Genomic DNA, 54,250 nt, shown 5'->3' on the forward strand with positions numbered 1-54,250 from the left:
CGAAACGCTGTACCTGCGCCTGGAAGGCGGCGAAGGGTCAGTGCAGTCGGCACGCCAGCGGCTGGGGGGCGAAACGCTCGATAACCGCTTCTGGACCGACCTGCGCGAACAGCGCCTGACGTTCTTTGCCGACGACGCCCCTCTGTGGCGCCTGTCCGTACCCACCGTTACCGGCGAGCTGGACCTACCCGGCCAGCAACTGATCGACTGGGGGGGTGCTCAGCGTTGGCTCAAGACCTGTGCACCGGCGCAGGCCATTCGCGACCAGGTCGCCAAGGTGGGCGGCCACGCCACCTGCTACGCCCCCGGTGCAGCCAGCAGCCCGCCGCTGCCGGTTGCACTGATGCGCTATCACCGCGCCCTCAAGCAGCAGCTCGATCCCCAGGGGGTGTTCAACCCTGGTCGCCTGTACCCGGACCTGTGAGGCCAGCCCATGCAAACCAACCTTAGCGAAACATCGCGCCGTCTGGCCCGCGCCGACGAAGCCGAGCGCATCTTGCGCACCTGCGTACATTGCGGTTTCTGCACTGCCACCTGCCCAACTTACCAGTTGCTGGGCGACGAACTGGACGGCCCGCGCGGGCGCATCTACCTGATCAAGCAGATGCTCGAAGGCGAGCCGGTCACCGCCAGCACGCAATTGCACCTGGACCGCTGCCTGACCTGCCGCAACTGCGAAACCACCTGTCCATCCGGGGTGAAGTACCACGATCTGCTGGACATCGGCCGCGCAGTGGTCGAGCAGCAGGTGCCACGCCCGCTCGGCCAGCGCCTGTTGCGCCAGGGCCTACTTGCGGTGGTACCGCGCCCGGCACTGTTCAAGGCCCTGACCCGTAGCGGCCAGGTGCTGCGCCCGCTGCTACCGGCCTCAGTCAAACGCAAGTTGCCGGCGCAGGTCACCACACCCGGCCAGCGTCCGGCAGTGCGCCATGCGCGCCGGATACTGATGCTGGAAGGCTGCGTGCAGCCGGCCCTGTCACCCAACACCAATGCCGCTGCTGCGCGCCTGCTCGACCGCCTGGGTATCAGTGTGCAACCGGTCCGGCAGGCCGGATGCTGTGGCGCGGTGGACTACCACCTGAATGCTCAGGAGCAAGGCCTGCAGCGGGCACGGCGCAATATCGATGCCTGGTGGCCCGCCATCGAAGCGGGTGCCGAGGCTATCGTGCAGACCGCCAGCGGCTGCGGCGCGTTTGTCCGCGACTATGGCCACCTACTGGAGAAAGACCCCCATTACGCTGCCAAGGCGGCACGGGTCAGCGCCCTTTCCCGCGATCTGGTGGAGATCCTGCGCGATGAGCCGATCGAACAATTGGCCCTGTGCGCTGAACAGCGGCTGGCCTTCCACTGTCCATGCACCCTGCAGCACGCCCTGAAACTGGGCGGCGCGGTAGAAGCGTTGCTGACGCGGCTTGGCTTTACCCTGACCTCGGTGCCCGATGGCCACCTGTGCTGCGGCTCGGCGGGGACCTATTCGCTGACCCAGCCTGAACTGTCACTGCAACTTCGCGACAATCGTCTGAATGCGCTGGAAAGCGGTAAACCGCACCTCATTGCCACAGCCAACATAGGCTGCCAGGCCCACCTCGACGGAGCTGGTCGCACGCCCGTGCGCCACTGGATCGAAATCGTCGAAGCAGCCTTGAACCCGGAGCCCGACCATGCTTAGCAAGTTCGTTATCGGTCAGACCGAAATCGCCCGTGTATTGACCGCCGCCCGCCAGGAAGCCCAGGCCCGACAGTGGAGCGTGACCATCGCCGTGGTCGACGACGGTGGCCACCCGCTGGCCCTGGAACGCCTGGACGGCTGCGCACCGGCCAGTGCCTACATCGCGCTGGAAAAGGCCCGCAGCGCCGCACTAGGGCGCAAAGAGACGCGGGATTATGAAGAGATGGTCAATGGTGGCCGTACTGCATTTGTGACCGCCCCCCTGCTGACCAGCCTTGAAGGTGGCGTGCCGCTGCGGGTGAAAGGCCAGGTGGTGGGCGCCATTGGTGTATCCGGCGTCAAATCCGAACAGGATGCCCAGGTGGCCAAGGCGGGGGCTGCTGCCTTGTAGACCCTGGGGTTCGACCACCGCCCAGCATCTTAAGAAGTTTCCTACGCCTCTCTCAGAAGCGCCCTACTTGCCGCCCCTGCCCACAGAAAACATGATCGGCACTGGAGGACGCAAGGTCGCGACCCAGAGGAGGCTCCGCATGCACCCGTACGCCCGCCCCATCGCCGAACTGCGCAGCAGCCTGCGCGAAATGCTGGCCCATGACATGACCAACCCCGACAACGACCCGCACTTGTCGGGGGTCATGTTCTTCTGCGCCACCGATGAACATTCCCGTCAATTGATCGAACGCATCGAGTTGCTGGCCAGCGAGGTGTTCTTCGACGCGAACGGGCGGGCCATTTCAGAGCATATGAAAGCTTCGACGGTTGAAGGCGTGCGCATCAAGCGCAACCGCAACGCGCCGGAAGACGAAACCGTGATACGCATTGCCCTGGCAGAAAAAGGCTATATCACCGTCAGCACCGCTCGGCTCTGAGCGGTTGGCTCGGCCTCTTCGTAGCCTGTGACAAGCACCTGAGTCGCAGCCAATCCGCTATCCTGAGCAATCCTCCGCTCCGGACCCGCCCATGGAACTGCACATTCGCCTGGATGGCCGCAAAGGCCTGGCCGATCAGCTCTACCAGCAACTGCGCGATGGTATCGACAGCGGCCACCTGGCCGCCGGCACCCAACTGCCGCCCACCCGTCTGCTGGCTGAACAACTGGGCGTATCGCGCAAGACCGTGGCCGAGGCCTATTCGCGGCTGACCTACGATAACCTGCTCAGCGGCGTGGTCGGCCGTGGCACATTCGTCACCCCACGCCATCCGCTGCGCAGTAATGAATCAGCCACCCTCCCCTTGGCCGGCGCCGCCTCCCTCGAGCGCTGGCAGCAGCGCGCCACCGTGCTCAGCCAACGCCAGTTGCAGGCGCCATCGCGCTATGACTTCGTCGGTGGTGCTTCGAGCAAGGCACAGTTCCCGTTCGACCAGTGGCGTAGTTGCCTGAACTACGCCCTGCGCCGTAGCCAGCGCCACCATGAGCGGCAATTCCCGGCCCAGGGCTTGCCGGAACTGCGCGAAGCCATTGCTCACCACATCGCCTACTCGCGCGGGGTGCACTGCAGCGCAGCCGACCTGCTGGTGTGCAACGGCGCCCAGCAGGCGCTGGACCTGATCGCCCGGGTGCTGGTCGAACCGGGCTGCCAGGTGGCCATGGAAGATCCTGGCTACCCGCCGGCACGGCAATTGTTCCTTGCCCTGGGTGCACGCCTGCAATCGGTGCCGGTGGATGATGAGGGCCTGTGCGTGGAACAGATCGCCGACGGCACCCGGCTGATCTACGTCACACCCTCGCACCAGTTCCCGCTGGGCATGCCGATGAGCGAGCCACGCCGGCATGCCCTGCTTGCGCGGGCCGCCGAGCTGGGTGCACTGATCATCGAAGACGACTACGACTGTGAGTTCCGCTACCACGGGCCAGCCTCGGACCCGCTGCAGCGTCTGGACCGGCATGGACTGGTCGCCTATGTCGGGACCTTTTCCAAGACCTTGCTGCCCGAGCTGCGCCTGGGCTATGCCGTGTTACCGCCTGCCGTACTGCAGGCGGCTTGCGTGGCCAAGCACCTTAGCGACTGGCACAGCCCTACCCTGCTGCAGTGGGCGCTGGCGCGCTTCCTTGGCGATACTCTATAGTTAACAGCGAAAACATTGTACTCTAGAGCTGCATGTGTACAGCCAGAAGATAGATATCTTAAAGTGGCTTAGCATCTAATAGCTCGCCAAAACCTGACCACGGCATGACTCAAATGCCACCAACTTGATTAGCTCAAATAATTTATTAACCGAGAGAAATTAAACACTGGGTGCGGACATCACGAACTGCGGGACTTCTGACTGCATAAGGCAGCCCTACTAGAGTAACGTTTGAGTATTAAAGGCGCGGGGCTTTGGGCGAAAACTTCAAATTGCAGAGGAGACTCTGAATAAGGTAACCTGATATGCAATCGACGACCATATAGTTTTGTTGCTACCGAAGTTTTGATTTAATAAATATCAGGTGCGGGATGCACCATAACTATTCGCTAGATCAACATCACACTCTCAAAGCGCTCTTGGCAAATTTCCAACTGTGGTTATTTTTTTGGAAATTTAACAATTCGTAGCCCCTCAAGCCGATCAATTTCCTTTTCAAGTTTTGCGACATGCCGCAACAACATGATTTCACGAGCAAGAATTTGGTCTGACAGTGCCTTGAAACTTTCTGCCCTTTCGCGCTCTGCCTTAACTTTCCTTTTAAGCTCAGCCTTGCTAACTGGGACGCCCGCAGAGTGGGCATCGTTGACCTTCTTCGCTGCTCGTTCTATCGCATCTCGAATATTTGCATGCTGCGGGCGGCTTACCTTCAGAGATCCTCGACTTCGCCCAGCCTCTAAAGCTACTGTATCGTAGTTAATCTCTGCGTCAGGGGAAACAATCAATGGGATACCCTCTTCCATACGGCTCAACGCATCCCAGTAAATCTTTAGACCGTCGTCCATCACCCGGCCACCCTCATGGTTTTGGAAAACTCTTTAAGCTCGAATAAAGTTTGGTTTTCCGCGTTAAATTCTGGACTATTAGGCTCACATGTAGAAACCAGAGCCTCTTGAACCTCGATGAGCTTTAGGACTTTTGAGGGCTTGATGGCAGCAGACTTACAGCCATTACACCCAAGAAAGTTTACAGAAATTCGCTTGTGACAAACCTCAGTAGAAATACATCCCCCAACAACTGTCGGCTGGTAAAATAGCTCACCTTTTTTCATTCGCGCGAGGGTCTGCTCCAAAACTTCTGCGTATTTAATTGGTTCACGGAGCGCTTTGGCCTTCCCACGCAGCCAAATACCATGCGGCCCATGGAGAACTTCATCTGAAAATATAAACTCATTCGTATATTGCCAAGCTCTAACTTGCAACTCAGCGCTCTGATAAACGTTCACGAAAGCAGCCTTATCATTGCCTGCTTCTTTAAGCAAATCAGGCGAAAAACTAGAACCGCGAGCATAATAAATAGACATCTCAATAGTAATATGCTGTAGCATCATTTTTAGAGCAGGAAGACTTACCAAGCCACTACGTATGGCGTACACAGCAGTTGAACGCCTAATCTGGTGAATCGACAAAGGCCATTTTTTTCCAATGGAATATTCCTGCTCACCCCGCCACATGCGAGTGGGTGTAATACTTTCCAGCACACAGATGTCAGCTTCACTAATCAACGGGGTATTCAGCATTGGCTCATAATACTCAGGATCAAAATTTCCCCAAACGGGTCTTTTAGAACCCAATGAATCAGGCGCAGCTAAACCAGGGCTGAATGGCAAATACGAAATCGCAATAAAAATCGGCTGACTATTGAAGTCAATACCATGAACATTATAGATTAACTCAGCTATTTTACACGCTACTGAAAATGGGGTTTCCACATCAACAGAAGTAACCCACTTAGCTGGAGTAGGGCGAACCTTCAACTTGGTTGTTACACCTAGCAAAAAACGCCGCTTAACAGCGCCGCTTTCACCATCAATAACCCTATTGAGAGACTTCCCACCAAGACTGTAAGCTTCAGAGTTGCGCATACCCGAAAAAACATAAATCAACATAATACAACAGTACTGCACCATTCCAATATGTTTTGACAGTGACTTTAAAGAACCCACATTATAGCTCTTGAAATATTCAGCCAGCCCGATATCACAAGCGCATTCCATAAAAATTCCAGCTCTTTTTTTATTCCTTGCAAACTTTTTATCTCTTGATGCCTTTAAAACAAAATGACGAATACCGTCGAAGCTTGATGAAAATTTATCCAGCACAGCCTTATAATTATTGAGCAATTGGAAATAAATAGACGGCGGAATCACTGCTGTTTGCGCATACGACTTTGCCTTTTGACTTTGGCTTGATTTTGAAATCACCCGCCTAGGTGCTGGCTTAAAACCTAGATAGCGAAATGGAACATATGAAAGCTTAATAAGCAACGCCTCTAAATCAATAGTCTTAGGCTTCGACTCATTTATCCACTTGTTAAAAATTTCCTCAACATGATGAGGATCTGAAAGTGCCTGATGAACTGTCACTTTACTTTTGCAGCAGTACTCACGAATACGCGCCAGCAAGATGTTATACCTATTCAACGATGCAATCCCAAGAGGAACCCCAACCGACTTTAAAGCATGCTTTAGCAAAACAAGAATCACACATTTCGACTGCACAACATTTAGGGCTTCCCTAGAGGAACTTCCCCCACCAGAAGAAGCAAAATGAAGAGTATCATTCGTCTTCAATGTTTCAGATAAAAAATGTAGCCTCCAAGTATCCTGATAGAAATATGTTACATTCTGTCCATCAACAGTTCCGGAGACTACAAACAGCGGATCAGGGTAAGAGAAAGCCTCAGAGTCGGAACTCCAAGGAGACTCAATACTTCCAGGCAAATATTCTTGGATAAAAGTAGATCTAGCAGCTCTCATCTTAGTACTCCTATGCGAACCAACATATCTAGCTTTCTCTGCCAGTAAGGAGAGAGTTCCTCTGCGTCATAGACTTCTTTCTCAACCTTATTGCAAATGGCTTTCGCGCCTTCATTTAACGACCTCAGTTTATCAATCAAGAGATTCAGCCTCACAATCGATGCCCCCCAAAACTCATCAAACTCGGCAGCCGAACTCTGAATCAATTTGAACTGCTCAATTACGTAGCGCATACTAAATATTTTCCGAATATCAACCTCATTAATATGAACAAAGAAGTTTCTGCAAAAAATACATCCTAAGAAATTCTTGCAATCAGAAACTATAGAACCATTATCAAACATCGGATCGGAATCCCTGGCACCACTTGCGCATCCTCCCGATGATATATCTTTACTAGATACCATTATTTCGCGCGCTCGATCTCCGACAGCGGTAAAAAACAAGGTTGCCTCTTCAATATTCGCCTCCATATAACCAGTCGAATATGACTCCAGCGATGTCCTAATATTGTGATTCCCGGCCATCGACGACACTAATACACCATCCACATTCCTTTTATGATGCAAGTGGTACGCCCTTAATTTTTTCATTCCCAAAAAAGCAATTTTAGGGAAAACAAATTTCTTGAGCGGCCACAGCATATCCCCTGGGTATTGTTCGGGCATTTGACAAGGCGCCTTGCCATATATGAAATGCCCGAAAAGAAACTTGAAATCAGACTCACCCACTAAAATCTTTCTAACTGCAAGATAACATTCAAATTCTTTTGCAAACCGTGCCTCAAAACCAATATTTACTTCTTTGTGAGCACGATTCTTTATTACACGCTGATTTTGCGCCCCTCGCTCCATATAAGAGAACTCGTCCCAAACTATATTTTGAAGAGGCTGCAAATTTGCAGCTGTAGCCAAAGTAAACATTGAAATAAAGCAATCATGGGCTAGCCTGCACAAGGCATGAAGTGGCCTACCAGATAATGACTCCGGAAAGATTAACTTCCGCCCCGGATTATAGTAATTTCTATGTGGATATGGCATCGAACGTTTTTTATCAAGCACGGACATCTCGTCCCGCACACATTCATGAAAATCTTTGCCTTCCTCTTTCATGCGAGCAAGGCTTCGATCTCGTACATATTTCCATGGGAAAGTACCCCACTCGCGAAATGATCCCTGAAGAACTGATTCAGACATCAACAGCTGATGACCAAGAAGAATCCAGACTGTATCATCACCGATTACAAATGAATGAGGCAGACGTCTACCCCCAGTGATGAAATCATAAAGGTTTATAAACATCTGAGATATCGGATAAATGAAATCGTCCAATTCTTCAGTCGCCGGAGGCTCAGTGTGACTTATTGAATCCTTACAGTATGGAATAGGCGATATACCGATATAAAAATTGTACTCCACATCAGGAAAAGCAATCACACTAAGCCCCATTGCAATATTCAAGGCATAATTGGCTGTATTATTGTGCCTTCCCTCCCCCACACTCGATTTTAGGTATTTCGAGTAGCCAATTAAGGCACGATGAAACTCTTCACAATTATTGAACAGCTGAGGATGACCATTTTTTTCAGACCATTCAATCAGACAGCGCCCATTAAAGAACTCTTTTTTCAAACTAGATGCTGCTACCCCTTGGTAATACCTTTCAGCCATCGCCAATGCCCACTCTTTTACAAAACATGCCTGCCCGGCGTCAAAACTAGAAATTAGAACCTCACTCTTAGATCTAAGACCGTTGTGCGCCCGCACTTTGAACGCTAGAGCTGCGAAATTAAGATAACCACCAGCACATGGAACTATTAAAGCAATTTCACTAGGTTGAAGCTCTGCAATCAGCCCAAAGCAATCTCTGGCAGAAATTTCAGACAGGACTATCGGTTTCATTATTAGGGGTGTCATTCGCCTTCACCTCGCCAAACGCGCGTTTTATTCGCACTTCGAGAAACTCCTCCCACTTGCTTTGACTTAGCGCTTGAACTTTTTCACGCTTGATATCTTCGATATATTGTTCCGTAGTCTCAATACTCCTGTGACCCAGTCGCTCATTCACGGTAAGCACAACTTGAGTCATTGTAAGTTTGTTCTTCTCATACAGATCTAGAAGCCCCTTCACCAAGTTGTTCGCAAATGTAGCTCTGAGATTATGGAAATTCACATCAATCTGAAGCCCTTTACGCTTAAGGGACGGTTCAAGTTGATTGCGTATGAAGGCGTAAATAGCACCGCCCTCCTGTGGGTTTTTATACTTACCGCGATTAGGATCATTTTTTTGCGAATAATACGGCCGCCCTGACTTCGTGAGGAAAATATAGTTATCTTTCCGTCCTGCCAAATAGGACTTTTCATCACGCGCCTTGTATCGCTCAGATCTCAAATACACCTTCGCCATGCCAACCAAAAACAAGGGAACAAATAAGTTATTTTGAACATCATATTTACTATCGATTAAAGCCCCCAACCCGATAGGTAATGACAGATAGTCTGCTCCTGGGCTACCTGACAATACTGATCTTGGCATAGTAAACACACTTTGCATTCGAGGGCCGGCCATTAATGCCATTAGAAAAGCTAAAGTCATTTCTGTATTGCCGATTTCAAGAAGAGAATCAATGATTGCAACCTGCTCATCTTCATCGTAAGCCCTTAACTTTCGATTAGCCCCGCCTTTTTTTAAACGGCTTCTAGACTTCAAGCGCAAATCGGTTACAATTATCTCTTTCAACCTGCCAAATCCATGCTGATCAACATATCGAAAAGTTTTCTTTACTTCTTTCCACATCGGATTTTCCGGTTTCAAACCTTGCTTCAACTCTAGAAAACGGTAGAAGTCCTCAATCCTTGATACATGTTGATTTGAAGTCTCAAACGCATTTGGATTCAGAGCTACCCTCTCACTCAAATAAGAACTGTATGCATAAGTGGGGCGCGCTGACTTCCTCAAAGGGAAAGAAAAAATGTCAATTTCAAGATCCACCATAACATTGATAAAATCGACCAAACTCAATGCAACCTTTTTCAAAGTTGAGCGAGATACTGGGGGGTAATCAAAAGCTAGATCCGTAAGGTAAAGATTGCCTAGCATCCACGGCGAGCCGTCCGCTTTATGAACTAAGGCAGGATAGTGATAAACCGCTGCAGCTTCTGCGTCCTCAATCGGAACATAGCGAAACTCATCACTCAATAGACCCGGCGAAGGGTAGAAACGTGCCTCATCTATTTCTTCATTATCATCCTCTAAACTAGTTGAGCATGGACAGCCGCCCAGTGCGATTGGTTGAATGGCCGGAAGTTCAGATATCATATTAATCTTAATTTCACCAACGGCTTGGCCATATCGCATAAATATCACCTATCTTATTTTAAGAGGCAAATAAATTCAGCGATGCATACTGGGCTTCGAAATTTTCTTGCTCAATAGTTAAACGAATTCTAATTAAGCCCCATACTAGTTCAATCGATCCAGCTCGAAAAGCCACACGGCGAAATCTTATTGATTTTTCCGCAAGAAAGTGTCAATATATATATATCGTTTATTTAACTTTCTGACTAAATTTCATATAAATCAACAAGTTATCTATTGACCGCACTGTCCCTTTTCGGACTCCCCGTCCGACGGACGGTATAGGGTTCGTACGCTCCTAAGATGATTTTTGGTTTTTATGGGTAAAGCGCGTCCTAGCAGATGACGCTTTTCGAGATGGTGAGGTCAACCCTGAGGTGATGTTTTCTGACTGCGCACGCATTGCAGTTAGGCGTAGTTTTCAGTCCCTTGGCATAGATAGCCGATCTCCCCCCCCCTAGGTTCCGTATGAATTCCCGAGAAGCTGAATCGAGGCCTTCGGAAGCTGAATTTCTGTAGGGTTCTCTGCCATCTACGGAAAAGAATTCTGTGATAGCAATGCAATACCTACTCTCGGACGAGGCCTGAGATGTGATCTCCGATCTCATGGAAACCCATGGCCAGTGGCGACCGCGTCTGAGCGACCCGCTAATGCTCGATGGCGTGGTCTGGGTGCTCTACTCTGGTGCTGCTTGGCGAGATATGCCGGATCGATTTGGCCCGTGGCCGACGGTGTATCAATGATTTCGGGGCTGGCGAAACCAGAGGATATTGAATCAGCTGCTAAAAGACTTGCACCTGAGATTGAATGAGCAAGATTTGATCGACCTGCAAACCTGGATGATCGACTCAACGGCAGTACGTAAGCCGGGAAAAGGGGCCTGACGAGCCTGTCGACGCTCTAAGCCGCAGTCGCGGCGGCCCCATAACAAAAATCCACATGCTCCGCGACGCCAACGGAATACCGTTGCGCTTCCTTCTGCTGCTTCGTAGCTACGATGTCTTCGTGCTGAGGTCTGAGCGCCAAGCGCTCGAGGAAGTCCCCGTAGTTCTGGATGCCGGTATCAGGGCTGCCTGGTAGCCAGACTTGCGACTCGAAGGTGCCTCCCAGCCCTGCTATACGATGGCCAGCAATCTCCACTACCCGGCCATGCAGGCTGCGTTCAGCGAGGCCGCAGCCATAAAGGTTACGCGCTCCGCTTGTTGCGAAGTCTACGTTAGGATCAGATACCAGCTTTACTAACCGAGGCCGTGTACAAGGTCTACTGCCACCTCACCAGGACACGCTAATCATGAAAGAGCTACGGACAGCTGCTGAAGTCCTTGAGCGCCTCAGCCATGACTAGAATGCCTGCGTGTCGCCGTCGAAGAGCTAGCCAAATGGGTTGGTAATCGAGGAGCGAGCGCAGTGGTCGGCAATGTGAACGGAGCCCTGGCGACCCTCGACGACAACATTGATGCCGTGCGGCAAGGTATAGCGGAGCTAGTAGCCGAGAGCGTTAAGCCTTAGGCGGGCTGCTGCCCGAATAATCGATGCAATGCTGAGACGGAAGGATGCAGGTGCAGCAGGCCATTCGAGAATTCGGCTAAACGCCGGCTATGACGCCACCACGTTATATCGCTTGAGCCCCTTTCTGATCGGATCACAAGCCCAAAAGCAGGAGGGCCGATTCGGAGGCTGGAGAATTAGTTGAAATTATGACTCAGCAATAATTATCCCCCAGCGATAATTTCTCTGAACAGCACTTTCCGGTTCGCTGCCGGGGAAGTCGTCACTAAGAACTGCGTCCATGGCTAGGACAGATGCAATCTCTCAGCTGACGGGCACCTTGAACTTGGTGCAGAAAGGAGGATGGTGTTTCGGCAGGCGCCACCTTAGCACTTCGGAATGCCAGACGAGCGCGCCAATCAGGCGCGCGGGCAGCATCACCAGCCTGCGTAATGAGTTACGAGCAGCCCCCACTCCTTTATCGCAGTTCCATTTGCTCGCAAAACTCCAAGTGCTTCAGCTGCAGAAATCTTGGTTGGACAGCCACCTATCAGGTAGAAGTCGTCCTTTCCTGGGGAATACAAGTGAAGCAGCGTCAGTACCATCACACGCTGTAAATCGGTCATTTCTCTGTACGCACGGCGCATCGCTTTTAAGCCCTCAGGGTCGGGCTCTGACCGATCATGATCGAAGCCGCATGGACGCATGCAGTAATGACTACCTTCTTGGATCCCCCACGGCCTACTTTGAGTGAAGCAGGCACCCAGCTCGTATTTCTTAACGATGTGCCAAGCGACCTCTCCGAACCTTTCCCCTCGTTCCTTGGTTGACCAGTCTATCGGTGGATGTACTTGGCAAACTTTCGCCAAGGCGGCATTTTCTGTGCCGTCCATGCAACGTACTTTTTCAACCAGGTCGATCAGCGTGTATCCGGGAAAGCGACCAGCTGCAAACGTCGGGTTGATGGCGGCGTACGCAGCAAGAGCAACCGGTTGCTGAGAGTGATGCACATGGCCGTGGCTCGCGACGTCCACGTCCGTGAACGCCCAGATTCCCGAAGACAATTCATGGACACCCAGACGGTGTAGCAATGCCGCCGCTTTTTCCGATGGGTCGTCGAAGATTTCCATCTTGGGAATGCTCCTGATAAGGGTAAGAGATACTGATCCGCCTTCCCCATAGTAGGCCACCAACCAAGATGCTACGCTCGCTTCCTACTCGATCTTATAAGTTGGGGTCAAGTCGCCACTAAGAACTGCGTCCACGGCTAGGGCAGACTTAATCGTCCCCGCTGAAGGGCATCTTGAACTCGGTGCAAAAAGGAAGATGGCGCATCGGCAGGCACCACCTTAGTGCCGCGACGCCGTAAATCAGCTCCACGCACATGATAGCTATGTCTCGGGCAGTGAGCGGTACCACTCAGCGTAGGGCGTGTTGATTGCCTTGTGACGGTTGTAGTCCGGACTGCCGTCATCCCACCACACCAGGCCCCTCTCCCCTAGTGCTCTTTTGGCCCGCTCCACTGCTGCTCGAGCAGCATGCAGCTTGTCTTCGTCATCCAGGGCTTTGGCTTCCTTCACTGCTCGCCGTGCTTCCATCAGGTCGTACAGAAGGTGCTGACGCTCCTCATCAGAAAGCGAGGGATTGCTGCAGCGCCAGAGCTGACCTTTGACTACGAAGTAGCGACCATCGGGTGTTGTAGGATGCATAGCGCAAATCTCGTCAGCTGATACACCATGGACACCAAAGACGCTTCAACCGCTGCACAGGAGGGTTAAACGGATCGCAAGATCGCGTGAATCGTCAATCGAGGAAGCGTTACATACCAGCCTACTCGATGAGCAAGATTGGTGCGTCAGTCTACGTCAGCCCAGCGGAGTACATTTGTACTCCAGCTTTTTATTCGTCACTTCGCCCGGCCAACGCCTGCTCCAAGCCGGTGTGCTTCCTGTACCACCTTTGGCGCAGGGTATTATCTTCGACTGGATAACCGAGAGCCTTGAGCTGCTTATGACTCAATATGACCGCCAAGACACATCATCAGGCGCACTGACTGCTCGGGAGGTTTGCCAGGTGCTGCGAGAGGTCGTGCTCGGACGCCGGATAATGACTAAGGTAGGCAGCCAGTCCTGGGCGCAGTTGTACACCTGCCATTTCCAAATCGATGTAGAGGGATGGTGGATCACGATCTACAACGACTGCGATGAGATGGACTACTGCGAGCGATGCGTGAGCCCGGAGGGTAACTGCTGGGAGTTCGACCCAGGTGATCGGACAGATCCGATCGCTCTGCTATCGACGTGGGAGCATCAGACCCTGGCGCGGATGTTGAAAGCCCTGTAGAGCGATGAGAGCGTGCCCTGCCAGGCCCGGCTGTCGTGAATCAAGCCGTCGTCGACGACGTCTCGACCCTTCGGGCTTCTATCCGTCACGCCGGCGCGCTCCGCTTGCTGCATCTCATTCAGCAACCTCTCGAAGATGGCTTGAGTCCGCAAAGACGGCTGCCCTTCCCACCCGCAGCTCTCGGCTAAGCTGAATATCTTAAGCGATGGTAGATGGAAAATTGCTCGCCACGCCTACATTACCGACCTGGGCTATCGATGCTTCGGCGACGCAGCCGGCTACTGCTTGAAAAGGACAGAGTTTACTTCAAGGGTGCAATGGATATGCGCAAGAATGGTCAATCATGGTTTCTGATGCTGCTGGTTCTCTTCGTGGTGGGCTGGGCTGTCGGCAAGAAGGATTCGTCCAAAACTCAGCCTCCAGTCACCCAGGCGCCGGTGAGCACATTGGCATCAACCTCATCACCAGCACCACAACCTACACAAGCCTCGGCGCCTGTGCATTTCGTGAACGCGGATAAGCTGAACCTGCGTACTCAACCGGGAGGGAAAGTTATCTCCAGCCTCAAGCGCGGGGAAAAGGTGCAGGTCTATGAGCAGAAACAAGAGTGGGCACGCATTAGCCTCGACGGCCAACCGCAGCGATGGATCTCATACAGAAATCTCTGCAGCGGCTCCAACTGCTTCGCTACCCCGCAGCCGAAAAGAGACCGCCCGGCTCCCCAGCCAGCGCGCATCAATACGCCCGAGTATGGCTCATCGTGCCCCTGCTCTTCTGGTCGAATTTGCATAGGCCCCAGAGGCGGTCGCTACTGCATCACCTCTGGAGGGAATAAGCGGTACGGCGTGTAGCAGGAGCTCTAGTGACTGGGCTTTGCTGGCCCACCGAGCGCGTGCGATTGGTAGTCGGTGACTGCTTGAAACTGATGCTCCGCCATGAGACGTAGGCGCTCAAGCTCAGTCCCCGTCACACCGTTGGCTTGAGCCTGGTGGTACCGTTTCAAAGCATCCACCGCGTCGGTGTACATCGGATGGTCTGGAAGCAATACCTTGCTGAGATCCTTCTGCATCATCTCTACTCCCTGCGGGTAGGCAGCTCAGTGCTGATTTCAACAGGATAATGCTCAGTCTTATATGCTTCGATCAATAAGACCACCGCCTCGAAAACCTCGGCCTCTTCGGTACCAGGTTCTGGCTCATTGTCGAACAGTGGCGAGACCTCTCTGAGGGCTGCTCGTACTCGTCGTCATTACGGAGCTGTCGAATCGTCACAGTTGCGCCTCCATCAATGAACTGACTCACCCAGGATGCCTGCGCTGTGCAGCTGGTAGTCGATCACTGTCTGGTAGAGATGATCCGCCTTGAGTCGAAGGCGTTCGATTTCCTCTGCTGGAAGTCCATCAGCCTGGGCGGCGTTATGAGCTCGAATTGCCTCAAGAGCCTGCCTGAGCAACGGCTCGCCCGCTTCGGCCATACCCAACACAGTTCTCTTCACTTCTTGAGCCTCAATGATTTGGCATCCTCCATCTGAGGGCTTAGTGTACTCTCGCTCCCGCCTGGTCGACCACGGAGATACGGATGGCAAGCACAGCAGTGATCTTTGACGCCTTCGGCACAACCCTGCGGATCGGGACACCTATACACCCGTATCGCCGGCTGCTCCGAGAAGGCGCGAAGAATGGTCGGCGCCCTAGCCCAGGCGACCTCCATAAACTGATGACTATTGATACCGGGGTTCGAGAAGCTGCTGACATCCTCGGCATCCAGGTTACACCGTCACGCATGTCTGAAATCGAGTCTGACCTTCAACGCGAGATCGAATCAATCGAAGTGTTCCATGATGCCCGCGATGCGATCGCCATCCTCCATGAGCACGGCATAGCTACCGCCGTCTGCAGCAACCTCGCTGCACCCTATGGGGCTGCAGTGAAGAAGCTACTGCCAGATCTTAACGCCTATTCGTTCAGCTACGAGCTCGGGGTCACCAAGCCCGACCCAGCGATCTACCGCGCCGTGTGCCATGATCTTGGGGTTGTGCCTGGCCACCTGTTCGGAGACGTGGCCCAGGTAGCAATGATCGGAGACTCACCACGCTGCGACCGAGATGGCCCTCGTACTGTTGGCATCAAAGGCTTTCATCTTGATCGATCAGGTACCGGAACCATCCGAAAGCTCGTGCAGTTCGTTGAGCTGGTCGTCGCACAGTCCACTGAGCGAAGTCAGTCGCCAGGCTCATTCACGTGGAATGCCCCCAGGGAGTTGGATCGATGAGCCAGCATCCATCTCCAAGTGCGGGCGGCAACTAACGGGGAGCACCTCCCTCACTGTTCATCCCGCCGTCCATCTTGGCCAGTGTCGAGGAGCTGGCAAAGAAGGCAGCGGAGTTGAATGGCCTTATTGCGCCCCAAACCGCCAGCTGTCTAGCGAAGCTCATTGAGGCGGCAGACGCGCCGCTGACCCAGATATGGGGTGTCACGGAACAGAGTGGATCTGACCAAAAGAAGGATTGTCTTGATCCAGCTATCGATCCTCGCCTCGCATCGTCGCGGTATTGGGCCATCACGATCAGTTGCTCAACAGCGAGCCAGCGGGGCACCGCGCTGCGTTGATGTACATCAAGCACAGCGAACAGCTTGACCTTCATTCCCGTTTGTGGCGTCTGCCCAGAGCAATCAGCCGCTGGAACCAGCTGCAGGTAGGTGAAACCGAGCTGTTGGAATTCAAGCTCATGACTTGTATCGCAGAGGTCGACCACATCCTTGATGCGTTCAACCGCAAAAACCTTCGCGATCGAGTTCTCCGCTTCTTCAGAAGCAGCAAGCTCATTAACGATGCTGGAATAAGCTCAGGGCTTCCACCAGCAGAGGCTGTCGCAGATTTAGCACGACTGAAAGAGCTTGGGATGGTGATGACGTCTTCAAGCGGGGCTGATTGGATTGAGCCTGGCCTGCCCTCATGGGTCGCTGAAGGCATTTTATGACTCTAGACATCTCGAGCGGTCAATTTCGGATGCTATCCGTAGAGACAGGTCATGTTGTTGGCTCATCACCACACCACGTATCCTCTAAAACGCTCCTGAACACGCCCGCCAGAGATGGATGCTGACGTGCCGCTTCCAATTCTTGCACGAGCGCCTTCAAGTCTGCTGCCTCTTCAGATGTCATTACCAAATCGCAGTAGTGAAATCCCTTCGTGGCTTCTCGCAAATGCGCTTTGTAGTCGTCCTGCATTCTGAGTCACCTATTAGCGTCGTCGGCTTGCCAAGCTGAAAAGCAAAAACCGCCGGATGGCGGTTTTTGCACGTGTTCAGAGTAATCTTCTCAGGCCAGCCAGGACTCTACTTCATCAGCGCCGTACTCGGCTTTCCACTCCTTCAGCAGCTTGTGATTGCCGCCTTTGGTTTCGATGATCTCGCCGTTGTGCGGGTTCTTGTACTGCTTCACCTGGCGAGCACGACGCGGGAACTTTTCAGCTACTGCTGGCGCGGCGGCACGACGGTTAGCTTGAGGATCCAGAATGTTGATGATGTCGCGCAGGCTGAAACCGTATTTGTTCAGCAGATCACGCAGTTTGGTCTCAAACTCTATCTCCGCCTGCAGCTCGGAGGAGCCCTTCATAGCCTCCAGTTCGGCCAGCTGTGCGGCCAATGTTTGCTCAAGCTTACGGAATTCTGCGAGACGGGACATAGATGTTTCCTCAAAACCAGATGAAATTAGTAGGATACTGTACACCATTTTTAGCTTGCCCTACTTACATTTTGAGTACGCATTGGCAGTCTTGTTCAACTCTATACGGAGATTTACCAATACTTGCTTCTAAATCAGCAAGGCGAGTAGTGTGATCATCCCTTTGGCCGTCTTCGTCGCCATCATGATTGCGGAGGCACTGGATGAGCATTAATACTAAAGGGAAACTGGTAGTCCGGCTCACTTAACATCCGACTGCGAGGTTTCATGAGGTGACTCGAACCAGTGTTAATGCCAATCTAAGGCCCTGCGCTGTACCTCCTGACGTTGATTGGGGAATGCTTCCACTGAATTTTTCACACTCGTTTTGGCAATTTTTTTTAGTCATACCACCGTGTTATAAGCCCCCTGCCTCCCCCTAGGCTTTCTCTTTCCAGCAATTACTAAACAGGCCGTCTGTTACGCTCACGCCTGACCGTCATGCTAGGCATCGTCAGGCGAGGTTTATCAGGCACACGCTCAAGCTCTATCCCCACCGGTCAGCAATCACTTCGATACTCCGCTTCCTACGATATCGGAGACGTTCCGAACATTGCTGCCCTAGTCACAGCGTTTGAGCTAGACGGTAACATCACGCAAGGAAGCCTCTTTAATCATCAGCTTCGTTGGGGAAACCATTACCATTGTGTAGATCGCTTCCTCCAGGCCGCTGGATTGAGCAGCCTTGAGGTATCATTGAAAAGAGTATGACATGCGTTTTTTAGCGACTTATGCCCCGTGGCACTTTTTGAACTTCCGCCCTGAGCCACACGGGCAAGGTTCGTTACGACCTACTGTTCCCACATGAGAACGGAACGCCACACGTCTGCTTTCGCGGGTGATGCCACCAATCAGCGCAGTTTGGCCATTCAACTCCCGCTTCTGCCAATCCTCCAGTCCTTCCACGTAGGGGTCTAGCCGCCTAATTTCGGAGATCGCACCGTGGTGATCACCACACCAAGCCAGTATCACCGCATACTGACTTCTGACCTGAACCAGCCTGCGAATAAGACCTACCTGAGTGACGATGGGTAGGACATGCTGCTCCAAGACCTCCTTTGCGCCCTCATAGTCTTTGGCCCCGACAAACTCATCCGCCAAATCTTGCCCGACCCGCACTATCGACTCGTACCCCTCAACCATTCCATAAAATTTCATGGCGTGGATACGTTGCAGACGCGCTTCCAGCCCCTGACCTTCGCGAGCTTTTGCGTAAACTTCCAGGGCGTCAGCAAGGTGTTTGATGTGCTCATGGACATCAGGTGGTCGCTTGATGATTTTCCACAGCACATCCGAATTTTTGCCCATCACGGTTTGAGGCGTTAGCCCCAGGATTTCAAAATATTCACGGACAACTTTCTGGCACATCGCCTCCGCAGCCTTGTGGCGTTTCAGTTTCCACAGTGCGACTGCATGGTTGTAATCGAAGACGCGACGGTAATCAGGATCGGAGATTTTTGGCGCAGCATACGCTACTGCCTGTTCAACCTCTTCCTTACGGCCCTGGTCGGAAGCCAAAAGCACTTTTCGCATCGCCCACGCGACTTGCTCGCGTGTCTCGAATCCGTGAGTATCTAGAAGCCGCTGCATCATCGAGAGAGGATCAGCCGCTTCGTCAAAGCGCCCCTCTCGCATGTAGGAAAATACCAGGGCATCAAGCGCCCAGAATGCTTGGTGTGGGTCGAGTTCATCTGCGTCAAGTGCCCGCTTCAAGCTAGAGGTGATATCGACAGATATACCCATTTCGTAGAACATTTCCTCGCCTGCGAGGCCAATCAGGGTCATGACATCGTTGAGTCTGATGAATACACGCGTGAGCAGAGAAAACCGCGAAACATCACGGTGCTGCTCCAGGCTCCGAATAAGTAGTTCTTTCAGCGTAACCAACGCCTCAGTGATCACCGGCTCGCCCATGAGCTCTAGGTGACGCAGCCCTAAAGTACGGACAGCATCATGGACTTTGAGTGTTTTGGCGCCGAAAACCTCAACTGTACCTGTGGCCTGAATTTTTTTGATGGCCGCAACTGCGCCGCCTTGGGATAACTTGAGCGTCGCCGATAGCAGCTGGACGATTTCCTCATGGGTGAGCCCGATATCAGCAAGGCTGACGACCGCAAGCGCGTTCTGGGTAACCTGCTCGAAACCATCGTAAACGCGAGCCAGTATGACCTCTTGGGCCGTTTCCACTAGGTTTGATTGCTGCCTGAGGTCAATGCAGAGTGCTTCGATATCTCCGCCGTACCCCGAGAGGGCAACCGTAACGGCGCTGTCAACGTACAGTGGCAAGCCACCCGAGTATGTCCGGAGCTGCTCAAATGCCTGAGCACTGCCGAATGCGCCGGCGTCGCTGGCGACCCTCGCCACGGTATCCAGATCCCAACCGAGAAGCGTCTCACGCCGCAACTTCATGATCGCCTCAAGCTCCCGGACGTTCTCATGAGGCTGGCACAGAAGCGTGAAACGGATATGCCGGGTGGCATTCAGCAAATCGCGCAGGTGAACTACTGGAACACGATGTGCGTTGTCGATCACAACCACCAAGGATGCCTTAGCCTGCTCCAGAAAACGGTCGAATGCCCGAATCGCCTCGTAACCACTGGCACCAGGCAACAGAATTTGCCGAATGCCCTCAGGGTCTTTATGGGAAAACTTGGAGGCAAGCTCGCGCACGATTGAGCTCGCGAGTGCGGGCCCTGGAAGATCACCAACGTCGTAGTAGGCACATGGTTCGGGGCTATGCAGAGCCGCATGGGCAGCCCAAGTCGTTTTCCCGGCGCCCGACAAACCGCAAATGATTCGCACCCGCTCGGCTGATGCAAGGGCAGGTTCGCTCTGCTGAGGCCTGTAGGATGTAGGCAGCGTAGGAAAATCCTGGAGCTGAACGATTAACTGCTCGAACAAGCTTGGCAATTCCGGAGTGCGGAATACGTGCCTGGCGTTTCCGTCACCGCCAGCGGACGCCAGCATCACCAATGACGCCATTTTCCAAGTCAGCGTTGAAGGCGAAAGAAGCGAGAATTGCAGTTTTTCAGCCTGATCTGCGCACCACACGGCCGCCTCCTCCAGCGTTGCCCACGCAGGAGGAAGGTAATCAGGGCGCGGGGCTGTCGAGTCGGGGTAAAGGTAGATCAGATCCGCAGGCGTCTTATTCTCGTCCACCGCAGTTTGAAGCGTTTTTCCTAGTGGCTGGTTCGCAACGATCACGAACTCTGGATTACCAGCACGGCCCTCAAGCTCATGCGCCTGTCGAACCTGCTCAAAGCGCTCCAATGCGCCTGCAACGTCGCCAGGCATCAGCGGCTGAGAACGGGTTTTGACCTGGATATAGACTCTCCCGGCATCAGTGCAAAGCTCGATATCTTCATCCAGCTCGACAAGCACCTCTTTGACACCCGAAGCCTGCGCCATAAACAAGCAGCCCACACCATACAGGTGCTGATACAGGAAACCTCTGTGCAGAGACTCGATGCGCTTGAGCTGGGCAGGATCGAGCACGTCCACGGTTTTGAGCTGGTCATCAGATTGCATAGGGTTTCCACTTCACTTTATGCAGAAGACTTTTGTGCTCAGGCAGAACCGAGTACAGGTGACGGTGCAACATTCAATGGTGATCGTTGTAAAAGATCGAGCAGAAGCGCTAGCCACCTCGGCTCGCCACACCAGTTAATCCACGACTCCAGCTTCCGGCGACGAGAGTCGCCCTCTTCCAACTGCGGACACCGCAGGTCAGCATGCATTAGCTGACCTGTTCGCAGCTAGCAAACAAGCGCTGCGCGTAGGCAAAACCTCTAACCCGAACCCAATCGTGGTTCACCAAGAAGATCCAGGAAAGCAATATGACCAGTTCGACTCCTGTGGCTGCGAGCAAGACCGGATGCTTCGCTAACGCATCTAAGCTCAATTCTTGCAGAGGCAAACCTATCGTGTGATACAGAGTCACCAAGCAGAGCGCGACGCAGGTTAGGGCCACTAGGATGCCTGTCGACTTGCAAGCCGTGAGATTCCGGGCGAATCCATACTCCACGTTTTCGTCAAAGATCATGGCGTACTTTTTCGTATCTCTCGTCTGTTCACGCAGGAAGTTCGCCGCAGACCGATACACATTATCTGCAGCCTTCGGGTCTTTTTTTTCTTCCTCTTCCGTGACGACGGTGAAATCCTTTATGAGATCCGCCAGGCGATGCATGTAGCGTTTTTTCGTGGGCCGCTCCAACGTGTCGTCAGAGTGCCTCAGCACGATGGTGGTTGGGGCACCCCCCCACGCCTTGAAAAGTTTTTCCTGGAGCTTATTGCCTTTGCTCGACATTTGGCTCGCGGCAAATGCGACGACGCCGAACGATACCAGGAAGGTTGCGATCACCCCGTTCAAGGATCGCGCAGCTTCGAAGAAAGCCATGACATAAATGACTACCGGCAGCACCAACAGCAAAGCTGGTTTTACCCTGGCCTTGTACTTATACGCATCAAAAACCTTGCTGAAATCCATACCACCCCTCACGCAGTGCACGGTATTTGGGTATCAATCGAACAAGCACACGTCGATCATCTTGGCGTGCCCCGCAATGTCGCCGCTCGCCAACAACTAACCAAAGTTGAAAACCGGTACCCCAAGGCTCACCTCACATAAACGCCGAGATCAGCATCGGAAATGATCAGCATCAGTGCCGGTAAACCTTCTGTCTGCATCCGGCTCACCAGCGTGGCAAACAGGACAACGTCATCGGCGCTCTGCTTGACGGAACAACCGTTCGGATGGGAATGCCAGTCCCCGACATAATCAACGGTGCCAGCAGTCAGATCGTGCACCTTCCGCAGTGCCTCTAACTGACCTTCCTTGCCCCGGATGAAGTGGGTCGGGCTCGACTCGCTGTCGGGTGGAGGTGGCAGGGTATCGACTAGGACGATGGTCTTCGTCTTCAAGTCAGTGATACCGAGAACGGATCCACCAGTTTCGTTAGGTAGAGCCGCATGCCGCTGTGCCTTGATCTTGTCGATAAGCCCACTGTCATACGTTACCGACCACTCTCCAACCGTTGCGCGGTTGACGGTGTGCACCATGGCCTCATGGGATCCCACACTGCCCGATTCATCATCCAACGCCGATATCAGAATCTTGGCTTCGGCACCGATTACTACCTTGCGCAGCTTCCGGGAAATCAGTCCTGCGTGGACATGGATGTTTTCATTCGACATGCGGAACGATATATCCCGGCATCCGCCACCTACCCACCGATCGCCAAGGTGGTTAACGAGATGGGTTTCGCCCCAAGGGTTGTTCAAGATTGCGCGGTAATACTGGCCCTCAAGGGCGTCCAAACGCTGCAACCGTGCCGAGTCCTCTAGCAGAATGACATTCGACATCCCTGATGGAGTAAGGAAGACACTTGCCATGCGGGTTGAATGATCACGTCGCGACAAGTCGCGAGGCACAGCCAGCGTCGTGGTGGCATCGATCAAAAGGTCAGCGTGCTCTATGGCCTCATTGATGCGAGGATCGTCTGCGAGAATGCCGTCGCAGATCGCAGCGGGTATCGGCTCGCCCGGATAGATCTGCCCTACCATCCTCCGAAGCACATCCGCTTTGCGTAAACCGACAAACCTGTCGTTTGCGACATGCCTGGCCACGTTGTGGGGAAGGAGCAAATCCGGGTCAACATACGTCCAAGTGCCCCAGGCCAAGCGAGCCCAGATGTCGGCAAGCATCCCTCCTAACGCACCTACACCAGCCAGCACACCCTTGAAAGTTGCAGTATCGGGATCGACAGCAGAGAGGTCTCGGGCAAACGCCGCGTTCAGCGAAGATCGCACCTCCACAGGCCTGAGGCCAAGCCCCTTCCAGGTCTCCCCTGTGTAACCTCCCAACTGCACGGCGGGATAACAAACACCGTCCGCGTTCGGCGGTGCCAGCATCTCGAATGAAGCTGCCAGATCAAAGAGATTAATCTCCAGCATGTAGCCTTTGACATCCATCCGATCAGCTTCGCCATTGCGAAGCCTGGGTACCCAAGCCAGGATCAAGATGCCTTGGTTTTCGTTCTGAGCCGCCCGACTTAGCCCCACAGAAGCTGCTTCACGCACAGCACTTGAAAGTTGCGCAGAAAGCTCGCTGCCCCACTCCACTAACTGATCATGCAACTCACCAAGGTTGAGCGGGAACATGGCCATCGACTTTGGCTCAACGGGCGGCACCATGACATTGAGTAAACGGTAATTGCTTTGCTGGGTCGTTCCACTGAAATCCATGACCGCCCGCAACGTGATCTTGTCGCTTTTGTCTGTCATCACGACGTGCAGTTTACAATCGTCACTCGCTAGCTGCGCCGGTGTTAGCGCTGGCAGGATGAGCTGGAATGGGCTCGCGTAGAACATTTGCTCCAGCGGTTGATCTTCACGGTGCAGACGTAGCTCCGATGACTCACGCAGCCACCAGAACATTCGCTCAATAAACCGTTCAGCCGTCCAGATGCGCTCTACGCCACTCCACTCCACATCGTAGAGGCACAGGATCTTCGGCGTACCGGGCGCCGAGCCATGAAGATGTGACAGCGCAGGAAAATCCTTGCGAAGCGCATGCACAGTCACCGGAACACGAAGCCGTGGATTCACGGCGATGGCTAGCGTCTCTACGCGGTGGATTCCTCCAGGGTTGGCCCTGGCAATCGTGCCGTCGCCCGCCTCGATGACGACGTACTCGGTTACTCCCCCTTCCTCAGCCTCCTGCCGAAGCTCCAGGAACTCGACGCCAGAGGCCCCCTTGCATGCCTTCACCAACGCTCGGGTGCAGGCATGAACAGGCTCGGGCTGATCGCCCATTGGGTCACCGACCGCATAGAAACTGGTCATTTTCTAGGAGCGCCTGCGCGAGGGGCTGCAGCCGCTGCAGCCGAGGTCGCGGCTGCGGCGACCGCTACCGCAGCTTTGATCAGCGTACCGTCAGAGGCCGATTCCAATTCCAGCACGCCTTTGGAGCCGCTCTCTTCCGTACAGGCGAACCACCCATCCACTGGGCGCAGAATCGACCTATATTCACGCTTGGCGCGGATGCAAGGTGGATCGTTAAAGTCGTCAACGATCTTCTTGCTGCTGGAGACAATCGTCGCTCCCTGCTTTGCCTGGCCCAGAGCATTGCGCGCAGCCTCGGACACCCTGGCGTTTTCGCCTTTACCCGACCAACTGTCCCAGGACAGGGTGTGCCACGAGCAGTGATGTGGCGCGAGGAGCAAGTCGTAAGCGAGCGTTTCTGGGTCATCCTCAAAGCGTTTCCACATCCGCTCCCAGATGAGAACCTCGGCATCACCACCTACGAAGAACCGGGTACGCTTGGTGCTGAATTGAGAGGGCGAGATGTGCATGTTCATGACAATGCTCGACTCGTTCTTGGTCAGCTCTTCCTCAAGCGCAGCATCATCTTCATGAGGAGCAGGAGCCAGGAGTTGGGCCCTGAATACAGACGAAGATGACCCATCGATGTCGCTGAACCATTCGCCTGACTTCACCAGGATCGAGCGCAAGTCATCAGTCTTGCCGTCGACGTCCTCACCCATAATCTTGATGCGGTTACCGCTGAGAGCCCAGCCGTAATCACGCCAGTGCTGAACACGCCGACGAGCCTCTTTATTGAACGCAAGCGCGTCCTCGCAAAGTGTGTGATTCTTCGACCGCCGCCGGAAGACCAGAGGGGACGACCAGAGCTCTCGGATGATGATCCGCTTTTCCCAGCGATCTTTTTTGTCATCCGGGTACTGGTCGGGGTGGCCCAGCCAGAAATGCTTGCTCAGTCCACCGCAATGATCCTTGTCGGGGTGGCTCAGCATGAAGGCGTCAACATAAGGACGATCCTTGTTGTCACGCAATAGCCGCTCTCGCAGCGCCCGAGCCACATCGGGGGTGTCATCATTTGGATCATCAGCTTTCGACCGAATATGGCAATCGATCAAGATCGTTGTGACGTTGAAGTCTGCCAAGCGTACCAGGGTCATATCCCCGTTGCCGACTTGAAAGAAAGTAAATTTAGCGGGCACTCGAACCTCCATGCACTATTTGAAAAACAACACCCAGACAATAGCCGAGCGTCATCTTCCACTAACTGAAAAACGTTTATGCTGATGCACCACCGCGCTCAAAATTAATGCGCAGCACGGATGATTCATCGCTTTGGCGATTTATGTTTACGCAATATGTGCTGAGAGCGGATTTCGGGAGAATCGAGGGGGCTTTAGAGTAGTCAGCATCGGCTTCCTGAAAGACCAAGACAGCGTGCTGGACGAACCATCAAATGCACATCACCCCACCCTTTCTTCGCTGGCCGCTGTGGCGTAGGTAAGCCATCGGCTTCCCGAACTCACAAAAGCACCACCCCAAGAAATCCGTTTCGAGGCCGCAAAGGAAACACTACATCTAGTACGTGTCACCCAAGCTGAATACAACATATTCAAAAATCAAAGCGCCTGCAAGCCACTGCCGCACGAATAGATAGCGCGCAAGCCTTCAGTTGGATCCCATCTCTTGACTGTACGGATGCACAGCCCGCGTGTTTCAAGGGGTTAACAAATTTTGGATGAAATCATTTGTTACAATCAAGGGAATCGTCTGAGTCTTCTTCCGCGACGTATAGTGTCGAAGACAAATTAGCGCCTGGAAGTCGACATTTTTATCCTGTCAAAATAACGACGGGAAAGTTGCATTATCGTTACCGTAGCGCCCCAGTTAAAGCGAAACGACCTCGCACGAAATCTGACTCTAGAGTTAGTCTTCAACGTGAGCCGACGGTTACCACCACGCTCAGAACCATCATATGGAAAAACATCCAGATGAGTTCATTCGCGCTTGAGAACAATTCATTTAGTGGATAAGAAATTTCACGACTACCGCGTGGAAATGGATGCTGGCCATATCCGCACCAACAGGCGCCTGGAATGCCGCACGGTGCGTCCAAATCACCTCTGCCCCCTTCGTCTAATTTTTACGCTTAGGCCACCTACCCAATCACCAACACGGCAAGGCTGCAAATTCTGCACCGTCGGCTGGGGCACGAAAAATCGCGACTTTGAGGTCACCAACGAGATTTTGGAGGAGTTCATCAGTAAGCCACTGACGTGAGCAGCTTGCTGTACTACATTCGCGCCATCATGAAGCCATAGCTTGCCGACCGAGCGGCGGCTCCCAGTCGGTGAGCAATCGGGATGCGGCCTCAGAAGTCCAGAGGTAAATAGCTTCAGCCTTTGCTTCCGGGCTAAAGTCTGATGTTGCGCAGCAAAGCCACCCGCCAATCAAGCGACATACCATCTGCCTAGTGAACCAAGACCATGACCACACCTTCCCACCTGTACAAATACCAAAGCGTCACGCAGTACTCGCTGCAGTCCTTGGCCGACAAAAAAGTCTGGCTTTCCACCCCGGCCTCCTTCAATGATCCGTTTGACTGCGCCATCAACCTCGACCGCAGCAAGCTGGCAGAGTCCGTAGCCCACGCGGTCGAGAAAGCCACACAAAATGCTGTGGTGGAGGACTCACTGAAGGTGCCGAGCGAGGAGGATGAGCTTGCCTATGAGCGGCTTCGCGACGGACTCGGCGCGCTCATGCAGAACATTGGCGTGCTCTGCCTCAGCGAGGCACCCGATGAAATCCTGATGTGGTCTCACTACGCCGCGAACCACAAGGGCTTCTGCATTGAGTACAAAATCGATGAAACCTCCCCGCTGAAAACCATGGCCAGACCGGTGAAGTACACCGATGTATACCCGTCACTGTCCGTGAAAAACCTGCCTGCCGGCGCCACGCAGACCTTTTTGGATGACTGCCTGTTCACCAAAGCCAAGCAATGGAGCTACGAGAAGGAGTGGCGAGCAATCATGGATGTTGGCGGGAAGCTTTATCAAGCTCCAGCACCCGTCTCCGCCATCATCTTCGGCGCGCGCATGCCTGATGTGGATAAGCGAGATGTCTACGAAATTCTTCGCCTTACACCCGGAATCGAATTCCGGGAGGCGTTCCTCCTTGACAACTTCTTTGCACTCGGTTTCCGTCCGTACGTAACTGAAGACAACCGATAAGGTTGCTTAGGGCCAGGGAAATGGAATCCCTGGCCTTGCTCAGGTGCTACCGCCTTATTTGCAGTAAACCGTCCAGAGCTCGTCAACCCGGGTGGTGAAGCTCTGGCTCATCATCTCCCGCCGCATGCCCCAGGAGGGATCGACTGGCACAGTCGCCAACCGCATGGTGCCCCTACCCCACCTGCCATTCAACGCATCCAGCACCCATCAGCTTTTCACTCGCCACCGGCTGAGCTGCCGCAAACAGATCACCGGTGATGTCGTTCGGTTGGCTGAGGTCGAGCAGCAGAACCTCTGCCTTGCTGTAGCGGAAGCCCTCCCGGTACACCCGCTCCACTCCCTCCTGCGCGGCATTTGTCAGCAAACGCGTATCGTCAGTTGGGAATGGCGCATTCACCTATGGCTGATTTGCCGGGGTGACTTGACCAGCATGCAGTCGCCCCTCCCATATCCCTTGGTTGGACACCGTGAGCTTTACCTGCACCGGAGCAGGGTGCGAGATGCTCAATGAGCCACGCTGCTGACCTGAAGCTCATACCTCGCTTGTGTCAATTCTGTCTCCGCCTTCTGCAGCTCAGCTTTGACGCCCGTCCACATCAAAACCAAGGTGGCGATCTTTTCGCGAGAGGCCATCAATTCCTCGCCCATCACCGCCAACTCGCTCTCAAGCAACAGGCACTGCTGCTCGAGCAGTTCCTCGCGCGAGAAAAAAGCAAAGCGATCATCAAGGGTCTGGTCTGGCTTGTTCATAACTCTCATCACCGCGAGTAGTACAAATGTTCTCCTCACGAGCTTAGACTGAACATGACCAACCTACGAGAGATGCATTCGACAGTGATCTGCTTGCAGAAAGGGAAGATTCTTTTTGTCCGCAAGGAAGCTCCTGAATGGTCACTGCCAGGCGGCAAGATTGATCCTGGCGAAGGGCATGTTGACGCGGCAAAACGAGAGCTGAAGGAGGAGACAAGCCTGCCCTTCACTGGCGCTCGGTTTCTGGGCCATTACATCTTCGATGACGAAGAACACTACCTTTATCAAATGTCTATCGAACCCACGATGCTGCCGAGCGCGGGTCACGAAATCGTGGAATGCCGCTGGTTCAGTGATCATGAACTGGCAGCGGTGATCGTGAAGCAAACCAACATCAAGCTGCTGAAGCGAGAAGGCCTGATCAATCACAGGTAGCGCAGAATCCCGAGGCTGGCGCTGTTGGGCCGAAGCCATTTCTCGCGAATGTTCAAGGTATCCACACAGGTCTCTCCTCAGCAGTGGTTGCGTGAGCAGCGGCTGAGGAAGAGTAAAGAACTGCTAGAGACATCGACGATGATGCTCGCCGAGATCGCGCTGGAGTGCGGTTTCTACGATCAACCACATTTCTGTCGAACGTTTATGAGATCCGAAGGGATGACGCCCTAGGCATGGAAACAAGAGACTATTTAGCAAGGTCGGGAATGCTATCCCCATCGATCCTAATAACGGCTCATCTTAATGCTTGTGGCCAGGTACTGAGGTCGCTCAGGGCTTTGGAAGCCTCAAATGGCTTGTCCCAGACTGCGCAAATCTGCGGATGCGAGCTGACTTTCAGTACACGGTGTTAAAGACTTTACGGGACGATGAGCAAATGGCTGACCCTAACGCTGGTAAATGGGATTGGCTTTTGAGAGGAGACGGTTGTGGCCGCTGACGCTTGAGCCAACGGCCACGGATACTGGCTGCAGCTAGGCCACTTGTTTCACATTAGGGCGCTGATCTGTCACCAGACGCCTTGCTCGACCAACCCCCCAGGCTAATGCTCGGGTCATTGACTCGCCGGGGCGGGATTCGAAAGCTTCCTCATGCAGCGCCATTCCACTTCCTGCGTACACGCCGATGAACATTTGCGTCTGACCTGTGCGCGATAGTCTGACCTGAACATCGATAGTCGTACCGTCATCGAGTTCCTCGTCATGGGTGCGATGATGAAGCACTGGATCCGCCCAATCCCAAAAAACATCACCACGAATACGCATGCCGTCCTCCTACGACTTTAGTCTTATACGGAAACCTAACCATAGCAAAACACGACAGCGCTTCAATGACTGTGGCGTGGACAAATATGGGTATCAGACAACTGGCCTGATTTCCGATACAAATAAATTTTCTTGTACAACTCTCCTTCTCTTATCTGAGAAGTCGTTCGATATCATGGCGCCTGCTGGCCCACAGCTGTCCAATTAATTGACCATCTGAACTTCATGGCGAAGTCTTGCTTTTCTGGCTATACCTGAGCCCGGCGTATGACTCAGCGCTGCCCCAAGCCCTTAGACAGGCTCATGGAACGCATGACTTCAAGCCCAGAATCAGACACCACATTCACGAGCACAGTGCCTGTCGAGTAGCCCGGCGAAAGCCGGGCTCCACAGATTCACTTCTCGAGTGTTGCTGCTTGATTGCCGCCCTCTTCGGCAATCGCTGATAGCTTCTCGTCAGCGGCTTTTTCTTCTGCGAGGGTGTCTGCCAATAGCGAGGCAGCCTCTTCCATGCCAAGGTGCTTGGCCATCGCAATCAGGGTGCCGTAGCTGGCGATTTCGTAGTGCTCGACCTTCTGGCATGCCCCTATCAGCGCCGCATCGAGTACTGCCCCCTTCTCGATTTCATCCAGCAGCTCTTTGCTTTCCTCAATCAGCCCCTCCATGGCTACACACTTCATCCGCTTGAGTTTCAATCCAGCCGACTCCACCAGCTGGTCAATGCGCTCTATCTGCCCCTGGGTTTCCGCCAGATGTGAGGTGAACGCATCAGCCAAAAGCGGGTTGGTAGATGCCCGAGCCAGGCGCGGTAATGCTTTGGTGATCTGCTTCTCAGCGCTGTACACGTCCGAAAGCTCATGGATGAACAGATCTTCTACTGTTTTGCGAGCAACCATCGTCATTCTCCTTTGGTGTGAAAATCGATTTCACTGCAAGGTGTGGCTTACCAGACTCCCGTGTAAGGACTCAGTGGGAAGCTTCAGGGGCAGATCGTTGGGCAGCACCGAGCCTACGCCAAACATGCCTATCGCCATCTTTACCCGCATCGCTCGGCAAGCCAGGCGTGAGTCGGCCTCAAACTCTGCGACCGCCGCGCTCATCAGATGCTCGAAGCCGATGTCAGCCTGAGCCTTATCCCTTCTTCTCGAAGTGCTCATGGGGCCTCCTTCAATCAGTCATCTTTACCGTTGACCAAGCCCGAGCCGAGATCCGCCCCGGTGACCGGATTGCTGGCTGGATCCGACATCGTCCGCAGCTTCATGGCTTCCAATATCGCGAGATCAGGAGCGGCCAGTTCCACCGAAGCGGTGCCATCTCCGCCATCAACGGCAGCCGAGGGATTCTCGACGTACTCCCACTCCTCGCCTTCATTCCAAGGGCCACGCACATTCGGCTCACCCGACATGTTGAAATACTTGTTGGTGAACTCCGGCATGCCAGGAAGCTTGCCCTGAGGGAAGTTAGGCTGGATGGCGTGCAGCGCTTTTTCGAAAGAAAGCTGGTGTGCGATTTCTCGTGTCATCAAGAAACCCAGCGCTTCTTTCACGCCAGGGTCGTCCGTCACGTTCATCAGGCGCTCGTACACGATCTTCGCCCGCGCTTCGGCAGCGATATTGGAGCGGAAATCAGCCGTCGGTTCGCCAATGGTGTCCACATAGGCCGCGCTCCATGGCACCCCTGCCGAGTTGGTAAGCGGAGCGCCGGCGCCGTAGAGGATGCTGGTAATGTGGGAATCGTTACCGGCGCCATTGATGGCTCGGTACAGCTCTCCCTCCTCTTCGACCCCCTCAGCAAGTCGGCCCTTGGCACCTTTGTTAAGCATCACAATGATCGAGCCGACAATCTCCAAGTGGCTCAGCTCTTCAGTGGCGATGTCCATCAGCAGGTCTTTGCGGCCTGGGTCATCCTCGGCGAGGGCCTGGGTGAAGTATCGACTGGCAGCGGCCAGCTCACCCTGAGCGCCGCCGAACTGTTCTAAAAGCAAGTTTGCAAGGCCTGGATTGGGCTGAGCAACGCGCACCGTATATTGCAAGCGCTTATTGTGAATAAACATGTTTTACTCCTCGCGGCTGATCAAGCGCTCAAATAAATGCGCGCCTTTCTATTCGTGGGAGCAAGCTGCACTCGATACGTGCTAACGCACCACGAGTTTTCAGGACGAATGGCAAGGTTGAAAAGGTTCAAGCCAAGTTTTATAGGTAAACAAAAATAACCTCACCCCAACATTTAGCGCTTAAGTTAACCACTGACTCAGTTTGGCTGAACTTTCTTAATGCCCAAGGCTTCCCCTGCATAACCTCTGAACTCTATGCAGGAGAACGCACGATGCGAGCACTGACCTACCACGGAGCAAACGACGTCAGGGTCGATAACGTCCCTGATCCCATCATCGAGGAAGCTGACGACATCATTCTGAGGGTCACCGCCACGGCGATATGCGGATCTGATTTGCACCTTTATCGAGGCAAAATTCCAGAAACCGAAGCGGGTGATATTTTCGGTCATGAGTTCATGGGGATCGTCGAGGACACCGGCAGCGCCGTCACCAATCTACAAATAGGCGACCGGGTGGTGATTCCCTTCGTTATCGCTTGCGGAAGCTGCTTCTTCTGTCAACACGATCTCTTCGCTGCCTGCGAGACCACAAACACCGGGCGCGGATCGATCATCAACAAAAAAGGCATCCCACCAGGCGCTGCGTTGTTCGGTTACAGCCATCTCTATGGTGGTATTCCAGGCGGCCAGGCCGATTATGTGCGGGTACCCAAAGCCAATGTCGGCCCCTTCAAGGTGCCCACCGCCTTAGCTGACGATAAGGTGCTTTTTCTTTCCGACATATTGCCGACCGCCTGGCAGGCCGTCATCAACGCCGAGATAGGCCAAGGTTCCTCAGTCGCCATTTACGGCGCGGGGCCAGTGGGTCTACTCAGCGCGGCGTGCGCGCGAATGCTCGGCGCGCAGACCATCTTCATGGTGGATGACAACGACTACCGCCTAGGCTACGCCCGCGACGCCTACGGCGTAATTCCAATCAACTTTGAGCAGGATGATGATCCCGCCGACAGCATCATTCGACAAACATCGGGTATGCGGGGCGTCGACGCGGTGATCGACGCCGTTGGCTTCGAGGCCAAGGGCAGCACTGCAGAAACCGTCATGACGGCACTCAAGCTCGAAGGCAGCAGCGGCAAGGCCCTGCGCCAAAGCATTGCCGCCGTGCGGCGCGGGGGCGTAGTCAGTGTGCCGGGGGTGTATGCCGGCTTCATTCACGCCTTCATGTTTGGCGATGCGTTCGACAAGGGGTTGACGTTCAAGATGGGCCAGACCCATGTGCAGAAATACCTACCGGAACTGCTCGAACACATAGAAGCCGGGCGCCTGCAACCGGAACTGATCGTGACTCACCGCCTAGCCCTGGAAGAGGCTGCCATGGGCTACAAAATGTTCGATCAAAAACAGGATAACTGCCGGAAAGTCATCCTCGTTCCAGGGGCGGCCTCTGGAACGTTAGGGAGCGATTACGTGTAAGCCATCGGAGGACAAACCTATGAACGATCTTGGTACGTACTTCTGGATCGCGGTAGCAACGATTCTTTTGTTGATCGACCTGTGGGCGATAGTCAGCGTGTTTCGAAGCGACAAGACCGATGCGACCAAAGCCATGTGGGCCTTGTTGATCCTGGCTCTACCGCTGGTTGGACTAGCCGTTTGGGGAATTGCGGGCCCGCGCGGGATTAAACGCGGGACTGGGCCTACGTCAGACGAACACAGTAAGGGCTGACATGTCATTTGAACTGACCTACGTGGATACCGGCGCGGCGTCGATGAAGCCCTCCCCTACCTCAGGGCGCAGCGCAGCGGTATCCCCTACCTCAGCTCCCGAAAAACCGTGAGGGAAAATCGTCCCCGGCTACCGCTCTGAGGTAAGCAGCATCAGCCTGGAGACGTAGATCACGCCACTCCTGCCAGGAAACGATTCCTTGACGATCCATTTCATCCGCCCGTCGAAGCAATTCCTCGTGATAGTCGTCCGGCGATTCCATACGCCATGCCCTGTCCTCTAGCACCCGAAACCACGCGGCCAAACATTTGAGCTTTAACGATTGAGGTGCGAAGAAGTCTCTCTCAAAGGTGCGCATCGCGAGCCCTCTCTCGTCAATGCTCGGTTGAGTCGTCAATGCCTCAAAGGTTCAGAAGAGCAGCTTTAGTGGCCTAGGATGAGGTTCTCGAGACGAATGGGTAAAGATGATTGGGCGCTCTGGGACGTTCAGATCAGAGGTTTGCTGATTGTTCTGGATCTAGACTGGGTCGCTCACCAGCAATATCCCAGACTCATATAACGATGATGACGGGGTACTTTGAGCTCATAGGTTGAGTCCTACCGGAGGACTGTTCCAGGTCAAGCCTGGCCCTACCCGTGCCTCGGTGAGACTGATAGCGATTGTTAGATTCAATCCTCGAGAGTCACCGGCGATGGCAAGCTGACCGTCCGTCGTACTATTCCTGAATTCACCTCAACACCAGCCTCTCGTACGTTTCGAACGGTCATGAGCGTTCCCAACTGCAGGAGCTTCCCCCCATGAGCGACTACCCTACTCCCCCGTTTCCTTCTCAGCCGCAAAGCGTGCCAGGCTCACAACGCAAGATGGAGCCGTATCCAGACTGCGGTGAGCAGACCTACATCGGCAACAATCGGCTCGAAGGCAAAATCGCCCTGATCACCGGCGCCGACAGCGGCATCGGGCGCGCGGTGGCTATTGCCTACGCCCGCGAGGGCGCCGATGTTGCCATTGCCTACTTGAATGAACACGAAGATGCTCAGGAAACAGCGCGCTGGGTCGAGGCCGCTGGACGCCAGTGCCTGCTGCTGCCTGGCGACCTGGCACACAAACAGCACTGCTACGACGTTGTCGACAAGACCGTGGCGCAGTTCGGTCGCATCGATATCCTGGTGAACAACGCCGCGTTCCAGATGGCCCATGAAAGCCTGGCCGAAATTGACGACGATGAATGGGTGAAGACCTTCGATACCAACATCACCGCCATTTTCCGGATTTGCCAACGCGCGTTGCCTTCGATGCCAAAAGGCGGTTCGATCATCAACACCAGCTCGGTCAACTCCGACGACCCATCACCCAGCCTGTTGGCGTATGCCGCCACCAAAGGTGCGATTGCAAATTTCACCGCCGGCCTCGCCCAGCTGCTCGGCAAGCAAGCCATACGGGTCAACAGCGTAGCCCCCGGCCCGATCTGGACACCGCTAATACCTGCCACCATGCCGGATGAAGCCGTGAAGAACTTCGGTTCGAGCTACCCAATGGGGCGACCAGGGCAACCGGTGGAGGTCGCGCCTATTTATGTCTTGCTGGGTTCTGATGAGGCCAGCTACATCTCGGGTTCACGCTACGGGATAACCGGCGGCAAACCCATCCTCTGATGAAAGCACTGAGGCCAGCTGTTGCTGGCCTCAGTGCTTCTTCTCCCCTTCATTACGCGCTGCTTTCTGTGCGGTCGAATCATGATCGGTGCCTGATGAGCCGTCCGGTCGATGAGCATCGTTGTCGCGTTCTTCTTCACCCTGGGATTTTGACGGGGCATGGGGCCTATGCCCGGTGTCGGTGTGCTTTTTCATGGCTACCCTACCCTTACCTCTGTCATTCAAATAACACTTCGGAGCCCAGCTCCGTGCTACCTAAATTGATGCTGACGCGGGAAATGAAGTTCAAGTCAAGAACCCAAGCGAACCTACGCTGAACCGGTGAACCATTTACATAGCTGACACGTCCACCACAAAAGAACAACGAGTCGACATCAAAATGGCAAGTGATCCCGTACTGGCCGTGCTTGGATACCTCAAAGACCACCATCTGGTACTTACGACTGCCGAGTCCTGCACAGCAGGCTGCATGGTCGCTCTGCTAGCGGCATTCCCAGGTACAGGCGAGGTGCTCGAAAGCGGCTACGTAGTATATTCCCCCTCCGCCAAGAAGCGTTTGCTAGGTGTAAGCGCGGAGACCATCGAACGATACGGGCTCACTAGCGAACCAGTCGCCTGGGAGATGGCTCTAGGGGCTTTGAAGGACAGCGATGCCAACGTCGTTATTGCAACTACCGGTGTAGCCGGGCCTAGCCCAGCATCTGGGGTTCTACCCGGCACGCTGTGCTTTGCGTGGGCATTTGCCGGGGAACCAATTGCCGTATTTACCCGTACCCAGCGTTTTTTTGGAGAGCGAGCGCAAGTCATGCATGACGGGGCCGTCTACGGACTGACCCGCCTGATCCATTATCACGAGCGCTGGCTTCGTGGGGAGCGCGCCTGAGGATTAGGGCTATGGCGGATGATGAACTGGTGTCGAGACAGCAGCCTGTCCAGGAAGACATGACCATGCAGCAGCGCGTCTGGCGCTTCGAACGCGTGGGTTGGTACCTGTTGGTCGTCATTGTCTTACTTGGATTGGCCGGCGTATTCGGTAATGGCCCACTCAGCAATGCTCAGGTCACGAGCGCTGATGGCCGTCTGCATGTTGAGTATCAACGCCTCAGCCGCAGTGGCACAACTGACAGCTTGCGCATCACTGTACGCGGCAGCGCCCGAGAACCCATCATGGTGCAGCTCGATGGTTCACTACTGCGCGAAGCCAGCATCGAAACCTTACAACCTCAACCCCAAGCCTCGCTCTCACAGGGCAAGGCCATCTTGCTGCAACTGGGAACCAGCGAGAATGGCGTTGCCACGCTCTATCTGACCTTACGCAGCGAGTATGTTGGAACACTGGAATGCGCGGTGCGCGCAGGCCCATCCAGTGCAGTCCACTTCTCTACCTTCCTATTCCCTTAGGAGCGAGTAATGGATTCAATCCTTCGCGCAGCAGGCATGTACATCGCCCTCATGCTGTTGTTTCGCGTTGCAGGCAGACGTTCCTTAGCTGACTTGACGACCTTTGATTTTGTGCTGCTGTTAATCATCGGCGAAGCGACCCAACAGGCTTTGCTGGGCGATGATTTTTCCTTCACCAATGCCATGTTGGTCATCGCGACGCTGATCGTCCTGGATGTCGGACTGTCGCTCGCGAAACTCAATTCCAAGCCTTTGGCGCGACTGCTGGACGGCCACGCTACGCTGGTCGTTGAGCATGGCCGTTTTCTGCACCACCGTATGCACCGAGCGCGACTCACTGAAGACGATATTCTTGAATCTGCGCGCGATAGCCAGGGAATCGAAAAAGTGGAGCAGATCAAATTTGCCATTGTCGAGCGCAACGGCAAGATCTCGATTATTCCCGAGGAGTGACATTCTCTAGGAGCCTCGGGCAGGCTACGGCGCCCCCCTATTTAACTAAGGAGAAGGGCGTGGTGAGGCTCAATTATTGATGTAGGCATCAGACTCCGGTGGGTGGTCAGCCAGTTTCGCACTTTGCTAGTGTCGAAAATCTGCCCCTGCTCCATCATCGCCAAAATCATGGTCTTTTCTTGCTGCGATGCGCGCTGCCCTGGCAATCAGCGGTTACGACTCTGAGCGTTAATGGATCGCTTCACCTGCCATATCGTATGCGGAACCCAGTCCTCCAGAGTGAACTCCAAATCCGAGAGAATCCGGATTACTACAAGCGGATTGACCGTTTGAAGAGGCTCAAGGTTTATGGAAACGGTCTGGAATGGTTTGATGGAAAATTGGGTTGAGCTGCTGGAATGGCCAGCGATGGCGGTCACAGTGCTGGCAGCCTGGTGTATTGGATCGCATCGCCCTGGGCGGCGCAAAGTGGGCTTCTGTTGCTTTATCGCAAGCAACATTTTATGGACGGTCTGGGGATGGCATGCACAAGCGTGGGCATTGATTGTGCTTCAGGTAGTGCTGTGTCTTATGAACCTCAGGGGTTGGAGGAAGAACACAACAGCCGAGCTGCGGTCATGACCAGCTTGAAACAGGTAGTCTAAGGGTCGATCAGATACTCGACGAGCGTCGCGGCGCAGGCTGAAATCCCCTGCGAATGGATCAACTCGAACCCATGCGTGTTTTCAGTTGGAATGGCAATGCAGCCCGCACGCGCGCAGACTCCTGCGCTCATTACAGCACTGGCATCCGAGGCGAAGTCCAACAGTAAAGCTGCCTGGGGCTCGTAACCGGCACGACGGGAAGCCTCGAGCAAGCCATGGATCACCGTCCGGCTGTAATAGCCCTTCTGATCGCCGGCATTGATAATCGGGCCTGCGCATAGCCGCGTGTCGTACTCAGTCAGTACGGGCCCTACTTCAACCGCGATGGTGGTATCCCCCGGTAGCGTGCGGGCTGCATACATTGCACCAGCGTTGGACTCCTCCTCGAGTGTGGTCAACACCACCCAGACATCCTGCTTGAGCAAATGCCGACGCTTGCTGAGCAAGGCAGCGGAATGAATCACGGCGGTGACAGGCGCTCGATCATCAAGGAAATGCGCGGCAATGCAGTCGTTGACGATGAATGGCCTGCGCCAGTGCTGACTCAGCACCACGCGCGACCCTGGTCGAATACCCGCTTCTTCCAAGGCGGCTTTGGTTAGACGAGTAACCACATGAACATCATTCCAGTGAACGTCGCCAGCCAATACGTCCCGGCCTGTGGGGGTGCTGCCACTGTTGTGCATCGAGCCGTAAGAGAGAACGCCCGGAAGTGTCGTTCGGTCGCCCAGCATGTCGACTGGGCAAGCGCCAAAGCAGATCGGCTGAGCTCCACCAAGCGCGACAACCCTAAGCGTCCCGTCAGCCTCGACCGTTTTTACGATCATGGCGATCTCATCCAGGTGCGCCATAACCCTGATTGCCTCGCCAGGATCACTGTCATGCGCAGCCTTGATCAGGCCTATGACGTTCCCCGCCCTGTCGACTTTCAAGTCATCACAGAATGCAGTGAGCTCTCGCAGACAAATCGAACGTACCTCATCTTCCTGCCCACCTGGGCCACGCGCCATCAAGAGCTCTGTCAACAGCGGCTCGACTTCCATGACTACCCTCCAAAGCAAAGTCGTAGCGGTTGACCCTGCTTGCGCCGCCGCTGTTCAAAGTGATCGTGCCCACCTTTCGCTGCATCCGCCAAATGTAAAAAATGATTTCTGATCACGCGGGCGGTCAACTGAGTAAGCGCAACGTATCAGAGGGAGAGCATCATGAAATTCGCGCAATTCTGCCAACGGCTGTCAGACCACGCTGGCAGGCCAAGCACTTTTCTCATCGCCATCGTACTAATCACGATGTGGGCAGCCTCCGGGCCTTGGTTTCATTACAACGATACGTGGCAGCTCATTATCAACACTTCCACCACGATCATCACATTCCTAATGGTTTTCCTAATTCAGAACACTCAAAACCGGGACAACGACATCATCCATCTCAAGCTGGACGAGCTGATCCGGGCGACAAAGTCTGCCGAGCGATCCGTCCTTGACCTCGAAGCACTGGACAACAAGCAGTTGCATGCGCTGCGAAAGGAGTACCGGGCGATGGGCGAGAAATGTGATCAGGAAGTACCTACGGCCGACGCCGATCCCGCTCAAGCCCCCAGCGAAGCCGCTATAAAATGATGTGAAATGTCTTTCAGATAGTGCGAGTGAATTTTCCCGGCGAAAGCGATGTCGGAATGATATCGCGCGTCGCCATGCCATTGCGGCGGTTCAAAGATGGATGGCTTTATTCACGTGCGCTTGGATAAGAGTATCCTGATGATTGAGCCAAAACTCCCCGATATGCCTCCCTCCGTTCTTCTGGTGGAGGATGAACCCGCCCTCCGAGAAATGATCACGATGCTGCTGGAAGATCTAGGCGCAGCCGTGACTGCGCTGGCGACTGCCGATGAAGGCATTGCGATGCTGAGACTGCAACCATGGTCACTGGTGATTACCGATGTCCAGACCCCGGGAGCCTCGACAGGATTGCACCTGGCTTGGATCGCACGTAAGGAACTGCCAGACACCGACGTCATCGTATCCAGCGGCTATCATCCTGAAATGAGTGAGGCACTACCTCAAGGCACCCACTTCCTCCAAAAACCCTGGCCGCTAGAACGTTTCATAGAGTGCGTGAGGCCTTACCTCATGCAGGATGTTGATCAACGTCCTGCTGCGTAATACTGGGCTTGCGAACCAAGGCCTTGGCGATTGTCGCAGTGAGCTCTTCGACCGACCATGGTTTGAATAAGAATTCACTGGATAGACCTTCACCTAAGCTCTCCAACTGGAAACCGGAAGTCAGAATAGTGGGAATGTCGGGCCACTTTTCCCCCACCATCTGCAGGAACTCCACTCCCTTGAGTGTGCCAGGCACACCGTGGTCGGCGATTATCAACGAACAGTTGCCGTGGTTTTCAAGAAGATGGATGAGGGCATCCTCCGCATTACCAAAACCACACGCATGAGCACCGAGCTCAATCAGGATGTCTACGAGCAGCGTTCTGAGTGTTAAATCGTCTTCCACGACCAGCACTGTGTGTCCGCGTAGCGATAGTCCTTCGGCCTCGAGCTTCATGTAACCTCCCGTCCTGAGATCTTCCAGTGTTCCATGCTAATGGCATCGGGTCGATGAAGGCTTATGGCCATCCGCACACAATCATGATGATACGCCGCTCGAAACGCACCTCCGCACTGCGGAAACGCCATAGTGCTCTGGCGTTGGGTCTGTTCACCTTGAGGATAGTATCGGCCGGGCTCGCCCTGGAGGTGGCAGTTGATTGCGTAAAGTTCCAACGCTGGCATGCACTTAGGCTCGCACTGATAGCCTAGGGCGGCGGTCTCAGTCGTGCCCTTCCAAGAGTCCTTAAAGCCTCTCGTTATCGAGCAGTGCGGCAGCTTCTCGCATGAAAATCTCCAAAGTTTTAATGCCAATTCCCAAAACTTAAAAGCCAGCGTTGGAATGTGGGCAGGTCAATGAGACCCTGGCGTAAGCTGCTGAGCTGAGCATCCAAATCACTGGACAGCCCCTTCCCCAACGCATGCAGTCGTCTCGCAGTGGACTGGTCATATCTGGCATAACCAGCTTGGCCAAGCCATACGACCAGCTGTTGGTGAGAGCATCGGGCGAGCTTGGCGGGGGTATCCAGGCCATGCCGTTCAACCAAGCTCCGATAGGTCTCCACCGCGACAGTTGAGCGAATCCTTGTACCGATGAGAAAGCTTGCGAGCAGCCACTTGTACAAACCGTGACTGCTCGTTTCGCTGAGCTCAATTCCAAGGTCACTAGCGGTGACTGGGATCACCCCTTTGAACGCCTCGGATCAGCAGAACGCGGGTAGGTGCATTCTTCTTCGATGGTGCCATCCGCCTTGTGGATCTTGTGCTGACCAAACCTCGGAATAATGCCAACATCAGCATCGCAACTCGCCCAGTGCCAAGCAGTAGCGTTATCCATCTTCTCGAAACGGATGATGAATGTCCGATGATCGCCGTGCAGTTCAAGAAGCTCCCATTAGCCCGCCTAGCAGCGGGCTTTCTTTTGCCCGCACCCCTGGCATGACCCCAAACCACACCTTGGTTGGCTAAGCCCCTTCTCGTATCATCAGCCCTCCCTTCCTGGAATGATTGTCGTGAAGCCGTCACCTGTAAGTACCCAGCCCATCCCTGCAGAAGCCAACAGCCCGAAGTGGGATGTCGCTGAAGCTGTCAGCCAGCTGTCCTGGGACGACTTGCGGATCATCAAAACCCTGAGTAACTGTAGCAACCGAGCCGCCACCGCCAAGAAGCTTGGCATCAATGTCTCCACCGTCTCGCGCCGGGTTGCGCAGGTTGAGAAGACACTTGGGGTCGCGCTGTTCGATCATCGCAAGGCGGGGTATCTGTTGACTGCCGAAGGTGCAGAGCTGCGTGCACTGGCCGAGCGCGTTGAACTGGACATCGTCAGTGTCACTCGTAGGGTTTCTCGTGCCGGTCAGGGCCCTTTGGGAAAACTGCGAATCACCACCAGCGACTCGCTGCTGCTGTACTTTCTCACGCCGATCATCGCGGACTTCAAAGCCCTGAATGAGGGCATCACCATTGAAGTGTTGGTTGGTAACCAGACGCTGAGTTTGGCGAGAGACGAATCGGACATCGCGATACGTGCGACGAAAAAACCGGCAGATACCCTCGTGGGGCGCAAGCTAGCCAACATCGCCTGGGCTCCGTATCGAAGCGTCAAGCAAACGGCGATTGCCGACCCCTTCGCTGAGGGTCAGTCGTGGGTGTCCTACTCGGGAGGCCTGTGCGGGTTGAAGGCAACGAGCTACGTCGAATGTCGGGTGCCGCCGGAGCACATTTCTTACCGCACCGATTCTGTGGCGGCAGCCAGCGCCGCTATTGCGGCAGGCCTCGGTTATGGCTTCCTCCCTTGCATGCTCGGCGACATTACCCCAGGATTAGTTCGTGCCGGGCCAGTGGTGCAGGAACTTCAGGATGAGCTGTGGCTGCTTACCCACCAAGACATCAGGAAGTCCTGGCGGGTGAAAGCGTTCATGACGTTCTGCGCGGCTGCCGTGGCCGACCTCAAACCGCTAGTCGAAGGTCAGCAGGCCATTCCGGTTTCCTAGTTGGAACCGGGAGCGCCGGTCATTTTTGCTTGGGCGCCGATCACGGCACGGCACACGATCTCGATCAGCTGTGGACGCTGGGCGAGCCGCGATACACCGATGATATTGCTGGCTGCCTGCGGGCGCTTGGTGCCATAGGCCGTCTTGCGCACCTTGCCGACCACGGCAAAGGCCGCGTCCATGTCCAACACATACAGCGTCTCTTCAACGACGTCCTGCATCGTGGCGCCATACAAGGCCAACAACTTGGCAATGTTGTCGTAGGAAACCCGCATCTGTTCGCCCATCGACGAGAAATCGCTCGGACGACCGTCAGCATCCAGCGGCGCCGGTGCTACCAGATTACCCTCTTCATCATGGTTGAACTGACCCGAGATGAAGATCTCGTTCCCAACTCGCCGCGCTTGCGGATAGCCGTAGCCCTCTTCCCATGAAACGCCCCAGTAGGCGGTGTCGTCGTTGAAAGGTCGTGAAGCGGCCATTGGATTCTCCTTGGCGAAAAATGGATCGACGTGATCCGACTGGCCGAGATCCTAGCACCGGATTGGACGCCATCCATGGTGCATGAATGCGATTCCAAGGGCGCAAAATTGCGCCACCGATTCACTCAGTGTTTCGCTATCTTGTGCTGGCACTCGGCGACGACCCGCCGAGCAAACTCTCGCCACCGTTCAGTAAAAGGGAAGAACAATGAGCAATCCACACACTGAAGTCCTGACCCCGCTCAACAGCCAATTGATCTTCATCGATCAGCAACCGCAAATGGCTTTCGGCGTGCAGAGCATTGATCGGCAAACGCTGAAGAACAACACCGTAGGCCTGGCCAAGGCGGCCAAGATCTTCAATGTGCCCACCATCTTCACCACGGTCGAAACCGAGAGTTTCTCCGGCCATACCTACCCCGAACTGCTCGCGGTATTCCCTGATGCTCCGTTGCTTGAGCGCACGTCCATGAACTCCTGGGATGATCAGAAAGTGCGTGATGCGCTGAAGAAGAACGGTCGAAACAAGATTATCGTTTCGGGCCTGTGGACTGAGGTCTGCAACACCACCTTCGCACTGTCGGCCATGCACGATGCAGGCTATGAGATCTACATGGTTGCCGACGCTTCCGGTGGCACGACCAAGGATGCCCACGACTACGCCATGCAGCGCATGATCCAGGCAGGTGTGGTGCCGGTGACCTGGCAACAGGTGCTGCTGGAATGGCAGCGCGACTGGAAAAACCGCGACACCTACGATGCGGTGATGGAGCTGGTCAAGGAACACTCAGGCGCCTACGGCATGGGCGTCGACTACGCGTACACCATGGTGCACAAAGCGCCAGAGCGCGTTCAGCACGGCCCCACCTTGGCACCCGTGGCCGCGCCGATCTGAGACCTAATCAGCCCCAGGCTTGGTTTCTGATCGACAACCAAGGGCTGGAACGAGCTGATCCGGGCTAAACCATCGAGACGGAATGTTCTGAAGCCATAGAAGAGGCTTCAGCGAACCGCGCTGCCCGGATCAACCACCTTCAGGTTTTTCAGGATGAATTGATCCCCATGAACAGTGCTAACGGTATCGTGATAGCCACCGTCGCGATTCAGTGGACGGGACGGCTCAAACCTTGGCAGGTGACCACTGCCAAGCAAATGATGTTGGATCATCTGGATACAGGTATATCGGTCACTGCACTTGCCGAAGCCTGCGGCTTGTCACGCAGCCATTTCTCGCGAATGTTCAAGGAATCCACGCATGTCTCTCCGCAACAGTGGTTGCGTGAGCAGCGCCTCAGGAAGAGTAAAGAATTGCTAGAGGCATCGACGATGATGCTCGCCGAGATCGCCCTAGAGTGCGGCTTCTACGACCAGCCGCATTTCTGTCGGACGTTTATGAGATCTGTAGGGATGACACCTCAGGCATGGCAGCAGCAGGCCATTTAGCAGGGACAGGTTCGCTATCCACATCCTACTAAGCTAGCGCCGCTAGCGCCTTCCTGGCTATTCCGACTTGCACAGTCGTACTCCGCTTCCGCCCGGGTGGGGTAGTTCAAGGCCAGTCGTGTTTTGCCATGGGTGTCGTAGAGGTCGTACCCCGCACCAAGGGCAGCAGGGACGCCGATTCGGCGAGGGAATTGCTCTCTCTCTTGAGGCATGGCGGGGATTACAATGAAGCGGGCCTGCATGACCATCCCTCTTCTTAGCAGTGCTTTAGTATTAGTCCGACTCTATGAAAGCATCAAGGCAACTCGTAGTGGACTGGGCTTGAAATGTCCCGAGATGATTGAAAACTCCCGTACAGACGAAACGGGCTAGGCTGTCCTGATGGAGATGTAAACAGGAGGCAAGGATGCGACATCGTGGAGCAGTATTTTGGTCTTGGGCCGATCCGAGCCTAAAACACCATTCTCATGAAGAGATACTCGCAGACGGAGCGCGGCTGGATGTCCAAGTGAGGCTTTCCCGCACCGGAGACACTCAGTTGTTCATTGGGATTTATGAGCGCTCTGGCTTGGCGCTGATTGAAGAAGCTTACGCTAAGCGGCCTGGCGAGACGGTTACGCGGGCGATGGTATGGGGCGCTGGCAGAGGACGAGCCTTGGCTGAGATTGGGATGGAGTGCAGTGAAGCAAGCTGCCGTCAAAACGTGAAAGAGGTTGATGCCCATGGCAAATCAGATTGCAGAGCTTGATGCGCACTTGGAGCTTCTTGCTCAGGTAGCCGACGAGCTTGAAAAGCAAGTAGCGCCCTGCCCCACTACTCGACCGATGCTGATCGCGTGGTTGACGGAGTGGATTCGAAGCACTGAAGCGTTGAGCGAAATCAGGCGTGAGCTTCCTCGCCTTCCCCAAGTTTTGAAGTCGGCGTATAGCGAGTGGAATCATCTGGATGGCGGCCAATAGGTCGCCACCACCCTCTTGATCGGAGCTTTACGCTACCTGCCGTTCAGCAGGCTGCTGATTGGTTGCAAAGCATCGAGCACGTCCCACCCCCCATGCCAGGGCCCTAGTCATCGACTCACCTGGGCGCGACAGAAAAGCTTCTTCGTGGAGTGCCATACCCGTCCCGGCATATACACCGATGAACAATTGGGTGTTGCCCGTGTGCGACAGTCGCACCTGAATGTCCATGGTCGTGCCGTCGTCCAGCGTCTCGTCGTGAGACCTGTGGTGGAGCGTTGGGTCTGCCCATTTCCAAAACATATCACCGCGAATCCGCATGCCGACCTCCTACGACTTTAGTCTTATTTGTGGGGTGCACTTACCATAGCGCAGCGAAGCGGCAAGGCAATCACCGGCGAGCAGATAATGGCTTAGCAATATGACGGGATGTGACTAGCTGCAATCTGACGGAGGGCGGTCTCAGCACAGCTCCGGTTGGCCGAGGATTTTGAAGGCCTTCAAAGATTGGTTCTGAGGGCTGACCTGGCCCACTTCTTTACGCGAAGGATTCCCTCGTAAGAACGGAGCCGGGTCAGGTCGAGCACCACCTGCTGTCCACGCTTCCTCATCACTACGTATCGAAGGCCATCCAGATCAAACTCGTGAACCTCTGCGCTCGTGAGCTGCATTTCTCGAATTGCACCCACCTGTGCATAGACGGATATCTGCCGTAGACACAAAGCCTCATCGGCCTGTTGCCTTACCCGCCTTATGAGGTGTCGGTCTTGCTTAGAGCCGGCGTTTCCCTCAGCCGCTAGGCAAGCCGCTGCCAGTACCTCGGCTAGGAGAAGCTCGGCTTGGTCTCTATTCTGTCTTGACATGGCATTTCCTTACGTTCTCCTAAGCCTCCCGGCTCCGCATCACATTGAGTCTTGTCCGGGGCTTAAGATTTCATTCCGATTCTGCGTTTCATCTCCAGCGTGATCAGCTGTGAAACGTTGTCCATACCTCCCAAGGGATCATTATCACCAAGCTCGTCCAGCCGCTCCTGAACATTCTTGATGTTCCACTTGGCCGCCGACTGCAGTTCGACAATTTCGTCCCGGAAGATGGGCACCGACACAGGGAGTCCCTCCCTGGCCCGTGCCGAGAAGACGTTGGCGGTGGTGGCCCCTTTGCCGTTGCGCAGATAGTCGATGAAGATTTTGCCGATACGATTCTTCGGGCCTAGCACGGCGGAGAACCGATCCGGGATCAGCTTGGCGATGTACTTTACGATGGCTTGGCTGAAATCCTTCACTTCTTCCCACGAAGCTTTAGGCGTGAGCGGCACCATGATGTGGATGCCCTTGCCGCCACTGGTTTTGAGAAACGACTGCAGACCCAACTCATCGAGCACTACCAAGGTCAGCTGGGTGGCTTCGACCATGGCCTTCCAAGGCAGCGCGGGATCAGGGTCAAGATCCAACACGAAGCGATCTGGCTGCTCGATGTGGTCGGTCGTGCCATTCCAAGAGTGCAGTTCGATGGTGCTCATCTGCACGGCACCGACCAGGGCCTCGACGCTGTTGATGACCATACCTGCTTTGCCTGCTTCGGCCTTCGGCACCGTAGTGATGTTCGGGATGGCGAGGCGGTCAGCGTTCTTCTGGAAAAACAGCTCACCGGAAATTCCCTCGGGCGCCCTGACCAGAGCAATAGGCCGGTCTTTCAGGTGAGGAAGAAGCCAGGGTGAGACCTGCGCGTAGTATTCGGCGAGGTCTCGTTTGGTGAGGCCGCTACTGGGATCGATCACACGCTCAGGGTGAGTGATCCGCACCTTGGTGGCCGAGGGCTTGTCTTCCGACTTCGCCTGGGCTGACTTTCGATCCTTGGGCGCAGGCGCCGGCTGCTCCTCTGTGATGTCCCGGACGGGCTTGTCCGTCCGGATACCTTGGAACACCGCGTGCCTTACCACACCGTCCGAGGTGATCTCAGCGAAGGTGACCTCGGCCAACAGCGTAGGTTGCAACCAGTGAATGCCTTTGCCGTCGACACCTTTCGGTGGGTTCATCACCGGCACCTGTTTCTGCTCCAGCGGCAGTAGCGTTTCGAGGATGGTGGCGAGGGTCGACTCGGTAAAACCAGTGCCGACCTTGCCGGCGTATCGCAGCTTTCCGCTATCTTCGTCAGTGAGAGCCAAGACGAGAGCCCCAAAGCCGCTTCTCGCGCCTTTCGGGTCGGTGTAGCCGACGATGACGAACTCCTGGCGATGCTTGCACTTGAGCTTGATCCACGTGTCACTGCGCTGGGATACGTAAGGACTGCCCAAGCGTTTGCCGATGAGCCCCTCCATACGCATCTGGCAGGCGCTGTTCATCAAGGCGTCCACGTCTTCGGTGAAGTCTTCGGAGAACCTCAGCAGCGGGTCGGTCGAGTCAGCGAGAAGCTGCTTGAGCAGTCCACGGCGGCTCTCAACCGACACCTGCCGAAGATCGGCGCCATTGAGATACGGCAAGTCGAAGAGGTAGTAGACGATGCCCTGGCTCTTACCGGCGTCGAATGCATTCTGTAGCAACTGGAAATTCGGCACGCCGTTTTCATCCGGTATGACGATCTCGCCGTCCAGCCAGGCCGTTACAAGCCCGAGCGAGGCGATTGCCGCCGCCTGCTTGGGCAACTTCGCAGTCCAGTCGTGACCATTGCGGGTGAACAGCCGGACGTCATCTCCATCGACGCGGCACAGCATGCGGTAACCATCGAACTTGATTTCGTAGCGCCACTCCTCGCTTCGAGGGCTGGAGTCAACCAGGGTCGCTAGCTGCGGAGAGAGCTTCTCAGGCAGTGCTGCAGCCACAGCGCCTTCTGTGCTCGGCCCGCTGACGGTTGTGGGAGGGTTCGACTTGGATGACGTTGCTTTCGCCCGACCGCGCCTCTTAGGGATGATGGTGCGGTCGCTGAGCACGCTGTTAGGCATCTCGACCACAATGTCGAAATCAGCAAGCGGCTTGGCGACCTTATCCTGATGCTTGATCAGAAACCATTGTTCCTGCTTACCCTCGATGCTCGTCCGGACAAGGTTCCATAGGCCAGAGAGCTTCTCACCCTGCAGCTCAAACTTCATGCGACCTTTCTTGTAGGCCTCAGCGGGGTCACCCTGAGGCAGCCATATTCCACGATCCCAGACGATGACATCTCCGGCACCGTAGTGCCCTTCCGGAATCGTGCCTTCGAAGGAGGCGTAATCTAGCGGGTGATCTTCGACATGCACTGAAAGCCGCTTCACCTTCGGATCCAGGCATGGGCCCTTGGGTATTGCCCAGCTTTTCAGCGTGCCATCAAGCTCCAGGCGGAAGTCGTAGTGCAGTCGAGTGGCATCGTGCTTTTGAACGCAAAACTGCAAGGCATGAGCAGCTGCGCGCTTCGAACGTTTAGTGGATTTCCCCGCACCCGATGGTTCAGGTGAGGCGTTGAAATCACGCATGCGGTTGTACTTTACCAAGCCTGGGACGCTCGAATCTTCCTCTTCCACGTCGCTCTTGCCGATAAGCGCCTGAACCAGCTCCTCGAGGGAAACGCCTCGCTTGTTGGCTTCAGCCGTGAGGATTTGGACAACCATGGTGTCGCGTAGCGCCGACAGCGGCTCGCCAGCCTCCAGCGCTTCCGCTTCACTCAAGGCTTGGACTTGGGCAAGCACGTCCGGGTGATCCGCCGCAAAGATCATCAATGCCAGGGCCGTGTCGTCCATATCCCGAATCCCCTCTGAGACCGTGTCCAAATTAGAGGAGGCAGAAAGGACTTCAGTTCAGCGCGCGCGCCGAATGGCCAGGGCCTGAACCAGTTCTATTGGGATGCTAAGAGTTGACTCGCCACTGTCCGGGAATCAGCTTCCTTAGCGCAACCCGTCGGGCAAAGCGAAACTCAGGTGAGCGAACTAGCCGCTTTCACCCCTCGGGGTTGAACACAGACTTTCCTGTGTGCCACATGAGGTGAAAGATCATGGCTAACAATCAAGGTAATCGCGGCAATCAAGGCGGCACTGCTGAGAACAACCGAGGCAACTTCGCCAATGACCGCGAAAAAGCGTCTGAAGCAGGCCGTAAAGGTGGCCAAGCGTCGGGCGGGAATTTCGCCAACGACCGCGAGCGCGCTTCTGAGGCGGGTCGCAATGGCGGGCAAAACACCCACGGTGGTGGCCGCAATAGCGAAAACCGCTAAGCGGGTATGAGCTATGCCTGGGTGTTCTTCACCCTGGCAACTTTGCGGCCCCGTAGACTTACGTCAGGAAGCGAGAAGAATTGGCAGGAGCGGCTTGCTTCGAATCTGGCAACGTCTCCCCAACAAGATCAATGTGCCAGATAATGCGGCAGTACACAGGCTCAAAGCGAAGCCTTGGTCTGGATTAGCGAGCTGCCCAGTCGTGGCCATGGCTATCAGCCCCACAGCTACAAAGAGACCGCTACAACCCAGCCCGGTAAAAAGCCATCCGACTACACGCATTACTTTTCTCCCAAAACAGCTTCACGCTTGAAGATTTCCAATGTCTTCGGCCCTATGCCCTTGAAGCTGAGCAACCAGGCGTCAAACTCAGCTGGTTTCATTGACCCGCTCTCTAGAGCATTCGTTCGAGATTCAAGTTCGGCAGCCAGGCCTACACCTAGCTCGTGCAATCGCGAGGCAGTGGATTCGTCGTAACGCGCATATCCTGCCTGGCCCAAAAACCTGACGAGATCCCGATGGGAGCAGCCAGCCAATTTTTCAGGCGTATCCAACCCATGCCGATCAACTAGATTCCGGTACGCCGCCACTGCGACCGAGGATCGAATCCTCTTCCCAATCAAAAAGCTCGCGAGCAGCCACTTGTACAACCCGTGGCCACTCGGATCACTGAATTCAATCCCAAGGTCAGCAGCCGTGGTTGGAATCACCCCTTTGTACGCCTCGGATCAGCAGAGCGTGGGTACGTGCGCTCTTCCTCGATGCTGCCATCGGCCTTGTGGATCTTCACCGAGGCTGTTTTGCCCTCAAAGAAATCGGATAGCGAACCCACCAACTCCTGCTTCGTGGCAGCTCGCTTGGATGCTCGTTCCGCACCGGCTTTCTTCAGCTCCCAGCCGTCCGCAGTTGGGCTCAGGTGGTAGTTGTCCATGGCGCTGTTCCTTTAAATCGACTCTGCGTCGTCCTGGATGTCTTCCTCAGCCTCTGCTGCGTCCGTGGCGTCGGCATCGTTCAGGGGCGGCGAGGTGGGCTTTTCCGGATCGTTGATGTAGGGCACGCCGCTGGGGCCTTGCTCTTCAAGTCCTTCGGTTTTCGGTTGCATGATTATTCCTCCGTTCGTTCTACCTTTGAAAATCATCCAGATTCAAACGTTCAAAGGATTGAGCGGAATGTAGCAATTAGCTGGTGCAAACTTCAGTGCAAGGGTCGAAAAGCTTGATGCCTAAGGCACCTGCAAGAAGCTGCCACCCTCCTCCCTCAAGAGATCAACCAAGGCGGCGGCGGCAGGTGGTAAGTACCCTTCTGCTCTAATCGACACTGCAACGGTTCGGCTCATGGTGGTTTCAATCAGTGGAACCTCACGAAGCCGAGACATGCCTTGGCCAAACTCAAGCGTTTCCCGGGCAAGAAAGCTCAGGAGTCGAGTCCGAGCGATCAGGCGAGGGAGCAAAGAAATCGAATTGGTTTCGATCTGGACATTAGGAGGTGGCAGCTGCCTTGATATGAACACGTTGTCGATCCAGCGTCTGGCCGTCACCGTTGGCCCAGGGAGCACCCATTGGTATCGGCACAACTGCTGAAGGTCGAACGAGGCTGAGAAAATGGGGTGGTCTACGCTCGCGACTACTACAGCTTCATCCTCAAGCACTGGATAAATTTTGAAGTCAGGATCTCTCGTGATTAGGGGACAAATGATGGCATCGAGACGTCCTGCCCTAAGCGCCTCCCGCAGAACATCATCCTGACCAATTGAGAGCTTCAGCGTCAGTTTCGGTGCCCTAGCCAAGAGTGCTTCGGTCAGTTGGGGGAGCAGGTACTCGGCCATGCTCGCAGCGCAACCCAGCCGGATGTTACCAACCAGGCCATTCGCATAGTCCCTAACCTCTCTTTCGGTCTCAGCAATGTGGATGCGCAGGTGCTTACCCCTGGCAAGCAGTAGCTCGCCCACATCAGTCAGCTTGATTCTTCTGCCATCTCGCTGAAAGAGCCGCGCACCGAGTGATTCCTCCAGTCGCTGAATACTTTTGCTCAACGCCGGCTGAGAGCGACCGAGCTTTTCTGCAGCCCGACCGAGATGCCCTAGCTCCGCGATGGTTTCAAAATATGCAAGGTCACGAAAGTCCATGATTCATGAATTTCAGTTATTGGTTTATCGAAAGTAGAAAATAGACTTGATCATTCCAGGCGTCGATAATTTTCCAATCATCGGGGCTACCACCGATGGCGCCATCGCCAGGAGATCCACTTCGTTGCTCAACCCTCACACCCCCAAGAAACGTTGCCCACAAGTATTGAAGTGGTGCGCGCTCATCGGTATCGCCGGTGCAGTAGGACAAGGTCTTCACGCCGTTGCAGTGCCGGCAGGCCTCTTCCTTGGGCCGATGCTTGTCGCTATAGCGTTCGGCGTGTGTGGCGCGCAGATGCATTTGCACCGTCAGATGTTCCGATTTGGCCAGGGCTGCGTGGGACTGCTAGTAGCTCACTCAGTCACCTTGTCGGTTCTGGTATCGCTTGTTCAGTCATGGCACATCATGCTCTTCGCAACGCTTATCACGGTATTGCTGAGCGCTGCAGTAGGCCTAGGAGCCGTCCGATACGGAGGAATTCCTGGCAGTACCGCCGCGTGGGGTACGGCGCCTGGTGCTGCTTCTGCGATGGTTTCCATGGCCGAGGAATACGGTGCAGACTCTCGAGTGGTGGCGACTATGCAGTACGTTAGAGTGGTCTGTGTCGTGATGGTCGGTTCGCTGGTCAGCCACTTGCTTGGTGCCACCCCTATTGCACATGAAGTCACTCAGTCACTTGACCCTATTCAAAGAGCCGACCTTTTAAACATCTCACTGAGCCTGGCGGTGATCCTGTTTGGAGTCGCTGCTGGATCGAAAATGCCCGCTGGAGCGCTGCTGATGCCACTTTTGGTAGGAGGCGCATTGCAGTTGAGCGGGGTGCTGGATATCACTATGCCTCCCTGGCTGCTTGCAACAGCTTACGGCGCCATCGGGTGCTACATCGGGCTGCGCTTTGACCGAAATACTGTTCGTTACGTCTTTAAGCACTTGCCCGCGATGATCATCGGAGCTTTGATCTTGATCACACTCTGTGCCGGCTGCGCTTGGCTCCTGGCCTATGCTACCGGCACTGATTTTCTTTCCATGTACCTCGCGACCAGCCCAGGTGGGCTCGATGCAATGGCCATCATCGCGGTTGAGACGCATGCCGATGTCGGCATGGTGCTAGCTATGCAAACGCTGCGTCTTTTCGGAGTGATTCTCACCGGGGCTTTCTTTGCCAGGCAGATTATCCGCCTGACGCAGAGTTGATCTGATCCAGCCTTACTTGCGTTCGTTCTGTTCCAATGCGCAGAGCAACCCTCGATTACTGCCACCGAGCAGATTTGTCGCCTGGGCAGCTCGCTTGAGCAACTGAAGCCTGGCCGCTTGGAGCTGATCCTTGTTGAAGCGTTCCGAGGGGCCTGACAGGGTCAAGGCGCCCTTGAACTCATTCGCCACTCCGAAAACTGGAGCGGAAATGGATGACGTATCTGGATCTCGCTCACCGAACGACGTCGCCCAGAATTGCTCCCGTATATCAGCTAAAGCTCGATCAGCTGGTGGGCCAAACGCCCGAAGGATCTTTCCAGAAGCCCCGGCATGCAATGGGAAGCGATCCCCCTCATGGATGCTGAAGCGTACCGCGCGTTTGGGCTCAACCCGGAAGAGCACGACCCGAATATCGTTCTCGATGACATAGAACGAAGAGGTCTCCCCACTTTCTTCAGTTAGGGCCTCAAGCACCGGGTAAATCGTATCGCGCAGACGGAAGGATGCCTGATAGATCTGGGCCAAGCGCAAGGGTTCGTGACCCACGGTGTACTGCCCATCAGCCAGACGCCGAATGAAACCCGCCCTTTCCAAAGAGCTCATCAGGCGCAGGATGGTGCTTTTGTACAGACCTGTCCGCCTCGCGATCTCAGCCAAAGGAAGACTGCTTCGGTCAGGATCAAAAGCTCCCAGGATAGCGAAGGCTCTATCGACCGCCGCCACCCCTCCTTCGGCTGGGCTCTTGGAAGTATCGGGGATCACTGTCTCTTCTTTTGGCGACATCAGACATTCTTCTCGGCTGAAAAAAGCGGCCCCTTAGAGGGGCCGTCTAAATGATTGATACCTTACCTGTGAGTGCGATCAGCAGCTAGTCCATGCGCCGGTACGCCGTTCTACTAGCGATTCCAATCAAGCATCACGCATGAAGAATCGCAGGGACAGCGCCATCAAGGCGGCGAAGAACAGGATGCATCCCATCACCATCAAGCCTGCAGTGAAAGAATGCGTGTAGTCCTTCAAGAAGCCCATCAGATAAGGCCCAACGAATCCGCCAAACGCACCGATGGAGTTGATGAGAGCAATACCACCAGCGGCAGCTTGGCCACTCAAAAACTTCGCCGGCAGCGTATAGAAGATTGTCTTCGCCGAAATCGTACCCACCAGGGCCAGGGTGATGCCCGCCAGCGCTGGAATCAGCGCGTTCATGTTCACTGCGAAAATAAGTGCCAGGCCAGCCAGAACCAAGGCAACAATCAGATTCAGGATACCGCGCCCGCTTCTGTCTACATGCTTGGCCCAGAACAGCAGGCCAATGGTTGAGAAGAAGTAAGGGATTGCAGCGACCCATCCAATGAGGCTGACTTCAACCCCTTGGGCTTTCAGCATCTGAGGCAGCCAGATACCGATACCATAAGTGCCGATGGTGAAGCTGAACGTGATCGAGCTAAGGATCCAGACGCGAGGATCCTTGAGCGCAGCAGTGAAGCCGTGGTTTTTCTTGGTGTTGGATTTCTCGCTCTCCAGCATCCCAGTCAGAGCATCCTTCTCCTCCTGCGAGAGCCACTTGGCTTCGCTAGGACGGTTTGCGAGAACCTTGAGTGTGATGAGACCCAACACACAGGCCGGCAGACCCTCAATGATGAACATCCATTGCCAACCTGCAAGGCCCCAGGCGCCGTGCATTTGCAGCAGGTAGATCGAAAGCGGGCCACCGACCAGGAACGAGATCGGGGTTGCTACCGTGAACCAAGCCAGTACGCGGGTGCGATATTGCGCTGGGAACCAGAGCGTAAGGAAGAAGATCACGCCAGGGAAA

Annotated in this window: 60 protein-coding genes and 5 pseudogenes (2 of these 65 cut by a window edge); 29 read left to right on the forward strand and 36 right to left on the reverse strand. The window is 54.8% G+C overall.

Translation table 11 applies throughout. The annotated features are described in order from the left end of the window. From glcE to QYE47_RS05515, 5 genes and pseudogenes are all read left to right on the forward strand, one after another. On the forward strand, window positions 1–424 hold the end of the coding sequence (gene glcE / locus QYE47_RS05495; protein WP_014590531.1) for a glycolate oxidase subunit GlcE. It extends 629 nt beyond the left edge of the window; only the last 424 of its 1,053 coding nucleotides appear in the window; its start codon lies off the left edge, out of view; its stop codon occupies window positions 422–424. Between the two features lie 9 nt (window positions 425–433). After that, window positions 434–1,669: a glycolate oxidase subunit GlcF gene (gene glcF, locus QYE47_RS05500; RefSeq protein WP_014590530.1), complete on the forward strand. Its 1,236-nt coding sequence runs from the start codon at window positions 434–436 to the stop codon at window positions 1,667–1,669. After that, on the forward strand, window positions 1,662–2,060 hold the full coding sequence (locus tag QYE47_RS05505) for a heme-binding protein (RefSeq protein WP_014590529.1): 399 nt from the start codon (window positions 1,662–1,664) through the stop codon (window positions 2,058–2,060). The genes glcF and QYE47_RS05505 overlap by 8 nt, the downstream gene beginning before the upstream one ends. A 139-nt stretch (window positions 2,061–2,199) precedes the next feature. Further along, window positions 2,200–2,538 carry a hypothetical protein gene (locus QYE47_RS05510; RefSeq protein ID WP_012051955.1) on the forward strand — a complete coding sequence of 113 codons (339 nt, stop codon included), beginning with the start codon at window positions 2,200–2,202 and terminating at the stop codon, window positions 2,536–2,538. Between the two features lie 91 nt (window positions 2,539–2,629). Next, a pseudogene (locus QYE47_RS05515) lies at window positions 2,630–3,727 on the forward strand (PLP-dependent aminotransferase family protein); the annotation flags it as partial. Window positions 3,728–4,176: 449 nt separating this feature from the next. On the opposite strand, the gene QYE47_RS05520 reads toward QYE47_RS05515, so the two are convergent. The 4 genes from QYE47_RS05520 to QYE47_RS05535 are packed head-to-tail and all read right to left on the reverse strand — an operon-like array spanning window position 4,177 to window position 9,911. Beyond that, window positions 4,177–4,581, reverse strand: a complete 405-nt coding sequence (locus QYE47_RS05520) for a hypothetical protein (protein ID WP_070383782.1) — start codon at window positions 4,579–4,581, stop codon at window positions 4,177–4,179. Then, the gene (locus tag QYE47_RS05525; protein WP_155766708.1) at window positions 4,581–6,554 is read right to left on the reverse strand and encodes a hypothetical protein; all 1,974 of its coding nucleotides are present in this window, start codon (window positions 6,552–6,554) and stop codon (window positions 4,581–4,583) included. The genes QYE47_RS05520 and QYE47_RS05525 overlap by 1 nt, the downstream gene beginning before the upstream one ends. Continuing rightward, window positions 6,551–8,455: a hypothetical protein gene (locus QYE47_RS05530; RefSeq protein WP_301158918.1), complete on the reverse strand. Its 1,905-nt coding sequence runs from the start codon at window positions 8,453–8,455 to the stop codon at window positions 6,551–6,553. The genes QYE47_RS05525 and QYE47_RS05530 overlap by 4 nt, the downstream gene beginning before the upstream one ends. After that, window positions 8,433–9,911: a site-specific integrase gene (locus QYE47_RS05535; RefSeq protein WP_155766706.1), complete on the reverse strand. Its 1,479-nt coding sequence runs from the start codon at window positions 9,909–9,911 to the stop codon at window positions 8,433–8,435. The genes QYE47_RS05530 and QYE47_RS05535 overlap by 23 nt, the downstream gene beginning before the upstream one ends. Window positions 9,912–10,517: 606 nt before the next feature. Here QYE47_RS05535 and QYE47_RS05540 point away from each other — a divergent pair. Further along, window positions 10,518–10,893, forward strand: a pseudogene (locus QYE47_RS05540) (transposase); the annotation flags it as partial. 944 nt (window positions 10,894–11,837) lie between these two features. Here QYE47_RS05540 and QYE47_RS05545 read toward each other — a convergent pair. Continuing rightward, on the reverse strand, window positions 11,838–12,530 hold the full coding sequence (locus QYE47_RS05545; protein ID WP_070383779.1) for a hypothetical protein: 693 nt from the start codon (window positions 12,528–12,530) through the stop codon (window positions 11,838–11,840). A gap of 261 nt (window positions 12,531–12,791) precedes the next feature. Beyond that, window positions 12,792–13,109, reverse strand: coding sequence for a hypothetical protein (locus tag QYE47_RS05550; protein ID WP_081343597.1), 318 nt, complete (start codon window positions 13,107–13,109; stop codon window positions 12,792–12,794). Between the two features lie 397 nt (window positions 13,110–13,506). Between QYE47_RS05550 and QYE47_RS05555 the strand changes: the two genes are divergently transcribed. Next, window positions 13,507–13,743 carry a hypothetical protein gene (locus tag QYE47_RS05555; RefSeq protein WP_335726752.1) on the forward strand — a complete coding sequence of 79 codons (237 nt, stop codon included), beginning with the start codon at window positions 13,507–13,509 and terminating at the stop codon, window positions 13,741–13,743. A 353-nt stretch (window positions 13,744–14,096) separates the two neighbouring features. Then, entirely contained in the window at window positions 14,097–14,594 is a 498-nt protein-coding gene (locus tag QYE47_RS05560; RefSeq protein ID WP_237141854.1) for an SH3 domain-containing protein, read from the forward strand. Between the two features lie 8 nt (window positions 14,595–14,602). On the opposite strand, the gene QYE47_RS05565 is transcribed toward QYE47_RS05560, so the two are convergent. Together QYE47_RS05565 and QYE47_RS05570 are read right to left on the reverse strand one after the other, a co-directional pair. Further along, window positions 14,603–14,812 carry a hypothetical protein gene (locus tag QYE47_RS05565; RefSeq protein WP_070384473.1) on the reverse strand — a complete coding sequence of 70 codons (210 nt, stop codon included), beginning with the start codon at window positions 14,810–14,812 and terminating at the stop codon, window positions 14,603–14,605. A gap of 215 nt (window positions 14,813–15,027) precedes the next feature. Beyond that, window positions 15,028–15,216, reverse strand: a complete 189-nt coding sequence (locus QYE47_RS05570; protein ID WP_172830952.1) for a hypothetical protein — start codon at window positions 15,214–15,216, stop codon at window positions 15,028–15,030. A 104-nt stretch (window positions 15,217–15,320) separates the two neighbouring features. On the opposite strand from QYE47_RS05570, the gene QYE47_RS05575 reads away from it, so the two are divergent. After that, entirely contained in the window at window positions 15,321–16,013 is a 693-nt protein-coding gene (locus QYE47_RS05575; RefSeq protein WP_070383776.1) for an HAD family hydrolase, read from the forward strand. A 337-nt stretch (window positions 16,014–16,350) separates the two neighbouring features. Further along, window positions 16,351–16,722: a hypothetical protein gene (locus QYE47_RS05580; RefSeq protein ID WP_155766705.1), complete on the forward strand. Its 372-nt coding sequence runs from the start codon at window positions 16,351–16,353 to the stop codon at window positions 16,720–16,722. A 49-nt stretch (window positions 16,723–16,771) separates the two neighbouring features. Here QYE47_RS05580 and QYE47_RS05585 read toward each other — a convergent pair whose 3' ends face one another. The 6 genes from QYE47_RS05585 to QYE47_RS05610 all read right to left on the reverse strand — a co-directional run bounded on the left by QYE47_RS05585 (window position 16,772) and on the right by QYE47_RS05610 (window position 25,488). Next, complete coding sequence (locus QYE47_RS05585; protein WP_155766704.1) at window positions 16,772–16,972, reverse strand: hypothetical protein; 201 nt, start codon at window positions 16,970–16,972, stop codon at window positions 16,772–16,774. Window positions 16,973–17,062: 90 nt separating this feature from the next. Next, window positions 17,063–17,428 carry a histone-like nucleoid-structuring protein, MvaT/MvaU family gene (locus QYE47_RS05590; protein WP_070383774.1) on the reverse strand — a complete coding sequence of 122 codons (366 nt, stop codon included), beginning with the start codon at window positions 17,426–17,428 and terminating at the stop codon, window positions 17,063–17,065. A gap of 768 nt (window positions 17,429–18,196) precedes the next feature. Then, window positions 18,197–20,995, reverse strand: a complete 2,799-nt coding sequence (locus tag QYE47_RS05595; RefSeq protein WP_070383773.1) for a dsDNA nuclease domain-containing protein — start codon at window positions 20,993–20,995, stop codon at window positions 18,197–18,199. 208 nt (window positions 20,996–21,203) lie between these two features. After that, a complete protein-coding gene (locus tag QYE47_RS05600) occupies window positions 21,204–21,953 on the reverse strand; it encodes a hypothetical protein (RefSeq protein ID WP_070383772.1) in 750 nt (249 codons plus the stop codon). Between the two features lie 128 nt (window positions 21,954–22,081). Continuing rightward, complete coding sequence (locus QYE47_RS05605) at window positions 22,082–24,310, reverse strand: Mov34/MPN/PAD-1 family protein (protein ID WP_070383771.1); 2,229 nt, start codon at window positions 24,308–24,310, stop codon at window positions 22,082–22,084. Beyond that, window positions 24,307–25,488, reverse strand: a complete 1,182-nt coding sequence (locus QYE47_RS05610) for a metallohydrolase (RefSeq protein ID WP_070383770.1) — start codon at window positions 25,486–25,488, stop codon at window positions 24,307–24,309. The genes QYE47_RS05605 and QYE47_RS05610 overlap by 4 nt, the downstream gene beginning before the upstream one ends. Window positions 25,489–26,772: 1,284 nt before the next feature. On the opposite strand from QYE47_RS05610, the gene QYE47_RS05615 reads away from it, so the two are divergent. Then, window positions 26,773–27,519, forward strand: coding sequence for a DUF2971 domain-containing protein (locus QYE47_RS05615; RefSeq protein ID WP_070383769.1), 747 nt, complete (start codon window positions 26,773–26,775; stop codon window positions 27,517–27,519). A gap of 54 nt (window positions 27,520–27,573) precedes the next feature. On the opposite strand, the pseudogene QYE47_RS05620 reads toward QYE47_RS05615, so the two are convergent. Together QYE47_RS05620 and QYE47_RS05625 are read right to left on the reverse strand one after the other, a co-directional pair. After that, a pseudogene (locus tag QYE47_RS05620) lies at window positions 27,574–27,907 on the reverse strand (DUF4113 domain-containing protein); the annotation flags it as partial. Window positions 27,908–28,023: 116 nt separating this feature from the next. After that, complete coding sequence (locus QYE47_RS05625; RefSeq protein WP_070384472.1) at window positions 28,024–28,269, reverse strand: hypothetical protein; 246 nt, start codon at window positions 28,267–28,269, stop codon at window positions 28,024–28,026. 54 nt (window positions 28,270–28,323) lie between these two features. Here QYE47_RS05625 and QYE47_RS05630 point away from each other — a divergent pair, with 54 nt between their 5' ends. Next, entirely contained in the window at window positions 28,324–28,704 is a 381-nt protein-coding gene (locus QYE47_RS05630) for an NUDIX domain-containing protein (protein WP_070383768.1), read from the forward strand. Between the two features lie 24 nt (window positions 28,705–28,728). Then, a pseudogene (locus QYE47_RS05635) lies at window positions 28,729–28,935 on the forward strand (helix-turn-helix transcriptional regulator); the annotation flags it as partial. 302 nt (window positions 28,936–29,237) lie between these two features. On the opposite strand, the gene QYE47_RS05640 reads toward QYE47_RS05635, so the two are convergent. The 4 genes from QYE47_RS05640 to QYE47_RS05655 form a co-directional block, all read right to left on the reverse strand. Continuing rightward, window positions 29,238–29,528, reverse strand: coding sequence for a hypothetical protein (locus QYE47_RS05640; protein WP_081343594.1), 291 nt, complete (start codon window positions 29,526–29,528; stop codon window positions 29,238–29,240). Between the two features lie 395 nt (window positions 29,529–29,923). Beyond that, the gene (locus tag QYE47_RS05645; protein WP_054881379.1) at window positions 29,924–30,424 is read right to left on the reverse strand and encodes a ferritin-like domain-containing protein; all 501 of its coding nucleotides are present in this window, start codon (window positions 30,422–30,424) and stop codon (window positions 29,924–29,926) included. 30 nt (window positions 30,425–30,454) lie between these two features. Then, the gene (locus tag QYE47_RS05650; RefSeq protein ID WP_070383767.1) at window positions 30,455–30,685 is read right to left on the reverse strand and encodes a hypothetical protein; all 231 of its coding nucleotides are present in this window, start codon (window positions 30,683–30,685) and stop codon (window positions 30,455–30,457) included. Between the two features lie 14 nt (window positions 30,686–30,699). Then, complete coding sequence (locus QYE47_RS05655; RefSeq protein WP_070383766.1) at window positions 30,700–31,581, reverse strand: manganese catalase family protein; 882 nt, start codon at window positions 31,579–31,581, stop codon at window positions 30,700–30,702. 272 nt (window positions 31,582–31,853) lie between these two features. Between QYE47_RS05655 and QYE47_RS05660 the strand changes: the two genes are divergently transcribed. Continuing rightward, complete coding sequence (locus QYE47_RS05660) at window positions 31,854–33,056, forward strand: zinc-dependent alcohol dehydrogenase (RefSeq protein ID WP_070383765.1); 1,203 nt, start codon at window positions 31,854–31,856, stop codon at window positions 33,054–33,056. A 19-nt stretch (window positions 33,057–33,075) separates the two neighbouring features. Continuing rightward, window positions 33,076–33,309 carry a PLD nuclease N-terminal domain-containing protein gene (locus tag QYE47_RS05665; protein WP_008091025.1) on the forward strand — a complete coding sequence of 78 codons (234 nt, stop codon included), beginning with the start codon at window positions 33,076–33,078 and terminating at the stop codon, window positions 33,307–33,309. Between the two features lie 91 nt (window positions 33,310–33,400). Here the strand turns inward: QYE47_RS05665 and QYE47_RS05670 are convergent, their stop codons facing one another. Next, complete coding sequence (locus tag QYE47_RS05670) at window positions 33,401–33,667, reverse strand: hypothetical protein (protein ID WP_070383764.1); 267 nt, start codon at window positions 33,665–33,667, stop codon at window positions 33,401–33,403. Between the two features lie 440 nt (window positions 33,668–34,107). On the opposite strand from QYE47_RS05670, the gene QYE47_RS05675 reads away from it, so the two are divergent. Continuing rightward, window positions 34,108–34,965, forward strand: a complete 858-nt coding sequence (locus QYE47_RS05675) for a glucose 1-dehydrogenase (protein WP_070383763.1) — start codon at window positions 34,108–34,110, stop codon at window positions 34,963–34,965. Between the two features lie 30 nt (window positions 34,966–34,995). Here the strand turns inward: QYE47_RS05675 and QYE47_RS05680 are convergent, their stop codons facing one another. Continuing rightward, window positions 34,996–35,160, reverse strand: a complete 165-nt coding sequence (locus QYE47_RS05680; RefSeq protein WP_172830921.1) for a hypothetical protein — start codon at window positions 35,158–35,160, stop codon at window positions 34,996–34,998. A 184-nt stretch (window positions 35,161–35,344) separates the two neighbouring features. Between QYE47_RS05680 and QYE47_RS05685 the strand changes: the two genes are divergently transcribed. The 4 genes from QYE47_RS05685 to QYE47_RS05700 all read left to right on the forward strand — a co-directional run bounded on the left by QYE47_RS05685 (window position 35,345) and on the right by QYE47_RS05700 (window position 37,440). Further along, complete coding sequence (locus QYE47_RS05685; RefSeq protein WP_070383762.1) at window positions 35,345–35,848, forward strand: CinA family protein; 504 nt, start codon at window positions 35,345–35,347, stop codon at window positions 35,846–35,848. An 11-nt stretch (window positions 35,849–35,859) separates the two neighbouring features. Then, on the forward strand, window positions 35,860–36,366 hold the full coding sequence (locus QYE47_RS05690) for a hypothetical protein (RefSeq protein ID WP_070383761.1): 507 nt from the start codon (window positions 35,860–35,862) through the stop codon (window positions 36,364–36,366). A 9-nt stretch (window positions 36,367–36,375) separates the two neighbouring features. Then, window positions 36,376–36,819 carry a DUF421 domain-containing protein gene (locus tag QYE47_RS05695; protein ID WP_070383760.1) on the forward strand — a complete coding sequence of 148 codons (444 nt, stop codon included), beginning with the start codon at window positions 36,376–36,378 and terminating at the stop codon, window positions 36,817–36,819. A gap of 372 nt (window positions 36,820–37,191) precedes the next feature. Beyond that, complete coding sequence (locus tag QYE47_RS05700; RefSeq protein WP_081343593.1) at window positions 37,192–37,440, forward strand: hypothetical protein; 249 nt, start codon at window positions 37,192–37,194, stop codon at window positions 37,438–37,440. Between the two features lie 19 nt (window positions 37,441–37,459). Here the strand turns inward: QYE47_RS05700 and QYE47_RS05705 are convergent, their stop codons facing one another. After that, window positions 37,460–38,506, reverse strand: coding sequence for a peptidase M42 (locus tag QYE47_RS05705; RefSeq protein WP_070383759.1), 1,047 nt, complete (start codon window positions 38,504–38,506; stop codon window positions 37,460–37,462). A gap of 162 nt (window positions 38,507–38,668) precedes the next feature. Between QYE47_RS05705 and QYE47_RS05710 the strand changes: the two genes are divergently transcribed. Next, complete coding sequence (locus tag QYE47_RS05710; protein ID WP_070383758.1) at window positions 38,669–39,082, forward strand: low affinity iron permease family protein; 414 nt, start codon at window positions 38,669–38,671, stop codon at window positions 39,080–39,082. Window positions 39,083–39,178: 96 nt separating this feature from the next. After that, window positions 39,179–39,625, forward strand: a complete 447-nt coding sequence (locus QYE47_RS05715) for a response regulator (RefSeq protein ID WP_081343592.1) — start codon at window positions 39,179–39,181, stop codon at window positions 39,623–39,625. On the opposite strand, the gene QYE47_RS05720 is transcribed toward QYE47_RS05715, so the two are convergent. Together QYE47_RS05720 and QYE47_RS27270 are read right to left on the reverse strand one after the other, a co-directional pair. After that, complete coding sequence (locus tag QYE47_RS05720; protein ID WP_070383757.1) at window positions 39,591–40,022, reverse strand: response regulator; 432 nt, start codon at window positions 40,020–40,022, stop codon at window positions 39,591–39,593. The genes QYE47_RS05715 and QYE47_RS05720 overlap by 35 nt on opposite strands. A gap of 792 nt (window positions 40,023–40,814) precedes the next feature. Then, a pseudogene (locus QYE47_RS27270) lies at window positions 40,815–40,943 on the reverse strand (DUF6555 family protein); the annotation flags it as partial. 124 nt (window positions 40,944–41,067) lie between these two features. Here QYE47_RS27270 and QYE47_RS05730 point away from each other — a divergent pair. Further along, window positions 41,068–42,054 carry a LysR family transcriptional regulator gene (locus QYE47_RS05730; protein WP_172830920.1) on the forward strand — a complete coding sequence of 329 codons (987 nt, stop codon included), beginning with the start codon at window positions 41,068–41,070 and terminating at the stop codon, window positions 42,052–42,054. Here the strand turns inward: QYE47_RS05730 and QYE47_RS05735 are convergent. Continuing rightward, window positions 42,051–42,536, reverse strand: a complete 486-nt coding sequence (locus QYE47_RS05735) for a RidA family protein (protein ID WP_070383755.1) — start codon at window positions 42,534–42,536, stop codon at window positions 42,051–42,053. The genes QYE47_RS05730 and QYE47_RS05735 overlap by 4 nt on opposite strands. A gap of 208 nt (window positions 42,537–42,744) precedes the next feature. Here QYE47_RS05735 and QYE47_RS05740 point away from each other — a divergent pair, with 208 nt between their 5' ends. Beyond that, window positions 42,745–43,431 carry a hydrolase gene (locus QYE47_RS05740; RefSeq protein ID WP_070383754.1) on the forward strand — a complete coding sequence of 229 codons (687 nt, stop codon included), beginning with the start codon at window positions 42,745–42,747 and terminating at the stop codon, window positions 43,429–43,431. A gap of 167 nt (window positions 43,432–43,598) precedes the next feature. Next, the gene (locus QYE47_RS05745) at window positions 43,599–43,979 is read left to right on the forward strand and encodes a helix-turn-helix domain-containing protein (RefSeq protein ID WP_070383753.1); all 381 of its coding nucleotides are present in this window, start codon (window positions 43,599–43,601) and stop codon (window positions 43,977–43,979) included. A 14-nt stretch (window positions 43,980–43,993) separates the two neighbouring features. Here the strand turns inward: QYE47_RS05745 and QYE47_RS05750 are convergent, their stop codons facing one another. Next, on the reverse strand, window positions 43,994–44,227 hold the full coding sequence (locus tag QYE47_RS05750; protein WP_070383752.1) for a hypothetical protein: 234 nt from the start codon (window positions 44,225–44,227) through the stop codon (window positions 43,994–43,996). Between the two features lie 158 nt (window positions 44,228–44,385). Here QYE47_RS05750 and QYE47_RS05755 point away from each other — a divergent pair, with 158 nt between their 5' ends. Together QYE47_RS05755 and QYE47_RS05760 are read left to right on the forward strand one after the other, a co-directional pair. After that, the gene (locus QYE47_RS05755) at window positions 44,386–44,727 is read left to right on the forward strand and encodes a hypothetical protein (protein ID WP_081343591.1); all 342 of its coding nucleotides are present in this window, start codon (window positions 44,386–44,388) and stop codon (window positions 44,725–44,727) included. Next, window positions 44,702–44,938 carry a hypothetical protein gene (locus tag QYE47_RS05760; RefSeq protein ID WP_070384469.1) on the forward strand — a complete coding sequence of 79 codons (237 nt, stop codon included), beginning with the start codon at window positions 44,702–44,704 and terminating at the stop codon, window positions 44,936–44,938. Before QYE47_RS05755 ends, QYE47_RS05760 begins: the two co-directional genes overlap by 26 nt. A 27-nt stretch (window positions 44,939–44,965) precedes the next feature. Here QYE47_RS05760 and QYE47_RS05765 read toward each other — a convergent pair whose 3' ends face one another. The 3 genes from QYE47_RS05765 to ligD form a co-directional block, all read right to left on the reverse strand. Then, entirely contained in the window at window positions 44,966–45,256 is a 291-nt protein-coding gene (locus QYE47_RS05765) for a hypothetical protein (protein ID WP_301158920.1), read from the reverse strand. 179 nt (window positions 45,257–45,435) lie between these two features. Next, a complete protein-coding gene (locus tag QYE47_RS05770) occupies window positions 45,436–45,798 on the reverse strand; it encodes a hypothetical protein (RefSeq protein ID WP_070383750.1) in 363 nt (120 codons plus the stop codon). 62 nt (window positions 45,799–45,860) lie between these two features. Then, window positions 45,861–48,644 carry a DNA ligase D gene (gene ligD, locus QYE47_RS05775; RefSeq protein WP_237141847.1) on the reverse strand — a complete coding sequence of 928 codons (2,784 nt, stop codon included), beginning with the start codon at window positions 48,642–48,644 and terminating at the stop codon, window positions 45,861–45,863. A gap of 251 nt (window positions 48,645–48,895) precedes the next feature. Here ligD and QYE47_RS05780 point away from each other — a divergent pair, with 251 nt between their 5' ends. Beyond that, window positions 48,896–49,114: a general stress protein gene (locus QYE47_RS05780; protein WP_070383749.1), complete on the forward strand. Its 219-nt coding sequence runs from the start codon at window positions 48,896–48,898 to the stop codon at window positions 49,112–49,114. Between the two features lie 281 nt (window positions 49,115–49,395). Here QYE47_RS05780 and QYE47_RS05785 read toward each other — a convergent pair whose 3' ends face one another. The 4 genes from QYE47_RS05785 to QYE47_RS05800 form a co-directional block, all read right to left on the reverse strand. Next, window positions 49,396–49,824: a DNA methylase gene (locus tag QYE47_RS05785; protein ID WP_070383748.1), complete on the reverse strand. Its 429-nt coding sequence runs from the start codon at window positions 49,822–49,824 to the stop codon at window positions 49,396–49,398. Continuing rightward, window positions 49,821–50,045 carry a DUF2188 domain-containing protein gene (locus QYE47_RS05790; RefSeq protein WP_070383747.1) on the reverse strand — a complete coding sequence of 75 codons (225 nt, stop codon included), beginning with the start codon at window positions 50,043–50,045 and terminating at the stop codon, window positions 49,821–49,823. Before QYE47_RS05790 ends, QYE47_RS05785 begins: the two co-directional genes overlap by 4 nt. Window positions 50,046–50,057: 12 nt before the next feature. Beyond that, window positions 50,058–50,216: a hypothetical protein gene (locus QYE47_RS05795; protein ID WP_172830919.1), complete on the reverse strand. Its 159-nt coding sequence runs from the start codon at window positions 50,214–50,216 to the stop codon at window positions 50,058–50,060. Window positions 50,217–50,336: 120 nt separating this feature from the next. Next, a complete protein-coding gene (locus QYE47_RS05800) occupies window positions 50,337–51,239 on the reverse strand; it encodes a LysR family transcriptional regulator (RefSeq protein ID WP_070383746.1) in 903 nt (300 codons plus the stop codon). Window positions 51,240–51,405: 166 nt separating this feature from the next. Here QYE47_RS05800 and QYE47_RS05805 point away from each other — a divergent pair, with 166 nt between their 5' ends. Next, window positions 51,406–52,434, forward strand: a complete 1,029-nt coding sequence (locus tag QYE47_RS05805; protein ID WP_070384467.1) for an AbrB family transcriptional regulator — start codon at window positions 51,406–51,408, stop codon at window positions 52,432–52,434. Between the two features lie 12 nt (window positions 52,435–52,446). Here QYE47_RS05805 and QYE47_RS05810 read toward each other — a convergent pair whose 3' ends face one another. Together QYE47_RS05810 and QYE47_RS05815 are read right to left on the reverse strand one after the other, a co-directional pair. Continuing rightward, a complete protein-coding gene (locus QYE47_RS05810) occupies window positions 52,447–53,217 on the reverse strand; it encodes an IclR family transcriptional regulator (protein ID WP_070383745.1) in 771 nt (256 codons plus the stop codon). A gap of 126 nt (window positions 53,218–53,343) precedes the next feature. Continuing rightward, window positions 53,344–54,250 carry the 3' portion of an MFS transporter gene (locus tag QYE47_RS05815; protein ID WP_081343589.1) on the reverse strand. It continues 413 nt past the right edge of the window, so 907 of the gene's 1,320 nt are visible here — the last part of the coding sequence; its start codon lies off the right edge, out of view; its stop codon occupies window positions 53,344–53,346.

The sequence above is a fragment of the Pseudomonas sp. 2,4-D genome, from assembly GCF_030418155.1.
Taxonomy (GTDB): Bacteria; Pseudomonadota; Gammaproteobacteria; order Pseudomonadales; family Pseudomonadaceae; genus Aquipseudomonas; species Aquipseudomonas alloputida.

Excerpts from the sequence above, each read along its gene's own strand:
- QYE47_RS05530 (WP_301158918.1), bottom strand. The coding sequence starts at position 8,455 with ATGAAACCGATAGTCCTGTCTGAAATTTCTGCCAGAGATTGCTTTGGG.
- QYE47_RS05700 (WP_081343593.1), top strand. The coding sequence starts at position 37,192 with ATGGAAAATTGGGTTGAGCTGCTGGAATGGCCAGCGATGGCGGTCACA.
- QYE47_RS05630 (WP_070383768.1), top strand. The coding sequence starts at position 28,324 with ATGACCAACCTACGAGAGATGCATTCGACAGTGATCTGCTTGCAGAAA.
- QYE47_RS05520 (WP_070383782.1), bottom strand. The coding sequence starts at position 4,581 with ATGGACGACGGTCTAAAGATTTACTGGGATGCGTTGAGCCGTATGGAA.
- QYE47_RS05550 (WP_081343597.1), bottom strand. The coding sequence starts at position 13,109 with ATGCATCCTACAACACCCGATGGTCGCTACTTCGTAGTCAAAGGTCAG.
- QYE47_RS05655 (WP_070383766.1), bottom strand. The coding sequence starts at position 31,581 with ATGTTTATTCACAATAAGCGCTTGCAATATACGGTGCGCGTTGCTCAG.
- QYE47_RS05770 (WP_070383750.1), bottom strand. The coding sequence starts at position 45,798 with ATGTCAAGACAGAATAGAGACCAAGCCGAGCTTCTCCTAGCCGAGGTA.
- QYE47_RS05690 (WP_070383761.1), top strand. The coding sequence starts at position 35,860 with ATGGCGGATGATGAACTGGTGTCGAGACAGCAGCCTGTCCAGGAAGAC.
- QYE47_RS05740 (WP_070383754.1), top strand. The coding sequence starts at position 42,745 with ATGAGCAATCCACACACTGAAGTCCTGACCCCGCTCAACAGCCAATTG.
- QYE47_RS05735 (WP_070383755.1), bottom strand. The coding sequence starts at position 42,536 with ATGGCCGCTTCACGACCTTTCAACGACGACACCGCCTACTGGGGCGTT.
- QYE47_RS05680 (WP_172830921.1), bottom strand. The coding sequence starts at position 35,160 with ATGAAAAAGCACACCGACACCGGGCATAGGCCCCATGCCCCGTCAAAA.
- QYE47_RS05535 (WP_155766706.1), bottom strand. The coding sequence starts at position 9,911 with ATGCGATATGGCCAAGCCGTTGGTGAAATTAAGATTAATATGATATCT.
- QYE47_RS05670 (WP_070383764.1), bottom strand. The coding sequence starts at position 33,667 with ATGCGCACCTTTGAGAGAGACTTCTTCGCACCTCAATCGTTAAAGCTC.
- QYE47_RS05705 (WP_070383759.1), bottom strand. The coding sequence starts at position 38,506 with ATGGAAGTCGAGCCGCTGTTGACAGAGCTCTTGATGGCGCGTGGCCCA.
- QYE47_RS05750 (WP_070383752.1), bottom strand. The coding sequence starts at position 44,227 with ATGGTCATGCAGGCCCGCTTCATTGTAATCCCCGCCATGCCTCAAGAG.
- QYE47_RS05580 (WP_155766705.1), top strand. The coding sequence starts at position 16,351 with ATGTACATCAAGCACAGCGAACAGCTTGACCTTCATTCCCGTTTGTGG.
- QYE47_RS05765 (WP_301158920.1), bottom strand. The coding sequence starts at position 45,256 with ATGCGGATTCGCGGTGATATGTTTTGGAAATGGGCAGACCCAACGCTC.
- QYE47_RS05790 (WP_070383747.1), bottom strand. The coding sequence starts at position 50,045 with ATGGACAACTACCACCTGAGCCCAACTGCGGACGGCTGGGAGCTGAAG.
- QYE47_RS05720 (WP_070383757.1), bottom strand. The coding sequence starts at position 40,022 with ATGAAGCTCGAGGCCGAAGGACTATCGCTACGCGGACACACAGTGCTG.
- QYE47_RS05575 (WP_070383776.1), top strand. The coding sequence starts at position 15,321 with ATGGCAAGCACAGCAGTGATCTTTGACGCCTTCGGCACAACCCTGCGG.
- QYE47_RS05560 (WP_237141854.1), top strand. The coding sequence starts at position 14,097 with ATGCTGCTGGTTCTCTTCGTGGTGGGCTGGGCTGTCGGCAAGAAGGAT.
- QYE47_RS05645 (WP_054881379.1), bottom strand. The coding sequence starts at position 30,424 with ATGGTTGCTCGCAAAACAGTAGAAGATCTGTTCATCCATGAGCTTTCG.
- QYE47_RS05695 (WP_070383760.1), top strand. The coding sequence starts at position 36,376 with ATGGATTCAATCCTTCGCGCAGCAGGCATGTACATCGCCCTCATGCTG.
- QYE47_RS05760 (WP_070384469.1), top strand. The coding sequence starts at position 44,702 with ATGGCAAATCAGATTGCAGAGCTTGATGCGCACTTGGAGCTTCTTGCT.
- QYE47_RS05510 (WP_012051955.1), top strand. The coding sequence starts at position 2,200 with ATGCACCCGTACGCCCGCCCCATCGCCGAACTGCGCAGCAGCCTGCGC.
- QYE47_RS05795 (WP_172830919.1), bottom strand. The coding sequence starts at position 50,216 with ATGCAACCGAAAACCGAAGGACTTGAAGAGCAAGGCCCCAGCGGCGTG.
- QYE47_RS05650 (WP_070383767.1), bottom strand. The coding sequence starts at position 30,685 with ATGAGCACTTCGAGAAGAAGGGATAAGGCTCAGGCTGACATCGGCTTC.
- QYE47_RS05755 (WP_081343591.1), top strand. The coding sequence starts at position 44,386 with ATGCGACATCGTGGAGCAGTATTTTGGTCTTGGGCCGATCCGAGCCTA.
- QYE47_RS05800 (WP_070383746.1), bottom strand. The coding sequence starts at position 51,239 with ATGGACTTTCGTGACCTTGCATATTTTGAAACCATCGCGGAGCTAGGG.
- QYE47_RS05525 (WP_155766708.1), bottom strand. The coding sequence starts at position 6,554 with ATGAGAGCTGCTAGATCTACTTTTATCCAAGAATATTTGCCTGGAAGT.
- QYE47_RS05615 (WP_070383769.1), top strand. The coding sequence starts at position 26,773 with ATGACCACACCTTCCCACCTGTACAAATACCAAAGCGTCACGCAGTAC.
- ligD (WP_237141847.1), bottom strand. The coding sequence starts at position 48,644 with ATGGACGACACGGCCCTGGCATTGATGATCTTTGCGGCGGATCACCCG.
- QYE47_RS05570 (WP_172830952.1), bottom strand. The coding sequence starts at position 15,216 with ATGGCCGAAGCGGGCGAGCCGTTGCTCAGGCAGGCTCTTGAGGCAATT.
- QYE47_RS05545 (WP_070383779.1), bottom strand. The coding sequence starts at position 12,530 with ATGGAAATCTTCGACGACCCATCGGAAAAAGCGGCGGCATTGCTACAC.
- QYE47_RS05675 (WP_070383763.1), top strand. The coding sequence starts at position 34,108 with ATGAGCGACTACCCTACTCCCCCGTTTCCTTCTCAGCCGCAAAGCGTG.
- QYE47_RS05665 (WP_008091025.1), top strand. The coding sequence starts at position 33,076 with ATGAACGATCTTGGTACGTACTTCTGGATCGCGGTAGCAACGATTCTT.
- QYE47_RS05605 (WP_070383771.1), bottom strand. The coding sequence starts at position 24,310 with ATGACCAGTTTCTATGCGGTCGGTGACCCAATGGGCGATCAGCCCGAG.
- QYE47_RS05780 (WP_070383749.1), top strand. The coding sequence starts at position 48,896 with ATGGCTAACAATCAAGGTAATCGCGGCAATCAAGGCGGCACTGCTGAG.
- QYE47_RS05565 (WP_070384473.1), bottom strand. The coding sequence starts at position 14,812 with ATGCAGAAGGATCTCAGCAAGGTATTGCTTCCAGACCATCCGATGTAC.
- QYE47_RS05730 (WP_172830920.1), top strand. The coding sequence starts at position 41,068 with ATGATTGTCGTGAAGCCGTCACCTGTAAGTACCCAGCCCATCCCTGCA.
- QYE47_RS05595 (WP_070383773.1), bottom strand. The coding sequence starts at position 20,995 with ATGCAATCTGATGACCAGCTCAAAACCGTGGACGTGCTCGATCCTGCC.
- QYE47_RS05585 (WP_155766704.1), bottom strand. The coding sequence starts at position 16,972 with ATGCAGGACGACTACAAAGCGCATTTGCGAGAAGCCACGAAGGGATTT.
- QYE47_RS05715 (WP_081343592.1), top strand. The coding sequence starts at position 39,179 with ATGGATGGCTTTATTCACGTGCGCTTGGATAAGAGTATCCTGATGATT.
- QYE47_RS05600 (WP_070383772.1), bottom strand. The coding sequence starts at position 21,953 with ATGGATTTCAGCAAGGTTTTTGATGCGTATAAGTACAAGGCCAGGGTA.
- QYE47_RS05640 (WP_081343594.1), bottom strand. The coding sequence starts at position 29,528 with ATGCGTATTCGTGGTGATGTTTTTTGGGATTGGGCGGATCCAGTGCTT.
- QYE47_RS05685 (WP_070383762.1), top strand. The coding sequence starts at position 35,345 with ATGGCAAGTGATCCCGTACTGGCCGTGCTTGGATACCTCAAAGACCAC.
- QYE47_RS05810 (WP_070383745.1), bottom strand. The coding sequence starts at position 53,217 with ATGTCGCCAAAAGAAGAGACAGTGATCCCCGATACTTCCAAGAGCCCA.
- QYE47_RS05625 (WP_070384472.1), bottom strand. The coding sequence starts at position 28,269 with ATGAACAAGCCAGACCAGACCCTTGATGATCGCTTTGCTTTTTTCTCG.
- QYE47_RS05660 (WP_070383765.1), top strand. The coding sequence starts at position 31,854 with ATGCGAGCACTGACCTACCACGGAGCAAACGACGTCAGGGTCGATAAC.
- QYE47_RS05505 (WP_014590529.1), top strand. The coding sequence starts at position 1,662 with ATGCTTAGCAAGTTCGTTATCGGTCAGACCGAAATCGCCCGTGTATTG.
- QYE47_RS05710 (WP_070383758.1), top strand. The coding sequence starts at position 38,669 with ATGAAATTCGCGCAATTCTGCCAACGGCTGTCAGACCACGCTGGCAGG.
- QYE47_RS05590 (WP_070383774.1), bottom strand. The coding sequence starts at position 17,428 with ATGTCCCGTCTCGCAGAATTCCGTAAGCTTGAGCAAACATTGGCCGCA.
- glcF (WP_014590530.1), top strand. The coding sequence starts at position 434 with ATGCAAACCAACCTTAGCGAAACATCGCGCCGTCTGGCCCGCGCCGAC.
- QYE47_RS05745 (WP_070383753.1), top strand. The coding sequence starts at position 43,599 with ATGAACAGTGCTAACGGTATCGTGATAGCCACCGTCGCGATTCAGTGG.
- QYE47_RS05555 (WP_335726752.1), top strand. The coding sequence starts at position 13,507 with ATGACTAAGGTAGGCAGCCAGTCCTGGGCGCAGTTGTACACCTGCCAT.